General features: G+C 71.8%; 56 protein-coding genes and 1 tRNA gene (1 of these 57 running past the window's edge). 28 read left to right on the top strand and 29 right to left on the bottom strand.

Annotated elements, in window-relative coordinates; all coding sequences use genetic code 11:
- Positions 1-488, bottom strand: partial view of a class I SAM-dependent methyltransferase gene (locus ACWDLG_RS43755; RefSeq protein ID WP_449931367.1) — the 5' portion only. 211 nt of this gene lie to the left of the window's left edge; only the first 488 of its 699 coding nucleotides appear in the window; the start codon lies at positions 486-488; its stop codon lies beyond the left edge, outside the window.
- A 132-nt stretch (positions 489-620) separates the two neighbouring features.
- Between ACWDLG_RS43755 and ACWDLG_RS43750 the strand changes: the two genes are divergently transcribed.
- Positions 621-920: a hypothetical protein gene (locus ACWDLG_RS43750; protein WP_449931365.1), complete on the top strand. Its 300-nt coding sequence runs from the start codon at positions 621-623 to the stop codon at positions 918-920.
- Here ACWDLG_RS43750 and ACWDLG_RS43745 read toward each other — a convergent pair.
- Positions 890-1,612 (bottom strand): hypothetical protein, encoded by a 723-nt coding sequence (locus ACWDLG_RS43745; protein ID WP_449931363.1) that lies wholly within the window; start codon positions 1,610-1,612, stop codon positions 890-892. The genes ACWDLG_RS43750 and ACWDLG_RS43745 overlap by 31 nt on opposite strands.
- Before the next feature lie 91 nt (positions 1,613-1,703).
- On the opposite strand from ACWDLG_RS43745, the gene ACWDLG_RS43740 reads away from it, so the two are divergent.
- The 3 genes from ACWDLG_RS43740 (at position 1,704) to ACWDLG_RS43730 (ending at position 3,615) form a co-directional block, all read left to right on the top strand.
- Positions 1,704-2,306: a hypothetical protein gene (locus tag ACWDLG_RS43740; RefSeq protein WP_449931361.1), complete on the top strand. Its 603-nt coding sequence runs from the start codon at positions 1,704-1,706 to the stop codon at positions 2,304-2,306.
- Positions 2,307-2,394: 88 nt separating this feature from the next.
- Positions 2,395-3,183, top strand: coding sequence for an LLM class flavin-dependent oxidoreductase (locus ACWDLG_RS43735; RefSeq protein ID WP_449931359.1), 789 nt, complete (start codon positions 2,395-2,397; stop codon positions 3,181-3,183).
- Between the two features lie 36 nt (positions 3,184-3,219).
- On the top strand, positions 3,220-3,615 hold the full coding sequence (locus ACWDLG_RS43730; RefSeq protein ID WP_354916507.1) for a DUF3224 domain-containing protein: 396 nt from the start codon (positions 3,220-3,222) through the stop codon (positions 3,613-3,615).
- 4 nt (positions 3,616-3,619) lie between these two features.
- Here ACWDLG_RS43730 and ACWDLG_RS43725 read toward each other — a convergent pair whose 3' ends face one another.
- The 4 genes from ACWDLG_RS43725 to ACWDLG_RS43710 all read right to left on the bottom strand — a co-directional run bounded on the left by ACWDLG_RS43725 (position 3,620) and on the right by ACWDLG_RS43710 (position 6,764).
- Entirely contained in the window at positions 3,620-4,393 is a 774-nt protein-coding gene (locus tag ACWDLG_RS43725) for an alpha/beta hydrolase (RefSeq protein WP_449931357.1), read from the bottom strand.
- 60 nt (positions 4,394-4,453) lie between these two features.
- Complete coding sequence (locus ACWDLG_RS43720; RefSeq protein ID WP_449931355.1) at positions 4,454-4,927, bottom strand: DUF1990 family protein; 474 nt, start codon at positions 4,925-4,927, stop codon at positions 4,454-4,456.
- Positions 4,928-4,934: 7 nt separating this feature from the next.
- Positions 4,935-5,687, bottom strand: coding sequence for a YndJ family protein (locus tag ACWDLG_RS43715; RefSeq protein ID WP_449931353.1), 753 nt, complete (start codon positions 5,685-5,687; stop codon positions 4,935-4,937).
- A 99-nt stretch (positions 5,688-5,786) separates the two neighbouring features.
- Entirely contained in the window at positions 5,787-6,764 is a 978-nt protein-coding gene (locus ACWDLG_RS43710; protein WP_449931351.1) for a helix-turn-helix domain-containing protein, read from the bottom strand.
- 191 nt (positions 6,765-6,955) lie between these two features.
- Here ACWDLG_RS43710 and ACWDLG_RS43705 point away from each other — a divergent pair, with 191 nt between their 5' ends.
- Positions 6,956-8,476 (top strand): YfbK domain-containing protein, encoded by a 1,521-nt coding sequence (locus tag ACWDLG_RS43705; RefSeq protein ID WP_449931349.1) that lies wholly within the window; start codon positions 6,956-6,958, stop codon positions 8,474-8,476.
- A 168-nt stretch (positions 8,477-8,644) separates the two neighbouring features.
- On the opposite strand, the gene ACWDLG_RS43700 is transcribed toward ACWDLG_RS43705, so the two are convergent.
- Positions 8,645-8,890 (bottom strand): type B 50S ribosomal protein L31, encoded by a 246-nt coding sequence (locus tag ACWDLG_RS43700; protein WP_449931347.1) that lies wholly within the window; start codon positions 8,888-8,890, stop codon positions 8,645-8,647.
- On the bottom strand, positions 8,887-9,051 hold the full coding sequence (gene rpmG / locus ACWDLG_RS43695) for a 50S ribosomal protein L33 (RefSeq protein WP_449931345.1): 165 nt from the start codon (positions 9,049-9,051) through the stop codon (positions 8,887-8,889). The genes ACWDLG_RS43700 and rpmG overlap by 4 nt, the downstream gene beginning before the upstream one ends.
- Positions 9,052-9,168: 117 nt before the next feature.
- Between rpmG and ACWDLG_RS43690 the strand changes: the two genes are divergently transcribed.
- The 5 genes from ACWDLG_RS43690 (at position 9,169) to ACWDLG_RS43670 (ending at position 12,734) form a co-directional block, all read left to right on the top strand.
- Positions 9,169-9,244 (top strand) — tRNA-Ala (locus tag ACWDLG_RS43690).
- A 61-nt stretch (positions 9,245-9,305) separates the two neighbouring features.
- On the top strand, positions 9,306-9,854 hold the full coding sequence (locus tag ACWDLG_RS43685; protein ID WP_449931343.1) for an MFS transporter: 549 nt from the start codon (positions 9,306-9,308) through the stop codon (positions 9,852-9,854).
- A gap of 63 nt (positions 9,855-9,917) precedes the next feature.
- Positions 9,918-10,937, top strand: coding sequence for an ABC transporter substrate-binding protein (locus ACWDLG_RS43680; RefSeq protein WP_449931341.1), 1,020 nt, complete (start codon positions 9,918-9,920; stop codon positions 10,935-10,937).
- Between the two features lies 1 nt (position 10,938).
- Complete coding sequence (locus tag ACWDLG_RS43675) at positions 10,939-11,946, top strand: FecCD family ABC transporter permease (protein WP_449931339.1); 1,008 nt, start codon at positions 10,939-10,941, stop codon at positions 11,944-11,946.
- Positions 11,943-12,734 (top strand): ABC transporter ATP-binding protein, encoded by a 792-nt coding sequence (locus ACWDLG_RS43670; protein ID WP_449931337.1) that lies wholly within the window; start codon positions 11,943-11,945, stop codon positions 12,732-12,734. Before ACWDLG_RS43675 ends, ACWDLG_RS43670 begins: the two co-directional genes overlap by 4 nt.
- Positions 12,735-12,913: 179 nt before the next feature.
- Here the strand turns inward: ACWDLG_RS43670 and ACWDLG_RS43665 are convergent, their stop codons facing one another.
- Positions 12,914-13,516 carry a TetR/AcrR family transcriptional regulator gene (locus ACWDLG_RS43665; RefSeq protein ID WP_449931335.1) on the bottom strand — a complete coding sequence of 201 codons (603 nt, stop codon included), beginning with the start codon at positions 13,514-13,516 and terminating at the stop codon, positions 12,914-12,916.
- 37 nt (positions 13,517-13,553) lie between these two features.
- Here ACWDLG_RS43665 and ACWDLG_RS43660 point away from each other — a divergent pair, with 37 nt between their 5' ends.
- Positions 13,554-14,012: a hypothetical protein gene (locus ACWDLG_RS43660; protein WP_449931333.1), complete on the top strand. Its 459-nt coding sequence runs from the start codon at positions 13,554-13,556 to the stop codon at positions 14,010-14,012.
- A 213-nt stretch (positions 14,013-14,225) separates the two neighbouring features.
- On the opposite strand, the gene ACWDLG_RS43655 is transcribed toward ACWDLG_RS43660, so the two are convergent.
- The gene (locus ACWDLG_RS43655; protein WP_449931331.1) at positions 14,226-15,176 is read right to left on the bottom strand and encodes a GlxA family transcriptional regulator; all 951 of its coding nucleotides are present in this window, start codon (positions 15,174-15,176) and stop codon (positions 14,226-14,228) included.
- 63 nt (positions 15,177-15,239) lie between these two features.
- On the opposite strand from ACWDLG_RS43655, the gene ACWDLG_RS43650 reads away from it, so the two are divergent.
- Positions 15,240-16,562, top strand: a complete 1,323-nt coding sequence (locus ACWDLG_RS43650; RefSeq protein ID WP_449931373.1) for an MFS transporter — start codon at positions 15,240-15,242, stop codon at positions 16,560-16,562.
- A complete protein-coding gene (locus tag ACWDLG_RS43645; RefSeq protein WP_354916568.1) occupies positions 16,504-17,133 on the top strand; it encodes an aminoacyl-tRNA hydrolase in 630 nt (209 codons plus the stop codon). The genes ACWDLG_RS43650 and ACWDLG_RS43645 overlap by 59 nt, the downstream gene beginning before the upstream one ends.
- 24 nt (positions 17,134-17,157) lie before the next feature.
- Here ACWDLG_RS43645 and ACWDLG_RS43640 read toward each other — a convergent pair whose 3' ends face one another.
- Entirely contained in the window at positions 17,158-18,084 is a 927-nt protein-coding gene (locus ACWDLG_RS43640; RefSeq protein WP_449931329.1) for a DUF3616 domain-containing protein, read from the bottom strand.
- Positions 18,085-18,131: 47 nt separating this feature from the next.
- Here ACWDLG_RS43640 and ACWDLG_RS43635 point away from each other — a divergent pair, with 47 nt between their 5' ends.
- From ACWDLG_RS43635 to ACWDLG_RS43610, 6 genes are all read left to right on the top strand, one after another.
- On the top strand, positions 18,132-19,211 hold the full coding sequence (locus ACWDLG_RS43635; protein WP_449931327.1) for a hypothetical protein: 1,080 nt from the start codon (positions 18,132-18,134) through the stop codon (positions 19,209-19,211).
- Positions 19,212-19,324: 113 nt separating this feature from the next.
- Positions 19,325-21,274: an ATP-dependent zinc metalloprotease FtsH gene (gene ftsH, locus ACWDLG_RS43630; RefSeq protein ID WP_449931325.1), complete on the top strand. Its 1,950-nt coding sequence runs from the start codon at positions 19,325-19,327 to the stop codon at positions 21,272-21,274.
- A 229-nt stretch (positions 21,275-21,503) separates the two neighbouring features.
- The gene (locus ACWDLG_RS43625) at positions 21,504-22,085 is read left to right on the top strand and encodes a Maf family protein (RefSeq protein ID WP_449931323.1); all 582 of its coding nucleotides are present in this window, start codon (positions 21,504-21,506) and stop codon (positions 22,083-22,085) included.
- A 9-nt stretch (positions 22,086-22,094) separates the two neighbouring features.
- Positions 22,095-22,880 (top strand): EI24 domain-containing protein, encoded by a 786-nt coding sequence (locus ACWDLG_RS43620; RefSeq protein ID WP_449931321.1) that lies wholly within the window; start codon positions 22,095-22,097, stop codon positions 22,878-22,880.
- A gap of 97 nt (positions 22,881-22,977) precedes the next feature.
- Positions 22,978-23,682, top strand: coding sequence for a carbon-nitrogen hydrolase family protein (locus tag ACWDLG_RS43615; RefSeq protein ID WP_449931319.1), 705 nt, complete (start codon positions 22,978-22,980; stop codon positions 23,680-23,682).
- A gap of 285 nt (positions 23,683-23,967) precedes the next feature.
- Positions 23,968-25,062 carry a DUF4192 domain-containing protein gene (locus tag ACWDLG_RS43610; protein ID WP_449931317.1) on the top strand — a complete coding sequence of 365 codons (1,095 nt, stop codon included), beginning with the start codon at positions 23,968-23,970 and terminating at the stop codon, positions 25,060-25,062.
- 305 nt (positions 25,063-25,367) lie between these two features.
- Here ACWDLG_RS43610 and ACWDLG_RS43605 read toward each other — a convergent pair whose 3' ends face one another.
- From ACWDLG_RS43605 to ACWDLG_RS43585, 5 genes are all read right to left on the bottom strand, one after another.
- Positions 25,368-28,067, bottom strand: a complete 2,700-nt coding sequence (locus tag ACWDLG_RS43605; RefSeq protein WP_449931315.1) for a dipeptide ABC transporter ATP-binding protein — start codon at positions 28,065-28,067, stop codon at positions 25,368-25,370.
- Positions 28,064-29,002, bottom strand: a complete 939-nt coding sequence (locus ACWDLG_RS43600) for an ABC transporter permease (RefSeq protein WP_449931313.1) — start codon at positions 29,000-29,002, stop codon at positions 28,064-28,066. The genes ACWDLG_RS43605 and ACWDLG_RS43600 overlap by 4 nt, the downstream gene beginning before the upstream one ends.
- A 3-nt stretch (positions 29,003-29,005) precedes the next feature.
- The gene (locus ACWDLG_RS43595) at positions 29,006-30,529 is read right to left on the bottom strand and encodes an ABC transporter substrate-binding protein (RefSeq protein WP_449931311.1); all 1,524 of its coding nucleotides are present in this window, start codon (positions 30,527-30,529) and stop codon (positions 29,006-29,008) included.
- Positions 30,530-30,563: 34 nt separating this feature from the next.
- Positions 30,564-30,938 (bottom strand): hypothetical protein, encoded by a 375-nt coding sequence (locus ACWDLG_RS43590; RefSeq protein ID WP_449931309.1) that lies wholly within the window; start codon positions 30,936-30,938, stop codon positions 30,564-30,566.
- 795 nt (positions 30,939-31,733) lie between these two features.
- On the bottom strand, positions 31,734-32,075 hold the full coding sequence (locus ACWDLG_RS43585; protein WP_449931307.1) for a hypothetical protein: 342 nt from the start codon (positions 32,073-32,075) through the stop codon (positions 31,734-31,736).
- Between the two features lie 195 nt (positions 32,076-32,270).
- On the opposite strand from ACWDLG_RS43585, the gene ACWDLG_RS43580 reads away from it, so the two are divergent.
- Positions 32,271-32,831, top strand: coding sequence for a DUF1707 and DUF4870 domain-containing protein (locus tag ACWDLG_RS43580; RefSeq protein WP_354916604.1), 561 nt, complete (start codon positions 32,271-32,273; stop codon positions 32,829-32,831).
- A 1,177-nt stretch (positions 32,832-34,008) separates the two neighbouring features.
- On the opposite strand, the gene ACWDLG_RS43575 is transcribed toward ACWDLG_RS43580, so the two are convergent.
- The 4 genes from ACWDLG_RS43575 to ACWDLG_RS43560 form a co-directional block, all read right to left on the bottom strand.
- On the bottom strand, positions 34,009-34,761 hold the full coding sequence (locus tag ACWDLG_RS43575; protein ID WP_449931305.1) for a septal ring lytic transglycosylase RlpA family protein: 753 nt from the start codon (positions 34,759-34,761) through the stop codon (positions 34,009-34,011).
- Positions 34,762-35,732: 971 nt separating this feature from the next.
- Entirely contained in the window at positions 35,733-36,332 is a 600-nt protein-coding gene (locus ACWDLG_RS43570; RefSeq protein ID WP_449931303.1) for a histidine phosphatase family protein, read from the bottom strand.
- Between the two features lie 130 nt (positions 36,333-36,462).
- Entirely contained in the window at positions 36,463-36,888 is a 426-nt protein-coding gene (locus ACWDLG_RS43565; RefSeq protein WP_449931301.1) for an NUDIX hydrolase, read from the bottom strand.
- 347 nt (positions 36,889-37,235) lie between these two features.
- A complete protein-coding gene (locus ACWDLG_RS43560) occupies positions 37,236-37,931 on the bottom strand; it encodes a class I SAM-dependent methyltransferase (RefSeq protein ID WP_449931299.1) in 696 nt (231 codons plus the stop codon).
- Positions 37,932-38,032: 101 nt separating this feature from the next.
- On the opposite strand from ACWDLG_RS43560, the gene ACWDLG_RS43555 reads away from it, so the two are divergent.
- Positions 38,033-38,572: a hypothetical protein gene (locus ACWDLG_RS43555; protein WP_449931297.1), complete on the top strand. Its 540-nt coding sequence runs from the start codon at positions 38,033-38,035 to the stop codon at positions 38,570-38,572.
- Between the two features lie 189 nt (positions 38,573-38,761).
- On the opposite strand, the gene ACWDLG_RS43550 is transcribed toward ACWDLG_RS43555, so the two are convergent.
- Positions 38,762-40,288, bottom strand: coding sequence for an ATP-dependent DNA ligase (locus ACWDLG_RS43550; RefSeq protein ID WP_449931295.1), 1,527 nt, complete (start codon positions 40,286-40,288; stop codon positions 38,762-38,764).
- Between the two features lie 305 nt (positions 40,289-40,593).
- On the bottom strand, positions 40,594-40,968 hold the full coding sequence (locus ACWDLG_RS43545; protein ID WP_449931293.1) for an FKBP-type peptidyl-prolyl cis-trans isomerase: 375 nt from the start codon (positions 40,966-40,968) through the stop codon (positions 40,594-40,596).
- A 121-nt stretch (positions 40,969-41,089) separates the two neighbouring features.
- On the opposite strand from ACWDLG_RS43545, the gene ACWDLG_RS43540 reads away from it, so the two are divergent.
- Complete coding sequence (locus ACWDLG_RS43540) at positions 41,090-41,629, top strand: SDR family oxidoreductase (RefSeq protein ID WP_449931291.1); 540 nt, start codon at positions 41,090-41,092, stop codon at positions 41,627-41,629.
- Here the strand turns inward: ACWDLG_RS43540 and ACWDLG_RS43535 are convergent.
- Entirely contained in the window at positions 41,593-43,032 is a 1,440-nt protein-coding gene (locus tag ACWDLG_RS43535) for a GuaB1 family IMP dehydrogenase-related protein (RefSeq protein ID WP_354916618.1), read from the bottom strand. The genes ACWDLG_RS43540 and ACWDLG_RS43535 overlap by 37 nt on opposite strands.
- A 135-nt stretch (positions 43,033-43,167) precedes the next feature.
- On the opposite strand from ACWDLG_RS43535, the gene ACWDLG_RS43530 reads away from it, so the two are divergent.
- A complete protein-coding gene (locus ACWDLG_RS43530; protein WP_449931288.1) occupies positions 43,168-43,620 on the top strand; it encodes a GyrI-like domain-containing protein in 453 nt (150 codons plus the stop codon).
- 22 nt (positions 43,621-43,642) lie between these two features.
- On the opposite strand, the gene ACWDLG_RS43525 is transcribed toward ACWDLG_RS43530, so the two are convergent.
- The 5 genes from ACWDLG_RS43525 to ACWDLG_RS43505 form a co-directional block, all read right to left on the bottom strand.
- Entirely contained in the window at positions 43,643-44,167 is a 525-nt protein-coding gene (locus tag ACWDLG_RS43525; RefSeq protein WP_449931286.1) for a hypothetical protein, read from the bottom strand.
- On the bottom strand, positions 44,164-44,358 hold the full coding sequence (locus tag ACWDLG_RS43520) for a helix-turn-helix transcriptional regulator (RefSeq protein WP_354916703.1): 195 nt from the start codon (positions 44,356-44,358) through the stop codon (positions 44,164-44,166). Before ACWDLG_RS43520 ends, ACWDLG_RS43525 begins: the two co-directional genes overlap by 4 nt.
- A 42-nt stretch (positions 44,359-44,400) precedes the next feature.
- Positions 44,401-45,171, bottom strand: coding sequence for an ABC transporter permease (locus ACWDLG_RS43515; RefSeq protein WP_449931284.1), 771 nt, complete (start codon positions 45,169-45,171; stop codon positions 44,401-44,403).
- Positions 45,168-45,992 (bottom strand): ABC transporter ATP-binding protein, encoded by an 825-nt coding sequence (locus tag ACWDLG_RS43510; RefSeq protein WP_449931282.1) that lies wholly within the window; start codon positions 45,990-45,992, stop codon positions 45,168-45,170. The genes ACWDLG_RS43515 and ACWDLG_RS43510 overlap by 4 nt, the downstream gene beginning before the upstream one ends.
- A 68-nt stretch (positions 45,993-46,060) precedes the next feature.
- A complete protein-coding gene (locus ACWDLG_RS43505; protein ID WP_449931280.1) occupies positions 46,061-46,591 on the bottom strand; it encodes a TetR/AcrR family transcriptional regulator in 531 nt (176 codons plus the stop codon).
- Between the two features lie 66 nt (positions 46,592-46,657).
- Between ACWDLG_RS43505 and ACWDLG_RS43500 the strand changes: the two genes are divergently transcribed.
- Positions 46,658-47,884, top strand: a complete 1,227-nt coding sequence (locus tag ACWDLG_RS43500; protein ID WP_449931278.1) for an FAD-dependent monooxygenase — start codon at positions 46,658-46,660, stop codon at positions 47,882-47,884.
- Here the strand turns inward: ACWDLG_RS43500 and ACWDLG_RS43495 are convergent.
- Positions 47,859-48,959 carry a CaiB/BaiF CoA transferase family protein gene (locus ACWDLG_RS43495; RefSeq protein WP_449931276.1) on the bottom strand — a complete coding sequence of 367 codons (1,101 nt, stop codon included), beginning with the start codon at positions 48,957-48,959 and terminating at the stop codon, positions 47,859-47,861. The genes ACWDLG_RS43500 and ACWDLG_RS43495 overlap by 26 nt on opposite strands.
- Before the next feature lie 116 nt (positions 48,960-49,075).
- On the opposite strand from ACWDLG_RS43495, the gene ACWDLG_RS43490 reads away from it, so the two are divergent.
- From ACWDLG_RS43490 to ACWDLG_RS43475, 4 genes are all read left to right on the top strand, one after another.
- Entirely contained in the window at positions 49,076-50,593 is a 1,518-nt protein-coding gene (locus tag ACWDLG_RS43490; protein ID WP_449931274.1) for a protein kinase domain-containing protein, read from the top strand.
- 91 nt (positions 50,594-50,684) lie between these two features.
- On the top strand, positions 50,685-51,653 hold the full coding sequence (locus ACWDLG_RS43485) for an NAD(P)-dependent oxidoreductase (RefSeq protein WP_449931272.1): 969 nt from the start codon (positions 50,685-50,687) through the stop codon (positions 51,651-51,653).
- A gap of 157 nt (positions 51,654-51,810) precedes the next feature.
- Entirely contained in the window at positions 51,811-53,160 is a 1,350-nt protein-coding gene (locus ACWDLG_RS43480) for an FAD-binding oxidoreductase (RefSeq protein WP_449931371.1), read from the top strand.
- Positions 53,161-53,163: 3 nt separating this feature from the next.
- The coding region (locus tag ACWDLG_RS43475; RefSeq protein ID WP_449931270.1) for a class I SAM-dependent methyltransferase at positions 53,164-54,377 on the top strand (1,214 nt) is incomplete at its 3' end.

Genomic DNA, 54,377 nt, shown 5'->3' with positions numbered 1-54,377 from the left:
GAGCCCTCGATCACCTCGGTGAGGCCCTGGCGGGTGTAGCGGCGCACGTGGCCGAGCGCGACGTCGTGCGCCGACCACAGGCGCATGTCGCACGGCACGGCGATGAACGCGGTGCCGCCGGGCTTCAGCACCCGGGCGATCTCGGCCGCCGCGGTGTGGTCGTCGTCGATGTGTTCCAGCACGTCCAGCGCCGTCACCAGGTCGAACTCCGCCTCGCCCAGAGGCAGCCCGCACAGGTCGGCCATGACGGCCGCGACGCCGCGCCGCCTGGCGTGGGCGACGGCGGTGCCGGACCGGTCGACGGCCAGGGCGTGCCAGCCGTACCGCTGGAAGACCCGGGTGTTGCCGCCGCCCGCAGCGCCGACGTCGAGGGCGCGTCCCGGACGTCCGATCCTGCGAAGCTCGCGGGCGAGGATGGCCCGCCGCTCCCGGTACCACCAGTGCCGGTCCTCAAGTTCTACTGCGCGCCTGATCTCGGCGGCTTCCATTGCTCTCCCAGTGGCGAAACCCGCGATTCCAGGCAGCATCCTGGCGGGTCGGAGCGGCACAATCCAGAGCAAAATGGAAATAGTCACTAATATTGACTATTATGGCGGCAGGAACCTCGAGAGGAGTTCGTCATGTTCGTCGAACTGACCCGCTTCAAGGCCACCCGAGCCGCCGACCTGCTGGCCGCCCGGCCCGGGATGGAGGCCGACTTCGCGGCCGACCGCGCCGGCTTCCTCGGCGCCAGGCTCGTCCGCCTGGCCGACGACGAATGGCTCGACATCGTCGACTGGCGCTCGGCCGACGACTTCGCCGCCTCGCGCGCCAAGGGCGCCGACCTGCCCGGCATCGCCGCCTTCTTCGCCGCGATCGACGCGCTGGTCAGCGACGAGCAGGGCGAGGTTCAGACCTTGGCCAGCGTCCGCAGGCCCTGAAGGAGCAGCGTCCGCTCCGCCCCGGTCAGCAACCCGTACGGCACCGCCGCCCGCAGGTTGGTGTCCCGCTCGACCGCCTCCCACAGCGGCCCCTCGCGCAGCGAGGTGACCTCCCCGGCGGTCAGGCCCGCCGCCTGCCACGCGGCGGCGTGCGCGTCGGCCCGGTGATAGCGGAACGCGGCAAGCCGGTTGAACAGCATCACCCCGCCGGGCACGCCCTCCGGCTCGTACGGCGGAGCCATCAGCTCCAGCGCCCCGCCCGGCATCCGCTCGGCCCCGTCCAGCAGCCTGCGGAGCAGCGCGGCGACCTCGGCCACGAGGCCCTCCCGCCCGCTCCACAGCAGGGCGGTGGCCTGCCCGTGCAGGTCGTAGAGCCCGTCGATGAAGGCCAGCGTGGCGGGCGTGGCGTGCAGCCTGCCGTGCTCGTCCTCGCGCAGGGCGCCCTGCCGCAGCTGTGCCGCCACCTCGTCGGCCTGTTCGCCGGCGGTGCCGTACCGGTAGACGGCCGCCAGCCCCGCGCGGGTGAGTGGCCGCAGCGGCAGCACGTACCGCTGGTCGATGAGGAAGCCGGCGCGCAGCCCGGACCGGCGCACGTACTCCAGCCCCTTCTCCCGCCTGGTGGCGTGCACGTCGATGTGGACGGCGTCGATCAGCGGGGCGATCGTCGCCGCATAGTCCGCAAGCTCCCGCATGGCGGACCATTATGGTGATCTGTCCGGGCGGATATCACCTCGATCACTACGATGAGTCGTCATGATGACAGCCGCGGTAAGCGTCTTACTCATGATCGCTCCTGATCCGGTCACCGCGCTCAAGCAGCAGTTCGTCCCCGGCCAGGGGGTGCGCTTCACCGAGCGGGCCGAGACCGCGATCGACGGCGATCTTTTCAGCGTCAGCAAGCGCAGGGGCGTCGTGGAGTTCGACCGGTCGGGAGTGGTCGCCTACGACTTCCGCGCCAGGTCGGGGCTGGCCGAGGGGGCCGTCCGCACGATCGCCGCCGGCTCGGCCACCTACCAGCGGGGCGGCGTGATCGGCAAGAAGTGGGTCAGGTCGGCGAGCAGGCCGGGCGCGCGCACCCCCTTCTTCAGCCCCGTCCTCGTCCTCGACCCCGCCGCCACGAAGGCCATGCTCGCCACCAAGGGCATGATCACCGGCAGCGCCCTCTACCAGGCCTCGCCCTCCTACCGCGCCACCGTGGGCAGCGCGCAGCAGGCCCCGGCCTTCATCTTCTGGAAGCTGTCGACCGACAGCGCAGGACGGCCGGCCAAGCTGGTGACCCGATGGACCGAGCCGCCTGGCACGCTCGGCGACGTCTCCAAGAAGAGCACGATCCGCTTCTCCTCCTGGGGCCTTCCGGTGAAGATCGTGGCCCCGCCTTCCTCCTGACGGAGTACCCGGACCGTCAACTCCTGGAGGATGCCGCACCGGCCGCCGGCGGGCGATCGTGGGGGCACATCCGACGAAGGAGATCCAGATGACCACGCGCCCTTTCAGGTTCGGCGCCGTCGCGGGCCAGGCGCCCGGCGGCGAAGCATGGACGGGGCTCGCCCGCCGCGCGGAGCAGCTCGGCTACGACAGCCTGCTGATCCCTGACACGCTGGGCACGTTCGCGCCGTTCGCCGCGCTCGCCGCCGCGGCCGCCGCCACGACCCGGCTGCGTCTCGGCACCTACGTGCTCAGCGCCGCCAACCGTACGCCGGGCCAGGTGGCCTGGGAGACGCGCACCATGCAGACCCTCTCGGACGGCCGCTTCCAGCTGGGCCTCGGCGCGGGCCGTCCTGGCGCCGAGGCTGACACCGCCGTACTCGGCGTCCCGTACGGCACGCCCGCCGAGCGCGTCGCCCGCCTCGCCGACACCATCGACGCGGTCGGGGACGTGCCGCTCCTCGTCGCCGCCGGAGGGGCCCGGCTGCTCCGCCTGGCCGCCGCCAGGGCCGACACCATCGCCCTCGCCCTGCCCGCCCAGGCCACCGAGGACGAGCTGGCCGCCAAGCTGGACGAGCTGTACGAGGTGGCGGGCGACCGCTTCCCCCGGCTCGAGATCAACCTCAACGTGGCCGCCATCGGCGACGAGCTGCCGCCATGGCTGCGGCAGCAGGTCGGCGGCGAGCCGCACGGTGTGGGATTCCTCAAGGGGACGCCCGACGAGATGGCCGAGACCCTGCGCAAGCGGCGGGATCGCCTCGGCGTCTCCTACATCTCGATCAACGCCTACTACCTGGAGGCGTTCGCGCCGGTGGTGCGGATTCTCGCCGGTACCTGACAGAGGGTGGCAGGTATGGGCGGAAGGCTTGCGTCCATGACCGCACAAGGAAGCTTCGTCACGTTCGACTGGACCCCGCAGGAGCCCTACGACGCCGTCGACGGCGTCACGCTCGCCGTCGTCACCCTCGGCAAGACCTTCGAGGGCGACCTGAAGGGGTCGAGCACCGTCACCATGATCGTTTCATCGTCGGAGCACGACGTGTCCCGGTCCTACGTGGCGATGGAGCGGGTCACCGGCAGGATCGAGGATCGCGAGGGCACGTTCGTCCTGCAGCACAACGCGGTCAGCGACTCCGGCGATGACTCGCTCACCTGCACGGTCGTGCCGGGCTCCGGCACCGGGCGGCTGGCGGGCCTGCGCGGCGCGCTCCAGATCCACATCGCGCCCGACGGCGCCCACTCCTACGTCTTCGACTACGAGCTGCCCTGACCGCTCACCGCGCCAGGGCCACGACGGCGGCGACGAGTTCGGGCCCGTCGAGCAGGGCCCTGTCGTTGTGTCCCGCCCCCTCGACCTCGACCAGCATGACCGGTCCACCGGCCGAGGCGGCCACCGCACGGCTCAGCTCGGGCGGGACGATCGTGTCGCGCGAGCCGTAGACCACGGTGGTGGGCACCCGTACCGACGCCAGCGGCCCGGCGACCGGCAGGCGGTCGCGCAGCAGCAGCCCGACCGGCAGGAACGGGTAGTTGTGCCGCCCCGCCGCCGTCAGATCGGTGAAGGGGGAGCGCAGCAGCAGGCCCACGGGCGGCTGCCGGACCGCCAGCGCGGTGGCGACGGCGGCGCCCAGGCTCTCTCCGAAGTAGATGACCGGCCCCTTCACCAGGGCGCGCGCGGCCAGCGCGTCGCGCAGCAGGCCGTCCTCCGACGGGGAGCCCGGATTGCCGCCGTAGCCGCGGTAGTCCATGAGCAGCACGTCGAAGCCCTCGCGGGCCAGGGCGGCCGCCAGCGGCGCCCGGTGCAGGCGGTTGCCCGCGTTGCCGCCCGTCACCAGGACCGTCACCCCGCGGCGTCCGCCGGTGACGTGCCAGGCCGCCAGCGTGAGGCCGTCGGAGGTGGTGAACGTGACATCATGGGCGCCGGGCAGGACCGACAGGGCGGACGGCACAGGGCCGGGGTCGGGCAGATAGATCAGATGGCGCTGGAACACCCACAGCATGGCCAGCGCCACCGTGCCGGCCGTCAGGACGGCGAGCACGACCTTCATCACGTCAGGCCCCGGCGTCCGGTGTGGCTCACCCCTCCGATCCTGGTCGCCCGCGGCCTGTCAGTAAAGGTCCAGCGTGCGAGCGTACAGGCGCAGGAAGGCGCGCTGGGCCGCGGGGACGAGCGGCCCGCCGAGCCGGGCGAGCGGGCTCGCCGGCCGGCTGAACGAGATGATCGTGACCTTGGCCCCGCCGCCGGGCAGGCGTTCGAGGAGGAAGCTCTCCTCGCCGCTGGCCGGATGGCCGGGCAGCGTGCCGTACGCCCAGCCGGCCCGGTCGGGCTCCTCGATCGTCCACACCACCCGGCACGGGGCGTGGAGCACGGCCAGCCGTACGGTGATCTCGACACCCGGCGCGGCGCGCGGCGCCGAGACGCGCGGGCGCAGGCCGAGGCGGCGGTGCGGCTGCCAGGTCATCAGCGCCTCCGCCGCGACCTCGAAGGGCGCCCTGAGCACGCGCGAGTGGCGCAGGTGGCGGTAACCCGCGGGCAACTCGCCGGTCAGTGTCGCGCCGACGTCGGGATAGGTGAACTCCATGACGGCCTCACATGGGGTCGAGCCGGCGCAGCGCGGCGACGGCGCAGAGGGCGAATCCGAAGGCGTTGCCGACGCCGTGCGTGGCGATCATCACCTCGATCGAGGGGTGCGGCAGGCCGGTGGCCTGGCCGAGCGCCCACGCCATGGCCAGCATCATGGTGACGGCCAGCACCGCGCCCGACAGCAGGAAGAGGCCGCGGAAGCGCCGCCACGCCAGCCAGCCCACCCACCACATGCCCGCCGTCAGCACCGCGGACCCGGCCAGCTCGACCCAGTCGCTTATGAAGTAGCCGCCGAGGACCAGCAGCGTGCCCGCGGGGACGGTCAGCGCCGCGACCCGCGACCCGGCCGCCCTGCCGACCAGCCCCGCCACCAGCGCGGCGGCGAACCCGGCGAAGTGGAAGTGCGCGACGGTCAGGGCGAGCAGCTGGGGAGAGTAGCCGAACAGCTGGTGGCCGCCGCGTTCGGCCACCAGCGAGACGGCGGCGACCGACGGTGTGGCCAGCGCGGTCGCGGCCGCGAGCCGGACGGGATCGGGTCTGCGCAGGCGGGGGAGCGCGTGCGCGGACAGGTAGAGGGTGGCCAGGCCGTACACCGCCGCAAGCGCGACGGCGACGGGGCCGCGGGGCAGCCAGAGCGACGCCGCACCCGCCGCGGCGCCGACGAGGAACGGCCAGGGCCGCACCTCCAGCAGCCGCAGACCCAGGGGGATGACGACCAGCATGCCGAGGGTGACGATGACGCCGACCAGCGTGCTCACAGCGCCTCCTCTTTTGAACGTGTTCAAAAGCAGGATAGACCGACCCCGTCAGCCGTGGCCCGCCGCCCCGGGATCACGCGCCGGGCGCTCGCGGCGGTCTCAGCGGGTGGCGCCGAAGGCCCGCCGGTAGGCCGACGGCGAGGTGCGCATGGCGCGGCTGAAATGGTGGCGGAAGGTGACCGGGCTCTCGAACCCGACCGCCGCCCCGATCTCCTCCACCGGGGCGCCGGTCGACTCCAGCAGCGGCAGGCTGGCCGCGACCCGCTGCGAGATCACCCAGCGCAGCGGCGATGTGCCGGTCTGCGCCTTGAAGTGCCTGATGAACGTGCGCTCGGACAGGTGCGCCACCCTGGCCAGGTCGCCCACGGTGATCGGCTCAGCCAGGTGCGCCATGGCCCACTCCATCGCCCTGGCCACCGCGTCGTCGTCCTCCACCGCCGTCACGGCCGCCTGGATGAACTGGGCCTGACCACCCTCCCGATGAGGCGGGACGACCAGGCGGCGGGCCACGGCGTTGGCGACGTTCGCGCCGTGGTCGGTCCGGACCAGATGGATCAGCAGGTCGAGCCCCGCCGCGCTGCCCGCGCTCGTCAGGATCCGCCCGCCGTCGACGTAGAGCACGTCCGGGTTGACCCGCACCTCGGGGAAGCGCAGCTGCAGCAGGTCGGCGTACTTCCAGTGGGTCGTCGCCTCCCTGCCGTCGAGCAGGCCGGCGGCGGCCAGCGCGAAGGCGCCCGAGCAGATCGAGACGATCCTGGCCCCTCGGGCGTGGGCCGCCCGCAGCGCACCGACCAGCGCGGGGGAGACCTCGCCCCGCACGTCGGCCACTCCCGGCACGATGACTGTGTCGGCCCCAGCCAGCACATCGAGGCCGTGGTCGGCGCGCATGCTGAAGCCGCCCACCACGCGCATCGGCTCGGCGCTCTCGGCGCAGACCTTGAGGTCGTACCACGGCACCCGCAGCTCGGGCCGGGGCAGTCCGAAGATCTCCACGACGCAGCCGAGCTCGAAGGGCGACATGCCGTCGACGGCCAGCGCGGCCACCGCGTGCGACCGGGCCGGGAGCGGAACCAGCATGGCTGGATCGTACGGCGTGCCTTCCTGGAGTCCGCGAGGGACCCGGCCATCGCCCACCTGCTGCTCGGCCTCGCCGGGGGGATCCGGGCTGGACACCGCCCATCACGGATCGAACACGGATCATGCTCGCTTGCGTCACGCGCCCGGCCATGCCGCGGCCCTTCCCGTCGTAGGCGGTGGAGGTGGTTGGGATGAGACTCCGACCCTTGGTCGTGATCGCGATGTTGCTGACGGTGGCCGCCTGCGGGAGCGGTCCCGAGGGGTCGACGACGGCGACCTACGATCGGGCGGCGCCACGCGAGCCGTCCGGCGCGACCGCGTCTGCGGCCCCCCGGGCAAGCAGAGGCGGCGTCCACGAGAGCCCGGCCGGCAAGGCCGCCATGGCCACGCAGGAGAACGGCGGGGAGACCGACACCGAGGCGGCGCAGGTGTCCACGTTCGCGCTGGACGTCGACACCGCCTCCTACGGCTACGCCCGCCGTACCCTCGCCGAGGGCCGCTGGCCCGAGCCGGGGCGGGTGCGGCCCGAGGAGTTCGTCAACGCCTTCCGCCAGGACTACGCCCAGCCGCCCGACGACGGGTTCACCGTCCACGTCGACGGCGCGAGGCTGCCGGACGACAACACCGCGGTGCTCAGGGTCGGCCTGCAGACCAGGGCGGCCGACGCCGCCGCCAGACGGCCCGCGAACCTGACCTTCGTCGTCGACGTGTCCGGCTCCATGGCCGAGCCCGGCCGGCTCGACCTGGTGAAGCAGGCGCTGCACACGCTGGTCGACCAGCTCGCCCCCGGCGACCAGGTGTCGATCGTCTCCTTCAGCGACCAGGCCACGCTGGTGGCCCCGATGACCCCGCTGGCCGCCCGCGCCGACCTGCGCGCCGCCATCGACAGGCTCGCCGTCGAAGGATCGACCAACGTGGAGGACGGCCTGCTCACCGGCTACCAGGAGGCCGCGCGCGCCTTCCGCGCCGCCGCCACCAACAGGGTCGTGCTGCTGTCGGACGGCCTGGCCAACACCGGCAGCACCACCTGGCAGGCCATCCTCGACCGGGTCAAGGAGCACGCCGGCAAGCGGATCACGCTGCTGTCAGTCGGCGTGGGCAGGGACTACGGCGACGAGCTCATGGAACAGCTCGCCGACAACGGCGACGGCGCCGCCGTCTACGTGAGCACCCCCGAGCAGGCCCGCAAGGTCTTCGTCGAGCAGCTGCCCGCCACCCTGGAACTGCGCGCCCGCGACGCCAAGGCGCAGGTCGTCTTCAACCCGGCGGCGGTCGAGAGCTACCGGCTCGTCGGCTACGAGAACCGTGCGCTCGCGGCCGAGGACTTCCGCGACGACGCCAAGGACGGCGGCGAGGTCGGCCCAGGACACTCCGTCACGGCCCTCTACGCCGTACGGCTGCGCGCGGGCGCGTCCGGTCAGCTGGCCTCGGCCACCGTACGCTGGCAGGAGCCCGACACCCGCAGGCCCGCCGAGGCCACCGGCTCCGTGGCCGCCGCCGACCTGGGCGGCGCCCTGTGGAAGGAGGCGCCCTCCCGGCTGCAGGTCGACGTCGTGGCCGCCGCCTTCGCCCTGTACCTGCGCGACCGGGAGGCGTTCGGCATGGACCTGCCGACGCTGCGCGAGCAGGCGGGCAGGCTGGCGGAGACGACCGAGGACCCCGCCGTGGCCGAACTGGCGGACCTGATCGGCCGGGCCGGCGCAGCCGGTTGACATCGTGGTGGCCTCGCACGAGTCCGCCATGCTGCCCTGGACCTGCCCGAGTCCGGAGAGAGCTGTCCTGCCGTCCCCGTGGTCGGTCCCGGCCCGGCCGACGGCCTGCCGCGTGGAGGGGTGCCGTGACGGGCGCGCGACCGGCGCACGCTCGTCACGGGCGGGCGGTCAGCGCTTGCCGTACCGCTGGTTGAAGCGCTCGACCCGGCCCGCCGAGTCCAGCACGCGGTTGCGTCCCGTGTAGAACGGGTGGCTGGCCGAGGAGACGTCCACGTCGACGACGGGGTAGACGTTGCCGTCCGTCCATTCGACGGTCCTGCCGCTCGTCGCGGTGGAGCGGATCAGGAAGGCGTAGCCGGCGCTGGCGTCCCTGAAGACGACCGGGCGGTAGGCGGGGTGCAGGTTCTTCTTCATCGTTCCTCCCTGAAGGTGACGTGGCGGCGGACGACCGGGTCGTACTTGCGGACCTGGAGCCGGTCGGGGTCGTTCCTGCGGCTCTTGGTGGTCACGTAGGTGTAGCCGGTGCCCGCCGTGGACCTGAGCTTGATCACGGGCCGCTGGTCGTTTCTGGCCATCTCACGTCTCCTCGCCCTCGAAAATGGTAATCGTTGCAACTCGCGACACGCGGCCGGTATTCCCGTCACCGACCACCTCCGGAGTCCTATAGACTGGCTTCGCGCCGAGAGCGCAAAGGGGCTATAGCGCAGTTGGTAGCGCACCTCCATGGCATGGAGGGGGTCAGGAGTTCGAGTCTCCTTAGCTCCACCACCCACGAATGGCCGGTGAAACCCTCACCGGCCATTCGCTATTCCATGGGATGATCGTCGGCGTGTCAGCCGGCCTCCCCCTGCGCCTCGCCCGTGCCGCGGTCTTCGCCGTGGTGTGCGTGCTCATGGGCGTGGTGGCGCACGTGGTGGCCGGAGGCCCCGTCGCGGGCCGCACCGCGGCGGTCGGCCTCGCGGTGTCCATGGCCGCGGGCATGCCGATCGCGGGTCGCGAGCGCGGGCTGCGGGTGATCCTTCCGCTGCTGACCGCTGTGCAGGCCGTGCTGCACGTGATCTTCTCCACGGCGCACGCCCCCGACCCGGTCCAGGTGCTGACCGGTCACGCCCACGGCCTGACCCCGGGCTTCGGCATGCTGCTCATGCACGGCTGGGCCGTCGTCATGGTCGCCGTGTGGCTGGCCAAGGGCGAGGCCGCGCTGTGGGGGATGCTGCGCCGTCTCGGGGCGCGCCTGGTGCGCCTGCTGGCCGTCTGGCCGGCGATTCCCGGCCCGCGGCGCGCGTCGGCCGGCTTCGCCGAGCCTGCCGTGCTGCGCACGGCGATGCTCCATCGCGGGATCAGCGAGCGAGGACCTCCTCCGGCGAGGGCTCGATAACGCCATCCGGGCGGCCGATCAGGCCGGCCCGGCGCTCGCCGTACCCCGAAACCAAGGACGTTCATGTCTCGCTTCGCCATGCTCGCCGCCGCCTGCCTCATGCTGGCGGCCTGCGGAACCACCACCCCCACGGCCCGACCCCAGCCCTCCTCCTCCTCCTCCTCCGCCGCGGCCGAGGCCGGTTATCCGGTGACGATCAGGAACTGCGGCAAGGACTACACCTTCACCGCCGCCCCACGCCGCGTCGTCGTCATGAACGGCGGGTCGATCGGCGAGGTGTCCTCGCTGCTCGCCCTCGGCCTGGGCGACAGGATCGTGGCCAACGCCCAGTCCTACGGCGCCTCCGACGAGCCGGGCTGGGTCGAGGCGGTGGCCGCGCTGCCCAGCGGCGGCTTCAAGCGCACCAGCTTCAACGACATCCCGCGCGAGTCGATGCTCGGCCTGCGGCCCGACTTCGTGCTGGCCACCTCGGGGCGCCAGTTCGAACCGCGGGACGGCTTCGCCACCCGCGAGGAGCTGCGCGCGGCCGGCGCCGCCACCTACACCCCCGAGAGCACCTGCGGCGTCGGCGTCCGGCAGGACCAGTCGATCGAGGACAGCTACACCCTCCTGCGCGACCTGGGCCGCATCTTCCACGTGAGCGACCGGGCCGAGAAGCTGGTCGCCGAGTCCAGGCGCAGGATCGCCGCCGTCTCCGCCAAGGTCGCCGGCCGGCCCAGGCCCAAGGTGATGCTGATCATCCCCGGCATGAGCATGGGGTCGAACGCCTTCAGCTCCATCGGCGCCAAGGGCATCTGGAACGACATCTTCGCCAAGGCCGGCGCCGTCAACGCCTTCGAGCACACGTCCGACGACCTGTTCACCAACCTCAGCAAGGAGCAGATCGCGGCCACGAAGGTCGACGCGGTCGTCATCGTCGACTGGCTCAACCCCGACCCCGACGCCGAGGCCAGGAAGCTGTTCGCCCAGTTCCCCCACTGGGGCAGGAAGTACGTCGTGCTGGCCGACTCGGCCTACGTGGCGCCGAACAACGCCACGGCCGTCGAGAAGATCGCCAAGGTCATCCACCCGGAGGCGTTCTGAGATGCGCCTGCCTCTGCTGCCCAGCGTGGTCGTCCTCACGGTCACGCTGGCCGTCGCCATGGTGGTGGCGGTCGGCATCGGCTCGGTGAACGTGCCGATCGCCGACACCTGGAACATCCTGACCGCCGGCACCGGCGGTGACCCGATCCAGGACCAGATCATCTGGGAGTACCGCCTGCCCAGGGTGCTGCTGGCGGCGCTCGCCGGAGCAGGCCTGTCGGCCGCGGGCGTGGTGTTGCAGGCGCTGGCCGGCAACCCGCTCGCCGACCCGCAGGTGGTCGGCGTCTCGTCGGGCGCCTCGGTCGGCGCCGTCCTGGTGATCACGTTCGGCGCCGGCGCGGCCGGCGGCCTCGGCGTCTCCTCGGCGGCCTTCGTGGGCGCGCTGGGCGCCGCCGTGCTGGTGTTCCTGCTCGGCCAGCAACGCGGCAGGCTCACCCCGACGCGGCTGGTGCTGGCGGGCGTGGCGGTCGGCTACGTCCTGCTTGCCGTCACCAGCTACATCCAGCTCCAGGCGACGCCGAACGAGCTCGGCGCGGTGATGTTCTGGATGCTGGGCAGCGTGGCCGGCGCCCAGTGGGACCAGCTCGGCCCGCTGGCCGCGCTGGTGGCCTGCTGCGGGCTGGTCCTCACCCTGTACGGCAGGCGCCTCAACGCCCTGGTCACGGGCGAGGAGTCGGCCACCGCGCTCGGCCTCGACGTACGGCGCGCCCGCGCGGGCCTGCTGGCCGCCTCCTCGCTGCTGGTGGGGGCGGTCATCGCGGTCGCGGGCGGCATCGGCTTCGTCGGCCTCATGATCCCGCACGTGGTCAGGCTGTGCTTCGGCACCGACCACCGCAGGGTCGTGCCCGTCTCCGCGCTGGTCGGCGCGGCCTACCTGGTGCTGGTCGACCTGCTGTCCAGGACCGTCGACGCGCCGAACGAGCTCCCGCTCGGCATCCTCACGGCGGTCTTCGGCGCGCCGTTCTTCCTGTGGCTGCTGCGCCGCGACCGGCAGGTGGCGGCGTCATGAGGCTGGTCGTCGACGAGGTCGCCGTGACGCTCGACAGCACTCCCGTGTTGCGCGGCGTGTCCGTCGAGGTGGCGCAGGGCACGATCGTGGGCCTGGTCGGGCCCAACGGCAGCGGCAAGTCCACGCTGCTGCGGACCGTCTACCGGTCGCTGCGCCCGCACCGCGGCGCGGTACGGCTGGGCGAGGCCGACGTGTGGGCGATGTCGGCGCGCGAGTCGGCCCTGCGTACCGCCGCCGTGCTCCAGGACAACACCATCCCGGCGGGCATGACGGTCGCGGAGGTGGTGGAGCTGGGCCGGACGCCGCACAAGGGCGACGGGCGCGCGCCGGTCCAGGAGGCGATGCGGCGCACGGGGACGCTCGCGCTGGCGGGCAGGCCGTTCGGCGCGCTGTCGGGCGGGGAGCGCCAGCGGGTGCTGCTGGCCAAGGCGCTGGCGCAGCACCCGGTGCTGCTCGTGCTCGACGAGCCGACCAACCATCTCGACATCAGGGCCAGGTTCGAGCTGCTGGCGCTGGTGCGGGAACTCGGCGTCACCACGCTCGCCGTCCTGCACGACCTGGACCTCGCGGTGCGCAGCTGTGACGCGCTCGTCGTGCTGTGCGACGGGCGCGTGGCCGCGGCGGGGTCTCCGCTCGACGCGCTGACGCCCGGTGTGCTGAGCGAGGTCTTCGGCGTGGTCGGGGAGGTGGCCGCGCATCCCGACGGTGTCGCGCGCATCACCTACGCGGCCAGCCCGCTGGCCGTCGACCTCGCGCGCGCCGAGCGCGCGGAGCGGGTGCGTTCCTAGGGAGGGCGCGGAGCGGCTGCGTTCCCACGGAGGGCGCCGAGAGCGTGCGCTCCTGGCGAGGGCGCGGAGCGGCTGTGTTCCCAGGGAGGGCGCCGAGTGGGTGCGCTCCTGGCGACGGCGCCGAGTGGGTGCGTTCCCAGAGAGGGCGCGGAGCGGGGTCGCCCGCTCCGCGCCCCGGATCAGCGGGTCAGACTCGCCAGGTGGGCGCGCAGCGCGCGCGTCATGGTGCCGGCGTCCACGCGGTCGGGGTGCAGGACCGCCTGCACGGTCAGCCCGTCGATGAGCGCGCACAGCCGGTCGGTCTCCACCTCCAGGTCGGCGTCCTCGCGCAGGCGGCCGAGCGCGCGGGCGCCGTCCAGCACCCTGCGCACCAGGCGGCGCATGCCGTCGAAGGCCTCCTCGGCGTGCGGGCGCAGCTCGGGGCGGGTGCGCGCGGCGGTCGCGAACGCGAGCCAGATCGTGGCCTCGTCGCGCCGCCGCTCGTCGAGGGGGAGCAGCTCGGCCAGCATCGACTCGGCGACGGGCATGCGGTCGGCGGCGGTAGCCAGCCGCTCGACGTGCTCGAGCAGGCGCCGTTCCACCCGCTCGGCCATGGCCTGCATGGCGAAGACCATCAGCTCGGTGTGCCCGGCGAAGTAGTGCCGGACCGAGCCGATGGCCAGGCCCGCCTCCTCGGCCACGTTGCGGAGCGAGGCCTGCTCGAGGCCGTGGCGGCGCACGACGCGGAAGACGGCTTCCACGACCTCTTCGCGGCGGGCCTCGGGATCGACGATTTTCGGCACGTTGCCGTTATAGCACGCCTCTGCTAATTTATTTAGCATGACCATGCTAAATACTTTGCTGATCGTGGGACTGGTCGGCTACGTCGTGGTCCGGCGCCTGATCGGCGAGCCGCTGAACGCGCGCGACGTCTACGTTCCGCCCCTGGTCCTGACCGGCATCGGGATCCACGCGCTGTCCAAGGTCGCGCTGGGGCCGGTCGACGTGCTCTGGCTCGTCGCCGGCGGCCTGGTCGCCCTGGGCTTCGGCGCGCTCCGCGCCGCGACGACCGCGCTGTTCGAGCGCGACGGCGTGCTGTGCCAGCGCTACACCTGGCGCACCCTGGCCGTGTGGGTCGTCTCGGCGGCCGCCGGTCTCGGCGTCGGTGTGCTGGCCGCCCGGTACGGCGTGCCCGCCCAGGCCCGGCCGATCCAGCTGTCGATGGGGGTGGGGCTGGCGGGGGAGGCGTTGGTGACGGCGGTCCGCGCCCCCGTGATCGGCGTGCCGTACCGCGAGTGAGAGCACGCGGGGCGCCGCCACGTCGACGAGGTCGCCTTCGCGATCCACTCCCCGATGAGCGGCCACTTCCCGGTGAGCGAGGTCAGGCCCCGGTGAGCGAGGCCAGACCCCGTCAAGGGGGCCAGGGGAGGGTCGCGTCGCCGGGTCGGCAGGTCGCCGCGTCGACCCCGGGATTGTCGTGGAAGCCGGGGTCTTCTTGCGAAGTATTCGCCACTAGGACTGTCTGAACGTCTGCCGGTAGGCCAACGGGGACACGCCCACGGCGGAGTGCAGGTGCTGGCGCAGCGAGACCGCGGTGCCGAAGCCGGCGCGCCTGGCGACCTCGGCCACCGCCAGATCGGTGGTCTCCAGCAGGTGGCGGGCGTGCTCGACCCGCTGGTGGGCCAGCCACCTGGCCGGGCTCAGGCCGGTCTCCTCGCGGAAGCGCCTGGTGAAGGAGCGCACGCTCATCCGGGCGTGCGCGGCCAGGGTGGCCAGGTCGAGGGGGTCCTCCAGTCGCTCGAGCATCCAGCCCCTGGTCGCGGCGGTGCCGTTGCCGGACGGCTGGGGAAGCGGCCGGTCCACGAACTGCGCCTGGCCGCCCTCCCGCCATGGGGGCATCACGCAGCGGCGGGCCGTCCTGTTGGCCACCTCGCTGCCGTGGTCGCGGCGGATCACGTGCAGGCACAGGTCGAGCCCGGAGGCGACGCCGGCGGAGGTGAGCACGTCGCCGTCGTCGACGAACAGGACGTCAGGGTCGAGTCGCACCTTCGGGAAGAGGGCGCGGAAGCGGTCGGCGTTCATCCAGTGCGTGGTCGCGGGCCGCCCGTCGAGCAGCCCGGCCGCCGCCAGCACGAACGCCCCCGTGCAGATCGACATCACCCGCGGACGGTTCTGGAGGGCCGCGGCGATCGCGGGCGGGATCGTGCCCGAGCGCATCGTGGGCCCGCCGTGGACGCCGGGCACCAGCACGGTGTCGGCGCTGTCGAGGATGTCGAGGTCGTGGTCGGGCAGCACGCTGTAGCCCGCGTTCGTCCTGACCGGCGCCCGGTCGAGCGAGCAGGTCACCACCTCGTACAGATGGCTGCCGTCGCGGTCACGCGCGGCCCAGAAGACCTGGCCGGGGATGCCCAGGTCGAGCGGGGCGAAGTCGTCCAGGACGAGCACGGCGACGCGATGGGCCATGGCCCGATTCTTTCACATATTGGCTTTCCGGCCACTCACGGCTGATTCCAGTGACTGTGGATGATGGGCGGCATGAAAGTGCACCGCGCGTGGCTGGTGGCGGCGGTCGCCTTCGTGGCGATCATCGGCGCCGCAGGGTTCCGCGCCACCCCCGGCGTCCTGATCACCCCGCTCCACGAGGAGTTCGGCTGGTCCAGCGGCGAGATCTCGCTCGCCGTCTCCCTCAACCTCATCCTGTACGGCCTGACCGCGCCCTTCGCCGCCGCCCTCATGGACCGCTTCGGCATGCGCAGGGTCGTCTCCGCCGCGCTCACCCTGGTCGCCCTCGGCAGCGGCCTGACCGTCCTCATGGAAGCCAGCTGGCAGCTCGTGCTCTGCTGGGGCCTGCTGGTCGGCCTCGGCACCGGATCCATGGCGCTGGTGTTCGTGGCCACGGTGACCGACCGCTGGTTCGTCCGGCACCGCGGCGTCGTCACCGGCATCCTGACCGCCGCGGGAGCGACGGGACAGCTCATCTTCCTCCCCGTCCTCGCCTGGCTGGCCGAGGGTCCGGGCTGGCGGGTCGCCTCCCTCACGGTCACCGGCTCGGCGCTGCTGGTCGTGCCCCTGGTGTGGGTGTTCCTGCGCGACCACCCCGCCGACGTGGGCACCACCGCGCTCGGCGCCGCCACCGCCGTCCGGCCCGAACCGCCGAAGGTCAACGCCGCGGTCAGGGCACTGACCGTGCTGCGCTCGGCGGCCGGCACGCGCGCCTTCTGGTTCCTGGCCGGCGGTTTCGCCATCTGCGGCGCCAGCACCAACGGGCTGGTCGGCACCCACTTCATCCCCGCCGCGCACGACCACGGCATGCCCCAGGCCACCGCGGCCGGGCTGCTCGCCCTCGTCGGCGTCTTCGACGTCGTCGGCACCGTCGCCTCCGGCTGGCTGAGCGACAAGGTCGACCCGAAGATGCTGCTCGGCGTCTACTACGGGCTGCGCGGCCTGTCGCTCATGGTGCTGCCCGGCCTGTTCGCCGCCACGACCGAGCCGAGCATGCTGCTGTTCGTGGTCTTCTACGGCCTGGACTGGGTGGCGACCGTACCGCCCACGGTGGCGCTGTGCCGGCGGATCTACGGCGCGGACGGCGCCGTCGTGTTCGGCTGGGTGTTCGCCTCCCACCAGGTGGGGGCCGCCATCGCGGCGGTCGGCGCCGGGCTGACCCGCGACCACCTGGGCGCCTACGACCTGGCCTGGTACGTCGCCGGCGCGCTGTGCCTCGTGGCGGCGGCCATGTCCGTGGCCATCTCGTCGCGAGCCGCGCTGCCCGCCATACGGCATGCTGGAGCCCATGATGGTGCTCCCGCTGGTGGTCAGGATCGAACGGGCCACCCCTCCCGAGCGCACTGACGCGCTCGAAGCGACCGCCATGGCCGTGCTCGATCTGCTCGCCGACCCCGGCGAGTGGTCAGGGGAACTGGAGGCCTGGCAGTCGACCGGCCGGATCCGCAAGGTGGTGCGCAGGGCGCGCGGCGCCGAATGGCGCAGGGCGCTGGCGCTGCCCGGCCGCATGATCGAGCACCGCACGGCGCAGGTGCGTGTCTACCCGCCCGTCCCGCTGGACGACTGGCCGAAGGACCTGGCCAGGCTGCAGGTCGGCGGCACCGAGCTGGCCGACTCCGACGGGCCGGGCCCCGCTGAGCCGCCGGTGCTGTGGGAGAACCCCGCGCTGGAGATGTCGGCGGGTAAGGCGATGGCGCAGGCGGGCCATGCCGCCCAGCTGGCCTGGTGGGCCAGCTCCCCCGAGCAGCGGGCGGCCTGGCGCGCCCAGGGCCTGCGCGTGTCGGTACGGCCGGCCGCCGACTTCGACGCCCTGGCCGGCAGCGGGCTGCCCGTCGTGCGCGACGCGGGGTTCACCGAGATCGCGCCGGGGTCGTGCACGTTCGTGGCCGACGTGCCGTGGCTGCGGGTCAGGTCGTGAACCCGGGCCGGTCCAGGCTGTGGCTCAGATCGTGATGACGTCGGCCAGCACCCCGCCCTCCGGGGTGAGCCGCTCGGGCGCTGGGCTGTCGTAGACGACCATGAACCTGCCGTCGCCGAGCGCGGCCAGCCCCTCCGGGTGGTCGCACCCCACCCCGTACGGCAGGTCGGTCACGAACGCCGGCTGCTGCCCCTCCCCGTCCCACCGCATGACGCTGACCGGCCCGTCCAGGCTCATGGTGGGACCGGCCAGCACCAGCAGGGAGCCGTCGCCGTCTGGACACAGGTCGCGCACGCCGAGCCCGCCCAGGTCCAGGAAGTGCTTGCGATAGCCCTTCAGCCGCAGCCGGTCCGGCCGGTGCTCGCGCACGTCGATCTCCAGCAGGACCGCCCAGCCCCGCAGCACCGGTCCGCGCAGCCCGAGGAAGACCCGCTCGCCGACCACCGCGATGCCCTCGACGTCCAGCCCGTTGTCCTTGCCGGGGACGGCGGTGAACGGGCCCAGATGCGGGTCCTGGGCCAGCACGTCGTCCAGCCCCGTCAGGATGGCGCCCTTGCCCACCGCGTCGGGCCCCTCCAGCGGGAGCCGTACCAGGATGTACCTGTTCGGCTCGCGGACCACGGTGGCCAGGCGCCTGGCCACCTTGGCCGGGTCGGACGGCTTGGCCTTCCTGCGCTTGAGGCTGTGCGAGCCGACCGCCCACAGCCGGCCGTCGGCCACCGCGATGCCCTCGATGTCGGCCTCGTCGTCCCTGCCCGCCGGCAGATCGACGTAGTCGGCCAGGTGGAACGTGCGCTCGTGGTCGTAGCAGGCGCCTGTCCAGGTCAGTCGCTCGATGGTGGCGGTCTCGTCGCCCGCGACCCACAGGCCCGTCCCGTCGACGCGCACCGCGGACAGGTTCGTGTGCGTCTGCGCGGCGCGTGACGCCTGGTCAAATCGAAGTTCCACCATTCGTGCTTTCTACACGCAATCCCGCGATATGTCGTACGCTCCCGATCGTGCTCGATGGGGAGAGTGGGGCCGCGGGGCCTCAGGTGAAATATCAGGCGAGGCGGCCCGCGGGCTCTCCGCTCAGGCGCAGCCGCCTGGGCGACCTGCGGATGCGGGTGGTCTACCAGGTGCTGGCCGTCGTGGCCGCGCTGGCCGTGCTCGTGGCCGGCGGGCTCGCCATCGCGCTGTCAGGAGGCGCGGACGAGGGCGCCGCCCGGCCGGTCGCCGCGCCGCCGGCCGTACCGTCCTCGTCCGCCCCCTCGCCGCCCGCCTCGGCGGCTTCCACTCCCGGCTCCTCGGCGGCTGCTTCGCCCGGATCCACGGACGCGCCGGCGACCGCTGCCCCTGCCGCCTCGCCGGCGGCCACCGTGGCCGGTTCCTCCGGCGTGCCTTCGATTGCGCCTTCGACTGCGCCCTCGGCCGTCGCCCCCGTGCCGTCCGGGGCCGCTACGGCGGTGCCGTCCGGGGCGCCCTCGGTGGTGCCGTCGGCGGTGGCGGCGCCCGTCGCGTCCGCGACGCCGAGCCCCGGCGCCTCCATCGCCCCCGGATACACCGCGCTCGAGGCGCTGGCCGCCGACCGCAGGGTGCCGAAGCTGCCCGGCCGTATCCGGCTGCGCGCGCTCACCGGCAAGCCCGTCGCGACCATGGGCGTGATCAAGGACACCAAGACGGGCGTGTCGGTGCCCCGCCTGCGCGCCCCCTGGAAGAGGTACGGCGCCGCGCCCTTCACCTCCAGGCAGGTGCTGCCCAAGGCGGGCGCCGGCCCGAGGGCGATGCTGGTCAGCTGCCCCGTGCCGATCGAGGCGCAGGAACGGCTGCGCGACACCGCCCTGCTGGCCGCCCGCTGGACGCTGAACCACCACCCCAAGGGGTCGGTGATCCGCTGGCTCGGCGCCCAGCCGATCAAGAAGGGCTGGACGCTCTACTACCAGGTCAAGTACGGCAAGCGCGCCTCGGTCGCGGCGGTCGCCGTGCTCGACACCGGCAAGGCCAGGCCCGCGCTGGTGTTCGTCACGATCCCCGACACCCAGAAGAAGAGATGGGCCGATATCCGTCGCGTCATGTCGGGAGTTCGTGTTCTAGGCTGACGAACGAGAAACGTGCGCCCAGACCGTTGAAACCGTACGGCTCGGTCAGTGGCGCGCGTTTCTTATTGTTGAGCGACCGACGATACGGCGATTTTTTTTGGGGGAGTGACGCCGTGGCTGAGCGTTCGAGCTTGCCGAAGAAGGAGCCGAACAAGGAGCAGCCCAAGCCCTGGCGTGCCGAGGGCCTGCCCAAGGGGGGCTCGGGCGGGCGACCCAAAATCAACTGGTGGCGTTTCGTCGTCACGTTGCTGGTGGTCTACGCGGGCTTTTTCCTGATCTCGTCGTTCTTCGACGAGGGCCAGGTGGAGACGATCTCCTACAGCCAGTTCACCAAGCAGGTGACGGGCGGGAACGTCAAGGAGGTCTACGCGCAGGGCTACTCCGTCACCGGAGACCTCAAGAAGCCCGCGACCGACCCCGACAGCTCCAACAAGACCTACACCAAGTTCGTCACCGAGATCCCGGTGTTCGCCAACGACGAGCAGCTCTTCCAGCAGCTGACCACGTCGGGCGTGGAGATCAAGGCCGAGCCCATCAGCACGGGCAGCCGTGGCTTCCTCATCAACCTGCTGCTGTCGCTGCTGCCGATCGCCGTCCTGGCGGCCCTGTGGATCTGGGTCATGCGCCGCGGCCCCGGCATGATGGGCGGCGGCGGCCTCGGCGGCCTCGGCAGGTCCAAGGCGGCCAAGCCGATCGAGAGCGACAAGATCCGGGTCACGTTCGAGGACGTGGCCGGCATCGACGAGGTGGAGAACGAGCTCGTCGAGGTCGTCGACTACCTGAAGGACCCGGACAAGTACCGCCGTCTCGGCGCCAAGCTGCCCAAGGGCGTCCTGCTCGCGGGCCCGCCCGGAACCGGCAAGACCCTCCTGGCCCGCGCCGTCGCCGGCGAGGCCAACGTGCCGTTCTTCTCCGCCAGCGCGTCGGAGTTCATCGAGATGATCGTCGGCGTCGGCGCCTCCCGGGTGCGCGACCTGTTCGAGGAGGCCCGCAAGGTCGCCCCCTCGATCATCTTCATCGACGAGATCGACGCGATCGGCCGCGCCCGCGGCGGGGCCAGCGGCCTCGGCGGGCACGACGAGCGCGAGCAGACGCTCAACCAGATCCTCACCGAGATGGACGGCTTCTCCGGCGCCGAGGGCGTCATCGTGATCGGCGCGACCAACAGGCCCGAGGTGCTCGACCCCGCGCTGCTGCGTCCCGGACGGTTCGACCGCACGGTCATGGTCTCGCCGCCCGACGCGGCCGGCAGGGTGGCCATCCTGCAGGTCCACACCAGGAGCGTGCCGCTCGACGGCGACGTCAGCCTGCAGCAGCTGGCCAAGACCTCGCCCGGCATGACCGGCGCCGACCTGGCCAACCTCGTCAACGAGGCGGCGCTGCTGGCCGCCAAGCGCGGCAAGGAGAAGGTCTCGGCCGCCGACTTCGCCGACGCGCTGGAGAAGCTGCAGCTCGGGGCCGCCCGCTCGATCGTCATGCCGGAGGAGGAGCGCACCAGGACCGCCTACCACGAGGCGGGACACGCGCTGCTCGGCATGCTCCAGCCGGGCGCCGACCCGGTCAGGAAGATCTCGATCATCCCGCGTGGCAGGGCGCTCGGCGTCACCCTGTCCACACCCGACACCGACCGCTACGCCTACGACGAGAAGTACCTGAGGGGGCGCATCATCGGCGCGCTCGGCGGCATGGCGGCCGAGCAGGTCATCTACGGCGTGATCACCACCGGCGCGGAGAACGACCTCGAGCAGGTCACCATGATCGCGCGTGGCATGGTCGGCAGGTGGGGCATGTCGGAGCGGATCGGCCCGCTGACGATCCTGCCCAACGAGGGCCAGCCGCAGGCCGCCCCGCACACGCTCGCCACCCTGGACGAGGAGGTGCGGCGGATCGTGGACGAGTGCTACGAGGCGGCGGTCCGGGTGCTGACCGAGAACAGGGACCGGCTGGAGGCGATCGTCGTGGCCCTGCTGGAGCAGGAGACGCTGGACGAGGCCGACGCGTACGCCGCGGCGGGGCTGCCGCGCGCCAACCGGCCCGCCATCGAGCCCACGCCGCACCTGTGACGCGCCGAGGGGCAGGCGGGGGCGTCACGCGGCCGACGTCCTCGCCCGCCTCGAGGCGGGGTCTGGCCGGGCTTCCGGCGTGACGCCCGGGTCGACCCGGCGCGTGGATGTGGTGGACGAGACGGCCTCGGTCTGGGTGCTTGGTCCCGCGGAGGTTCGGGTTCGTGCGTTTGCGGACCTGCAGGGGCGTTCGGGCAGACAGGGGACGGAGCCCGGATAAACTGACCGGGTGATCGTGCTTGCGTCAGCCTCCCCCGCCCGCCTCGCCCTGCTCCGCAGCGCCGGGCTCGATCCCAAGGTGATCGTGAGCGGGGTCGACGAGGAGGCGTTCACCGCGGTGCTCCCCGCCGACCTGCCGCTGAAGCTGGCCGTCGCCAAGGCCTCGGCGGTCGCCGACGGCCTCACCGAGGGCCTGGTCATCGGCTGCGACTCCATCCTGGAGCTCGACGGCCGGCCGTACGGGAAGCCGGGCACCGCTGAGGAGGCGCTGACGCGCTGGCGGATGCTGCGCGGCAGGACCGGCCGCCTGCTGACCGGCCACTGCGTGATCGACGTCGCCACGGGACGGCAGGCCGCCGAGGTGGCCTCCACGGTGGTGCGGTTCGGCACGCCGTCCGAGGCCGAGATCGCCGCCTACGTCGCCAGCGGCGAGCCGCTCCACGTGGCCGGCGCCTTCACCCTCGACGGGCTGGGCGGCTGGTTCGTCGAGGGCATCGAGGGCGACCACGGCAACGTGCTGGGCATCTCCCTGCCGCTCGTACGCGAGCTGTTCGCCGAACTCGGCTACGCGGTGACCGACTTCTGGCGCTAGTTTCTCCCCATGCGATCAATGCGTGAGTTCGCCGGTGGCGTCGGGTTCTTCTTCCAGGGGCTCAGATGGGTCGCCAAGAACGGCAAGTGGTGGGGTTTCGGGCTCGTTCCCGCACTGATCGCGTTCGTGATCTACGTCGCCGCGCTGGTCTACCTCGGCAACAACGCCACGGGGATCGCCGACTTCCTGACACCGTTCGCCGACGGATGGGCCGCCGGATGGCGTGACTTCCTCAGGGGCGCGCTGGCGGTGCTGCTGTTCATCGGCGGCCTGGCGCTGGCCGTGCTGACCTTCACCGCGCTCACGCTGGCCATCGGGGAGCCGTTCTACGAGAAGCTCTCGGAGAAGGTCGACCCCCTGCACGGGGCCGACGACGTGCCGTGGTGGCGGTCGATCCCACGCTCGATCCGCGACAGCCTGGTCACCCTGCTGTATGCGCTGATGTTCACGATCCCGCTGTTCTTCCTCGGGTTCGTGCCGGTGGTCGGGCAGACGGTGGTGCCCGTGCTGGGCGCCCTGGTGTCCGGATTCTTCCTGACGGTCGAGCTGACCTCGCTGGCCATGGAACGGCGCGGCATGAACCGGCGTGCCCGCTTCGGCGTGCTGCGCGCGAACAAGGCGCCCGCGCTGGGGTTCGGCGTGGTGGTCTTCCTGATCTTCCTGGTGCCGTTCGTGGCGGTCCTGGCCATGCCGGCGGCGGTGGCGGGCGCCGCGCTGATGGTCCGCAGCCGTCTCGTGCCGCTTCCCGCCGAGCCTGCCCGGCCTGCCGCCCCTCCCGCGCCGCACGCGCCATAAGCCCCTGTCGCCGCTGCTTCCGGAAACGCGGACGAAACGCGGCCACCGTACGATCGCTCCTCATCAGTGCCTCGGTATCGGCCTTGGGGGAGTCTGGATGCGCGCACCGCTGGTCATCGCCGTCGCTCAGCCGGAATGCGTGCCGTACGACGTGACGGCGAACGCGGTGACGCACGCGGCGGCGATCCGCGCCGCCGGCGCCCGCGTGGTGGTCTTTCCCGAGCTCTCCCTGACCGGCTACCACCTCGACGCCGCCGCCATCGGGACCGACGACCCGCGTCTGGCGCCTGTGGTCGAGGCCTGTGCCGAGACCGGTTCCATCGCCCTCGCCGGCGCGCCCGTCCAGGGCGAGGCGGGCCGACCGCACATCTCGACGCTGGCCGTGGACGGCACCGGGGTCGTGGTGGCGTACCGCAAGCTGTGGCTGTCCACCACCGAGGCCGGACGGTTCGCCCCCGGCGACAAGCCCGCCGTGCTCGAGGTCGACGGCTGGCGGCTCGGCCTGGCGATCTGCAAGGACACGGGCGTTGCCCAGCACGCGGCGGACACCGCCGCGCTGGGGATGGACGCCTACGTCGGGGGCGTCCTGGAGCACCGCGAGGACACGGCGGTCCAGGACGAGCGCGCCCGGCGCATCGCCACCGAGCACGGGGTGTGGGTCGCGGTGGCGAGCTTCGCCGGGTCGTCGGGTGAAGGGTTCGCGGCGGCCGCGGGCCGGTCGGGCATCTGGTCCGCCGGCGGCACCGTGATCGCCCAGGCAGGCCCTGAGCCGGGCGCCCTCGTCCGCGCCACGCTGACCTGACCTGCCGCCCGCCCGTCACCTTCGGGGGCCTCGACCGGGCGCCGCTCTTCATCCACGCGTGCCCCTGGCCGCTCCATCCACAGACCGCCGGCCCGTCCGCCCGTCATCCACAGCTTTCGGGCACGCCCGCCCCTGATCCACAGACCACCGGCACGTCCGCCCGTCATCCACGGCTTTCGGGCACGCCCGCGCCTCATCCACAGATCACCGGCACGTCCGCCCGTCATCCACAGAATCGCGCTCGCCCGAAAAGTCCCCGCCCCTGGCCCGGCACCCTCGTGCCCCATGAGCACCGACGTCACCGCACCCGCACTCACCCTGACCACCCCCGCCGACATCCTTGCCGCCGTGCCGTACATCGTCGGCTTCCATCCCGCCGACAGCCTGGTCGTCATCGGAATGTCGGGCAGAGTCGGCCAGGGCGAGATGCGCGTCTGCGCGCGCTGGAACCTGCCGCTCCCGCCGGGCTCGCTCCGCCCCCTCACCGGACTGTTCGCCCGAGAGTCGATCACCCATCTCGTCGCCGTCGGCTACGGCACGGGCGCCCACGTCACCCCGGCCGTCGATCAGCTCCGTTCCGTCGCCCAGTGGTGCGGCGTCACCCCGTGCGAGGTCCTGCGCGCCCACGAGGGGCGCTACTGGTCCTACGTGTGCGACCTGACCGACTGCTGTCCCCTGGACGGCACGCCGTACGACGTCTCCACCAGTCCGATAGCCGCCGAAGCGACCGTGCACGGCATGGTCGCCCTTCCTGACCGAGCCACCTTGGAGGCGACGATCGCGCCACACGCCGGCCCGGTGCGGCTGTCGATGCGCCGCGCCACGGCCGGGTCGGTCGCCGCCTTCCGCGCCGCCATGGCCACCGCCCCCGACGCCGACCGCTTCGCCCACCGGTTCGTCGCCGACGGCCTGGCCCGGGTGCGCGCCGCCATCGAGACCACCGCGAGGGGAGGGAGAGTCGACGACGACGAAGCCGCCCGCCTGGGCCTCGACCTGTCCCTGATCAGGGTGCGAGACGAGGCGTGGACCCTGATCGACGACGCCTCACGACCCGTTCACCTCGCGCTGTGGAGGGATCTCACCCGGCGCCTCGAGCCGCGCTTCGTCCCACCGGCGGCATCCCTGCTGGCGATGTCCGCCTGGCACGGCGACGACTGCGTCCTGGCGACCATCGCCCTCGAACGCGCTCTGGCCGTCGACCCCTGCTACTCGATGGCCAACCTCCTCATGCACGCGCTCCAGCATCTGCTCTCGCCGACCACGCTGCGCGACCGCATGCCCAGTCCCGCCGAGCTCGACGCCGCCATGGGCGCCCCTCACGCGAGCTGGCTGCTTCCCCTGACCGCGATCCTCGACGAGAAGGACGACAGGCTCCGTTGAGGCGCGCACATTCCGTGCCGCCCGGGCCGGTTCCGGCGACGTCACCCGCCCACCGGGCGCGCGCTCACCGTGATCGTCGGCCTTCAGGGGTGGAACGGCCGGCCGCCGAACGCGTGGCCCGCCCGACGACCGACGAGGTCGCCCTCCGGCGGATCGAGGACGCCGACGTCATCGTCCCCGATCCCCGTCCGTCACCGTCCCTCTGGTTCGTGCTGCGCCTCGCCGTCGTCTCCGCACGTCGAGCCGGGAGACATCGCCGGTCGTCACCTTCCGCCTGGATCGGGCAGTGGCTGGTCGCTGTCACCTCACGTCGAGCTCGGGAACATCGCCAGCCGCGCCGCGCGCCTGGCGGCCTGCTCCTCCGGATCGGGTACGAGCGCCGACAGCAGCAGCCGCCGCGTGTACGGGTCGCGGGGGTCCGTCGTCACCTGCTCGGCATCCCCGATCTCCACGATCCGGCCCTGCGACATCACCGCCACACGGTCGCTGATGTGCCGCACCACGGCCAGGTCATGGGAGATGAACAGGTACGCGACGCCGGTGTCCCGCTGGATCTCGACGAGCAGATCGAGCACCTGCGCCTGGGTGGAGACGTCGAGCGCGCTGACCGGCTCGTCGCAGATGATCAGCCTCGGGCCCAGCGCCAGCGCGCGGGCGATGGCCACCCGCTGGCGCTGGCCGCCGGACAGTTCGCGGGCGCGCCGCTCGCCGGTGCCCGCCGGCAGTCCGACCCTGTCGAGCAGGCTTCTGATGCGCTTGTCCGCGTCGGCGGCGGTGTGTTCCGCGGTCACGAGCAACGGTTCGACCAGGATGTCGTGGATGCGCATGGCCGGGTTCAGCGAGCTGTACGGGTCCTGGAACACCGCCTGCACGTCCCTCGCCCTGGCCCGGCGCGGGGCGAGCGGACGCCCGTCGAACCGGATGCTTCCGGAGGTGACGGGCGCCAAGCCCAGCACGGCCCTGCCGAGCGTGGTCTTCCCCGATCCCGACTCGCCGACCAGGCCGAGCGTCTCTCCCGCGGTGAGGGCGAGGCTCACCTCGCGCAACACCCGCAGGGGCGGGGTGCGCCGGCTCCACTGCGGGAAGTCCACGCACAATCGGTCCACCTCGAGCAACGGGGCAGTCGCGTTCCGCGGCCCTTCGATCACCCGCGGCCGGGCGAACCCGCCGGACGGGACGACGTCCCCGCTCTCAGCCCGGAATGCGTCCTCTGGTTCGGCGGCCACCTGCGGCCGGCCGGCTTGCCGGAGCCCGTTCACGGCGCCGGCGAGCGTCGCGTCCCCGCGACCGGCGTCCGCGCCGTCGCCGGCGCCGGAACGCCCGAGCTCCAGCGCCCGGCCCGGCCCGCTGACCAGCCCCAAGCGTGGCCGCCGGGGAGCCGCGTTGTGCGGGTTGGCGGCCAGCAGCGCCGCCGTGTACGGCTCGGCGGGCGCCGCGAACAGCCGGCCGACCGGAGCCGTCTCCACCAGCCGCCCGTTCCGCATGACCGCCACCCGGTCGCACATGTCCGCCACCACGCCGAGATCATGGGTGACGATCAGCACCGCCATCCCGCGCTCCCGCTGCAAGGACCTCAGCAGGTCGAGCACCTCCGCCTGCACGGTGACGTCCAGCGCGGTCGTCGGCTCGTCGGCGATCAGCAGGTCGGGATCGCACGACACGGCGGCCGCGATCAGCACCCGCTGCGCCGTACCACCGGAGATCTCGTGCGGGAAGGACCGGTAGATCCGCGCCGGGTCCGCGATGCCCACCCTGGCCAGCAGGGAGAGCGCGCGCTGCCTCGCCTCACGCCTCGACAGCCCCAGGTGGACGACGATCGGCTCGATGAGCTGGCTGCCGACCCGGAAGCTCGGGTCCAGGTTCGACATGGGCTCCTGCGACACGTACCCGATGCGCCTGCCCCTGAGCCGGTTGAGCGCCCGCTCCGGCATCCCGGTCAGCTCGGCGCCGTCGAACACGACTCCGCCGGCGGTGATCCGTCCCGTGCCCGGCAGCAGTCCGAGAGCGGCCAGCACGGTCTGCGTCTTTCCCGACCCCGACTCGCCGACCAGCCCGAGCACCTCGCCCGGCCGTACCGCCAGCGAGACCCGGTCGACGACCGTGACCGGCCCGTGAGCGACGGTCAGGTCGGTGACCGTCAGCAGGGCGTCCACGGAAGGAGCGGGCGGCGCCGAGGTCCGGGGCGCGGCGGCGCGCGGCTGGGGCGGTTCCAAGTCGTCCCGTACGGCGTTGCCGAGCAGGTTGACCGCCAGGACGGTGAGCGCGATGGCCGCCCCCGGCCAGATCGACAACCACGGCGCGGTGAACACGTTGGTCGCGGCGTCGTTCAGCATGGCGCCCCAGCTCGCCGCGCCCGGCTCGCCGAGGCCGAGGAAGTCGATGCCCGCCTGGATCAGGATCGCCGCGCCGAACAGCAGCGGCGCCTGCACGACGACGGCCGACCTGACCACCGACAGCACGTGCCGGCGCACGATACGCAGATGCGACAGGCCGGACACCTTGGCCGCGTCGATGTAGAGCTCGCCCCGCACCCGCTGGGTGACGGCACGCACCAGCCGATAGATGGAAGGGGACGCCAGGAACCCGACGAAGGCCATCATCCTCACCAGCCCGGGCCCGACCACGGCGACGAACGCCAGCACCACGATGATGGCCGGCAGCGCCATCATCAGGCTGAAGACCCAACTGGCCACGGCGTCCACCCAGCGCGCGAAGTACCCGGCGAACATGCCCGCCGTCACACCGACCACGAGCGCGACGGCGGTGGCCAGCAGCGCCCCGATCAGCGTGTCGCGGGCGCCGAACAGCAGTCGGCTCAGCACGTCCCTGCCGGAGCCGTCGCCGCCCATCGGATGCGCGCCGCTCGGCGGGGCGAGCACGGCGGGCAGGTCCACGAAATCGGCGGTGTAGGGGGCGAGCAGGTCGGCCGCCGCCGCGGCCACGCAGACCAGCAGCAGGAAGGCGGCCGACAGCAGCGCGCCGGGCCGGCGCAGCAGGCGCCTCATCGAGTCCTCACCCTCGGGTCGAGCCAGCCGACCAGCAGGTCGACGACCAGGTTGACGGCGAGCACGACGACGACACCGACCACGACGACACCGAGCACGACGGGAATGTCCGACCTACTGGAGCTGGCGGAAGCGAGGCTGCCGAGACCTTGGATCGCGAAGACCTGCTCGACCACGATCGCACCGCCGAACAGCCCGATGAACTGCAGGCTGACGACCGTCAGCGCGGTCGGCGCCGCGTTGCGCAGCACGTGCCGCAGCAGCAACCGCCTGCGCGGCAGCCCGCGGCTGCGCAGTGTGCGCACGTAGTCCTGCGCGAGGACGGTCGCCACCGCGCTGCGGGTCTGCGCCGCGATCGCCGCCACCGACCCGATCGCGATGGCGGTGACCGGCAGGACCAGCGACCTGATCCACTGCAAGGGGCCTTGGCTGATCGGCACGTAACCGGTGGCCGGCAGCCATGGCAGGTTCACCGCGAACACGATGACGAGCAGCAGCGCGATCCACATGCCCGGTACGGCGAAGCCGAGGCTCGCCAGCACCTGGACCGTCCTGTCCACCCAGCCGCCGCGGATGGCGGCGAGCATGCCGTACGTGATGCCGAGGATCGCCGAGACCAGCGTGGCCAGCACGGCCAGCGACGCGGTGATCGGCAGTCTCGCCACGATCGTGTCGGTCACGGGCACGCCGGTGAACCACGACACCCCGAGATCACCGCGGGCGGCGGCGCCGAGCCAGGCCAGGTAGCGCTCGCCCACCGGCCGGTGCAGCCCCAGCTCGTGGCGCTTGGCCAGCAACTGCTCGGCGGTGGCCGTCACGCCGACCAGTTGTCGCGTGGGGTCGGGCACCAGGCTGGTGAGGACGAAGGTCAGCGCGGTGATCACGACGAGCAGGACACCCGCCGCGACCAGCCGGCGCACCAGCAGCGCGCGCATCGGTCAGACCGCCGGCTGGTAGTCGCGGAGGAAGACGAAGAGCTGGGTGTCGGGCACGTCGATCTTCACCTTGCTCTTGTCCCAGACCAGCAGGCTCGTCGAGGAGTACAGCGGGGCGAACCAGGCCTGCTCGACGACGTAGGTGTTCAGCTCCTTGAACAGCGCCGCCTGCTCGGCCTCGTCGGCGACGGAGATCTGCCGCATCAGCTTCGAGATCGCCGGATCGTCGACGTGGAAGGGGTTGAACACCCCGCCCGCCGCGAGGAACAGGGAGGCGTCGATCCAGTTCTGGGTGGCGGTGTAGGTGTACATGAACGCCGGGTAGGTGCCCGCCAGGTACTGCTGGGTGATCAGGTTGGTGGACACCGGCTTGTAGACGACCTTGATCCCGATCTGGGCGAGCTGCTGGGCGACGACCGGGTAGAGAGTCGGCACGTAGGCGTTCTCGCTGGGCATCGTGAGCGTGAAGCCGTTCGGGTATCCGGCCTCGGCCAGCAGCCGCTTCGCCTTCGCCGGGTCGTAGGGGTACCTCGAGTTGAGCGCCTCGACGAAGGCAGGGGAGCCCGCCGCGAACATCTGCGTCGTCCGCTTGCCGGACCCGCCGCCGACCGACCTGAGGATGCCCTCGGCGTCGAGGCCGTAGTTGATGGCCTGCCTGACCTTCACCTTCGCCAGCGGCGGGGCGAGCTTGCCCGCACGGTCGACCATCCACATGCCGAGGATGAGCCCGGTCATCTCCTTGAACTGCAGGCCCGCCGCCTTCGCGGCTTTCAGCCCCGACATGGGGATGCCGCCCGAGTCGACCTGGCCGCTGGTGGCCGCCGTGAGCATGGCGTTGGTGTCGGGCAGCGCGTTGACCTGCAGCTTGTCAAAGCCGTACGTGATGGGAAGCTTGTACGTGGGATTGCGCGTGAAGGTGTAGGAGGAGCCGCGCGTAGTCGCGGCGAGGTCGAGCAGGTACGGCCCGCTGCCGATCGGCTGGGTCTTGAGCGTGGCGAACGCCTTCGGGCTGGCGATCATGCCGGGCACCAGGCTCAGGTTGAACAGCAGGCCGGGGTCGGGCTTGTTGAGCTTCAGCACGATCTCGGCCGGGTTGGTGACGTCGACGGACGAGATCGAGGCCAGCGCCGACTGGGTGGGGCCGGTGGTGGCGCGACCACGGTCGAGGTTCGCCTTCACGGCGGCGGCGTCGAGCTTCGAGCCGTCGGAGAAGACGACGTCGGCGCGGAGCTTCATGGTGAGCGTGGTCTTGCCCTTGTCGTACGTCCAGCCGGTGGCCAGCCCGGGCGTGATCGTCAGGTCGGGGTTGAGGGTCGTGAGCGAGGAGTAGACGGCCTGCAGGTAGAGAACCGAGTTGCCGCCCGCACCCATGGCGGGGTCCCAGCTCGACACGTCGGCGGCGGCGGACAGGGTCAGCACACGTTCGCCGGCGGGCGCGGTGGCCGAACCGCCGCCCGAACAGGCCGTGCCAAGGAGGGTGAGGGCGGTGAGGGCGGCGATGGCGGCCGTGCGCCTGGAAACCGGCATGGATCCCCCTGGGGGTGAGGACGTCGAACAAAAACTACCTATCAGTTGGTAGTCTTTTAACACCCTGAGGCATGATGATCGCAACCCCTTCGTAACGTGGAGTTCTCATGCGTGGCAGCACGGGCGGGCCGATGCGGTGGTAGGCGGCGTCGTCCTGGCCCCCGTAGCCCCCGTACGGCACGCCCCTCGACGAGACCGGCACACCGACGACGGTCACGGTCACGGCGACGGTCACGGTCACGGCGACGGTCACGGTCACGGCGACGGTCACGGTCACGGTCACGGCGACGGGCACGGTCACGGCCACGGCGACGGTCACGGTCACGGCCACGGCGACGGCCACGGCGACGGTCACGGTCACGGTCACGGCGACGGCGACGGCGACGGCCACCGGCGGTGCCCGTCGCACGCCCTCCCATGTCCGGATGCCTGCGGACCCCGATGCCACGGGAGCAGTCCTCAAATGCCACGCGAGGACCTCGCGCCAAGAGGGTCTCACGATGCGAGATGCCGCGATGGGCGCTGGCCGGCACGATGCCGCGGGGAGGTCGTCGAGCTTCGGGCGTCGCGAGGGGACCCTTCACGGGCAGGTGGGGTCAGCGTGAGAGGAGGTGTTCATGGCCGGAGATCGTGGCCGGGCCGGACCTGGGGATCGGCAGCGCCTTCGCGGCGCGGACCCTCTGGGCGCCCGGCGTGCGCAGGGACGGGACCGGCCGTTCGGCGGCGAGCCGTACACACCGGCTTACAGGATCGCCATCCCCGGCAGCATGGTTCGGGGTCCGGGCCTACCGGGAATCGACCCTCGAGGCGGCCGGCATGGGAGTTCCCCCGGCGCGGGCGCGACGCCGACGAGCGGTCGGGCCGGCCCTGGCTCGGACCGGCGCCATCAGAAGGGCTCTGTCAGCCGATCCGGCAGCGGGAGCGGCATCCGGTAGGTTACGTCGGCTCGTGGTGCGGCGTGGCACTGGTCTGCGTATGTGTCAGCTTGTGGTTGGGTGTGGCGCTGGTTCGCGTAGCTTGTGGTGCGGCGTGGCGCTGGTCCACGAACGCGTCAGTTTGTGGTGCGGCGTGGCGCTGGTCCGCTCATGCGTCAGTTTCTGGTGCGGTGTCGTACTGGTCCGTGCATGCGTCAGTTTGTGGTGCGGCGTGGCGCCGGTGAGCGCCTGCGTCAGCCACCGCTCGGAGCGGTGTGCACCGGACGGCGTCAGTCCAGGTCTTCGCGCTTGCGGCGCTCGTTGTAGGCCCGCATGCGGGGCGGGTATCCGGTCAGCTGGACGTCGTACACGGGCAGCGCCAGGTCACGCGCCACCTTGCGGATCACCTGCGGCGAGCCCACCCGGCGCCGGGTCCACTCGCCGTCATCGGCGATGGCGACAGCGGTCGTGTCGGTGGCGAAAGTCTCGGGTTCGACGAAGAATTCCACCCCGCGCCGAGACTTGGCGAAAGCGATGAGCGCCTCGATATCGGCGTCGGTCGCTTCACGGTCGAACTTCGCGACCTTGTTTCCCCGCCAGCGCCGCAAGCCGTAGCGATCTCGCCATCTCATGGATCCTTTTTATATCGTTCGGCGCTCGTCTGCGTCGGGGTGTTATCGGGGAGAGATCGGGGTTTCTCCCGATGGATCTCTGGAAGCGCGAAGAGCACGATGGCATCGGAACGCCCATCGACGAAAGGCACGACAGCCATGGCATCGGCACATTCCCCAGCGCCGGCATACAGGGGGCACGGCAAGGTGCCGCCGATGGAGATGCGCGTTACCCACGAGGACCGCGAGCATGTCGTCGAACACGTCAAAGCCGCGTACGCCGAGGGACGGTTCGACAAGTACGAGTTCGAGGAGCGCCTCGACCGGGCCATGACCGCGCGCACCCATGGCGACCTCATGCCCATCATGACCGAGCTGTACGGCCCGCAACGCCACTGGCAGTCGATCGCCGTGCCGACCAGGGCCGTTCCGCGTCCGGCGCCCCGACCGCACGGTGTTCCCGCCGACAGCAACGAACGCCTCGGGGGCGCAGCGGCTCACCTGCTCGCCCTGCCCGGCCTGATCGTCATCGGCCCGCTGATCATGCTGCTCACGGGTGGCAAGACCTCGCCGTACATCCGGCAGCACGCGGTCGAGGCGCTGAACTTCCACCTGACCTTGCTCGGCGCGACGCTCCTGCTGCCGTTCACGATCGTGGGGATCGTCCTGCTGCCGGTGATCTGGGTGGCCGCGTTCGTCCTGGCGATCGTCGGCGGGGTGTCCTCGCTGGCGGAGAACGACTTCCGCTACCCGCTGACGGTCCGCCTCGTGAAGTAGTGATCCAGTAGCGACGCGCGGCCCTGAACCCGGCCCTCAACCCGGCTCTGAACCCGGCCCTGAACCCGGCGTGGACCAGGCATGGACGCGGGGCCGATCCGGTGGCCAGGGGGACGGCCGGACGCAAGGACCATGAGGGGTGACGCCAGGGAAGCATGCGGACGCTCGGGGTGAGGCGGTCGGCGTGGGCAGCGTGAACGGGGGAGACACGGCCGGCCGGACGCAGTGACGCAGGGGCGTATGTGGACGCGGGCCAGTGGGCGTGTGGAGGGTGCCCAGCAAGGCACAGCCGGACGTAAGAGCCATCGGGGTGGTGTCGAGCGAGTCACACGGACGCTGGGGGCGGTCGGCATGTGGAGGGTGCGCGCGAGGAGAGACAGCCGGGTGCTGTGAGACGTCCAGGGGCGTGAGGGCGTCGAGCATGCACGCGGACGGGGGCAGTCAGACGCGGGTGTCACGGGGCGGGGCAGTCGGATGTGCCAGGGGAAGTGACGTGACGGCCAGGCCCAGCAGCCCGACGGCCGCCAGGCGTGGGCGGCGGCGTGTCACGGGGCACGGCAGCTCTGTGTGTGAGGGGTCCGAGGGGGGGACCCGTCGGCCGTGTGGGGGTGTCCGGGGGTGGTGCTGTCGGCCGTGTGAGGGCGTCCGAGGGTGGGGGGCCCGTCGGCCGTGTGAGGGCGTCCGAGGGCGGGGCTGTCGACCGTGTGAGGGTGTCCGACCGCGGGGGCCGTCGCGCGTGGAAGGGTGCCGGGGGACGACGTTGGACGTGCGGGCGGAGACGGTGGACAGCCGGCCAACTGGTTGACGCGCCAGGCGGGTACGAGCCAGAGCGACCACGCCGAGATCGTCGTCTCGACCGGAGACGCGGTCACCAGGGGCGGCCGCCGTGCATGCGCGTGAGGGTGAGTGACAAGGACCCTCAGGTCCACCGCGGCCACCGCCGCGAGGTCCTCTCGGGGTCGTCCTGGCCCGGATGGTCGAAGGGGATGATCAGAGGCCGGAGACGGGATGATCGGAGGCCTGATGGGAGGCCGGATGATCGGAGGTCGGATGGGCCGGTGCCGGATGGACGGAGGTCGGACAGGGGGCGCGGCCGGGTGCCGCCGGTGGGGAATGAGGCGATGGTGCGCCGTCCGGCGGGACCCGGCCGCGAGTCGGTGTCCGAGCGAGCAGACCGCTAGCGCGCGAGAACCTGGTATTTGACGGTCATCACGCCCGACCCCGTGTTCCCGATGGCCGAGAAGGCGGCCTCGGACAGGTCGAGGCAGCGTCCGCCGGTGTACGGCCCGCGGTCGTTGATCCGCACGACGACGTCCTTGCCGTTCGAGGGGTTGATGACGCGGACCTTGCTGCCCAGCGGCAGCGACTTGTGCGCCGCGGTCATCGCCGAGGGGTTGAACCGCTCGCCGCTGGCCGTCATCTGGGGCTCGTCGTAGAACGAGGCGCCGCACCTGCCCGAAGCGATCACGCGGGCCTTCGACCTGGTGGCGACCTTCGCGGACTCGACCGAGGTGGCCTGCTTGGCGGTGCTGTTCTTCTCGCCGTCCGCGGACGATGCGCGGTCCTGGGCGGAGACAGGCGCGCGGTCCGCGGGCACCGCAGGGCGGGAACCCTCTCCTGACACCGCCGCCGACGAGGGAGCGGCGGGGGTGGCGACCAGTGGCGACCCGGACGGCGAGGCGGACGCCGTGGCCGAGGCGCTGGTCACGGACGGCGTGAGCGTCGGAGCTGCGGTGGCGGTGGACTGCGAGGTGGCGGTGGCCTGCGGGGTGGCCGCTGCCTGCCGGGTGTTCGCGGCGGCGAGGCCGGTGGCGGAGGTCTGCGGGGCGTCGCCGGTCGAGACGGCGGCCCAGGCGGTGGTCGAGGCGGCGGCCAGGACGGCGGCGCCCGCCGCGACGGTGGTCGTCCAGCGACGCTTGCCGGGGGCCATGAGACGGCCCAACGGGCGCGTGCGGGACGGCTTGCTCGAATGCTGACCCAAGGGAGACCACGGTCCTAGATCGGGGACAGGACAGGGACCGGCCAGACGGGTGAAGATGGGGGACGCGCGTCGGCCGATCCTGGAGGGAGACGTGTGACGCCTCGCGATGGACCCGAACTTACGTGACAAAGAGTGCTTAAAGGAAACTTAATGGGACATACCGTGAAATATCTCACTTTGCCCATGGAAAGGTTGCCGACGATCGACACTACGCCCTTGATCTTGGGTTTTGTCGGCAACGGCGGGCACCGCACGCGGTCGGTGAAGGGTGGAAGGCGAGTCGCAGACCCGTCCCTGCGCCAGTCCGCGGACGAACGCACCGACGTCACGCACCGACGTCACGACAGCCGCCCTTCACGGGAAGGGGCCGGAAGTGGTCTCCAGGTCGTCGAAGCCCAGGTGTCGTGCGGATCGATCAGGTAACGGGCCGCGACATACCTTCAGGGCCGAGCGTTCATCGTCCTGGTTCACCGAGACGCCCTTCTCCGTCCGCCTGAAGGCGGCGGTGCTCCGTCGAGCAGCACCGCAGAGCCCTCGTGATCGTGACGCCATCGGGGGCCCGTGATCGCGTGCGGCGTCCGGCGCGGCGGGCCACTGGAACCAGCAGTATGGGGCCATCCCGTTGAGGCCGATCCACTGCTGGACTTGTGCGGGTCCGAAGGCCGGTGTCGTCACCCAAGGAAGCCGGTGGCAGGCGCACATGCCGACCTGCGGCACGACACCCTCGGCCCGCGCGCTTTCGAGGAGTGTCGTTCAGGCCTTCCTGCCGGTAGAGCGTCCAGGGCAGGGGAGAGCGACACCTGGACGAACCCGCCCAACGCTCGTCTGGGCCGGGACCGCCGAGAAGATCCGGGAGATCCTGTGCGATCCCGGCCCGCACCCGGGCACCCCGCGCCAAGGGGTCGCACCCTGGTCGGGGCTTACACGCGCAGCTCGGGCGGCAGACCTGTCCAGCGCAGTTCGGCGGGCAGGTGCCCCATGTCGTTGTAGAAGAGGACGGAGGCGGGGCGGTCGGGCGCGTACCGGATGACGGTCAGCGCGGCGTTGCAGTGGTTGAGCCCGAGCCAGCGCCACTTCGGCGCATCGAGGGCGGCACGGACGAGCCAGCCGATGAGGAAGTTGTGCGTGACGACCAGTTCGTGGCGGGTCCCCTCCGTCACCGGACCCGTGAAGACGCGCAGGGCGTGCGCGGCAAGGTCGTCGCCCTCGTCCGCGGGGAACTGCTCCAGAAAGCCCAGGTAACGCTCGGCGGCCTCGGGCGGCAGCTCGTTCTTGTCCGGCCGGTAGGGGACGTAGTCCCCAGCGGCCTCCGACGGGCGCAGGGGCACGCCGGGAAGATGCTCGCCGATCAGACGGGCGGTCTGCGCGGCCCGGGGGAGCGGGCCGTGATGGATGGCGGAGAAAGGGACGTCACGGAGCCGCTCGCCGAGCAACGCGGCCTGGCGGCGGCCGTTCGCGGTGAGGGCCTGTTCGTCAGGAGTGGCCTCACCGTGGCGCGTGAGGTAGAGGTAGCGGGGCATGATTGCGGCCATTATTCCGGAATCCGTCCCCTCGGACGCTATCGACAATGACGCGCGGACACGGACATCTCTGATGAGCGTGGCTCGCCACCACGAACGTCACACCGTCACCGGGGCCAGGTCGGCTTCGTCAGTCGACGCGACTCAGCCACGCGTCCTGCGCGTCGGCCAACGGTCCTGCCGGAGGTAGTGGGACGAAGCGGCACGCGAACTCAAGGCCGGCGTCCTCGCCGTCAGCGCGAACGCGGTGGTGCCAGGCATCAGCGCTGTCCGGACGGGCGGTGAGGTGGAAGAACGTCGTTCGCCGCGGCTGCCCGTCATCGGCACGCGGCCTGTCATCCACCGCGATGGGCCGGACGACGGAAACCGCGGTCAAGCCGGTCTCCTCCTCGACTTCTCGAAGGACGGCCTGCTCCAGGCTTTCGCCAGGCCGGACCCCTCCCGCCGGCACCTGGGTGCCGGCGTCGGGCGCGCCGACGTGATCGAAGACAAGGAGTTCCGGGGTGGACCGATAGCGGATCACGCAGGCGGCGACGCGGATTCGCGGACGAGACATCCCTCCATCATCCCAAAAATGATCTTTGGTGCTTGGCCGGGCCCAAGGGCTGATGGCTCCGTACGGCCTGACGTCATCCACTCGGAACCGCGTCCTGCCGACTCACCAGTGCCAGGCAGGGCCGAGCAGCCCGATCCGGCCGGGACCACGCCGGTCACCCCCGCCGTGGCCAAAACGCCCAGGCCCCGCTGTGGCCAAGGGCGCCCAAGCCCCGCCGTGGCCGAGGCCGCCCAAGCCCTCCTGCGGCCAGGGACGCTCAGGGCCCCGTCTGGCAAGGACGCTCAGGCCTTCTCTGGCAAGGACGCTCAGGTCCCTGTGGGGCCCGGGACGCCCAAGTCCCCCGTGCGTCAAGGACGGCGAAGTCGCACGGCGAGGAAGGACGGCGCCTGCTGCAGCTTCCAGTAGGCCGCCTCGTCGACCTCTCGCAGGCCGGGCACCGGGCGCGGCTCGACGAGCCGTTCCAGGACGAACCCGGCGGCCAGCAGCTCGCCCAGGAACGTCTCCACCGGCATCCGCTGGAAGCGGATCGACAACCCGCTGTCTTGCAGGGGAAGCTCGACCCAGTCATCGGCATAGTAGGAGCCGCCGAAATGGCGCCAGTCGGCGGCCGGGTGGGTCGTCGAGACCACGAGCCATCCTCCTGGCCGCAGCACCCGGCGCAGTTCACGCAGCAACTGCGCGCGACGAGCGACGTGGTGCAGCACCAGCGCGCAGACGGCGCCGTCGAACGACGCGTCATCGGCGAAGTCGAGCGGCTCCTCCAGGTCCTGGAGCAGGAGCTCGGCCTGTTCACCCACCCGTGCCCGCGCGTGACCCAGCAGCGTGCCGCTGCCGTCGACGCCGACCACCTGGGCACCGCGCGCCAGGAGTTCGGCCGCGTAGTGCCCCGCCCCGCAGCCGACGTCGAGGACCTTCGAGCCGGCGACGTCACCGACGAGTTCCAGCGTCGCGGGCCGATCGGTATAGGCGTTGTACGGGCTGATGCCGGCGTGCTCGGCGAAGTAGTCTCCAAGCGCGTCGTGATAGGCGGTCTTCGGGGGCATCAGCACATCATGGCGGCGGCTGTGGCCGACTGCGAACGGTTTAACGTCGATCTCTCGGTCCCGCTCGTGACTCCTGATCCTGGAGCGATCAGGGTGACCCGATGGGATCGCCGAGGGCAGAGGTGCATCGGTCGGTCTCGACGTGGCAGCAGCCGCGCCCGCCTCGGCTGTCTCCCGAGCGGGACGCGCTCGTCGAGCAGATCGCCCAGCGGATCCTGTCCCTCGGCCACGGCAGGCTGCTGGTCGGGATCGACGGCTTCACCGCCTCTGGCAAGACGAGCTTCGGGCATGAGCTGGCGGAGCGGATCAGTGGAGCGGGACGCCCTGTGCTGCGGGCGACCCTTGACGACTTCAAGAAGCCGTGGCGGGACCGGCATCTGTACGACCGGGAGTCGGGTGAGGGCTACTACCGCAACGCCTACGACTACCAGGCGGTCAGGCGGCTCCTGCTCGATCCCTGCCGTTCGCCGGACGCGGTGCTCTGCGCCCTGTGCGGCATCGACCCGCTGACCCAGCGGGAGCACTCGGCGGACACGACACCCGTGGCGACCGACGCCCTGATGAGGTGGCCCGTTCTCGCGTCCCGTCACACTGACCGCCCGAGGGCGCTGTGTCAGGCGACCAGGGCGTCGTGGTGCTGACCGACATGGACAAGGCGCGGCTGGAGCGGAAGCGGCTTCAGTGACGCGGGCGGCCGGCCACCGGCCCGGCGCCGATGGCGTGATGACCGACGGCGATGCCGTGGTGAACGGCGGTGGCGGCGTGCCCAGGCGCATCCGGGCCACGGCGGTCGCCAGAAGTTCGGCGCGAATCCCCGTGAGCCCGCGCCCCTACAGCATCAGCGAGCGGACCGTCTCGACCGTGTCGGCTTCCTCCGCCCTCTTGTCCGGCCGGTAGCGCAGCACGCGGGCGAACCGCAGCGCCATGCCGCCTGGATACCGGGGCGAGCGCTGCACCCCGTCGAAGGCGATCTCCACCACCAGCTCGGGGCGGAGCGCGACCGTCCAGCCGTCGGTGGGACCGTCGGCGATCTCCAGGAAGCGCTCGGTCTGCCAGGCGAGCAGTTCGTCGGTCAGCCCCTTGAACGTCTTGCCCAGCATGACGAACTCGCCGCTGTCAGGGTCGCGCGCGCCCAGATGGAGGTTCGACAGCTTGCCCTCGCGCCGTCCGTGGCCCCACTCGGCGGCCAGGACCACCAGGTCGAGGGTGTGCCGCGGCTTGATCTTGATCCAGCCGGCGCCGCGCCGCCCGGCCGCGTAGGCCGAGGTGAGGGACTTGGCGACCAGGCCCTCGTGGCCCCGCCGTACGACCTCGGTGAAGAACGACCCGGCGGCCGGCAGGTCGCCGGTGACCAGGCGGGGGGTGAGCAGCTCGGCGGGGACGGTGGCGGCCAGCCTCTCCTGGCGCTCGGCGTACGGCAGGTCGAGCAGGTCGGCGCCGTCGACCCGGAGCGCGTCGAAGAAGAACACGCTGAGCGGCGTCCGCGCGCGCAGCTTGGGAACGTCGGTCTTGCTGCTGACCCTGCTCGCGGTCACCTGGAACGGCTCGGGACGGCCGTCGGGGCGCAGCGCGATGACCTCGCCGTCGAGCACCAGGTCGGCGGACGGCAGCGCGAGCATCGCCTCGACCAGCTCGGGCACCTGGTCGGTGATGTCGTCGAGGGTGCGGGTGAAGACCCTGACCTCGTCGCCGGAACGGTGTGCCTGGACGCGGACGCCGTCGAGCTTCCACTCCAGCGCCGCCTGCCCGCCGATCTTCTCCAGCGCGGCGGCGACGCTGGGCGCGCTGCCGGCGAGCATGGGCGCGACCGGGCGGCCCACCTCGAGCTTGAAGGCGCGCAACGCCTCGACGCCGCCCGACAGCGCGGCCGCGCCGACCGCGGGCAGCCAGCCGCGCAACGTGAGCGCCCGCCGTACGTCGGCCGAGGGCGCGCCCGAGGCCTTGGCGACGGCCTCGATCATCACGCCGTCGAGCGCGCCCTGGCGCAGCTCGCCGGACAGCAGGCGCAGCAGGAACGACTGCTCCTGGCTGGTGACGGCGGTGAACAGCTCCTCGACCAGCGCCTTCCGGGCCGCCTGCGAGCCGGGCCCGGAGACGGCCTTGATGCGGGTCAGGAGGGCGTCGATGTCGGTGAGGGTGGCGGTGGCGACGAGCTTGGGCGGCGGAGGGTCCTGCAGCGTGCGCCAGCCGACGCCGATCTGGCGTTGGGGGAGCTCGCCCGACAGGTAGGCGATCGCGATCTCCGCCTCGTCGGCGCCGACCCGGCCGAGGAGCTCGGCCAGGTGGCCGATCTTGCCCAGACGGGCGGAGGTCCTGGCCACGGCCTCGGAGACACGGACGACGTCGATCAGCAGCACACCGCTTATGTTGCCCTACGGAACCGACAAAAGTCGCCCCTGACCTCGTCGCCGCCCGGGCCGACCGCTGGAGGTGCTTCCCGGCGGCAAGCCGGCCGGGCGGCGCGGGGCGGTGGATGCGGGGTGCAGCCGTGGTGGCTCATGCGCAGGGGGCCGGCGGGTGTAGCGCGGCGGGAGCGCGCCTTTGCCGGGACTGCCGGGCGGGGAACCGGCGTGGTCGGCGCGCGGGCGTAGCGAAGAAGGAGGTTACGCGCGCAGGAGAGGGTGGTGGGGTACGGCGGGCCGTACCCCACGCATACTCGGGGTCAGCGCACGCCGAGCAGGTCGACGACGAAGATGAGCGTCTCGCCCGGCTTGATGCGGGCGCCGGCGCCGCGGCTGCCGTAGCCGAGGTGCGGCGGGATGACGAGCTTGCGCCGTCCGCCGACCTTCATGCCCGCCACGCCCTGGTCCCAGCCCGCGATGACGCGCCCGCCACCCAGCGGGAACTCGAACGGCGTGCCGCGGTTCCACGACGCGTCGAACTCCTCACCGGAGGAGAAGGCCACGCCGACGTAGTGCACCTGGACGGTGTGTCCAGACTTGGCCTCGGGGCCGTCCCCCTCGACGATGTCGACGATCTCCAGGTCGGCAGGCGGGTTGCCCTCCGGGAAGTCGATCTCCGGCTTCTCGAGTGCCACGATGTTCTCCTTGATGGATGTCTGGTTGACCCACCGACTCTATGGCAGCGAGCGGCGCACCCTGGCGGTGACGCCGGCGGGGCCTTCGACGGACGTGCCGGTTCCGTGGTGAACTGATCGCATGGCCACGTCGCTGAGCGGACGAGTCGCGGTGATCATCGGCGCGGCGAAGGATGTCGCGGAGACGGTCGCGGCGGCGGGCGCCACCGTCGTCGTGGGCGTCCGCTCGCCGGGTGACAGGCCGGCCGCCGACCTGGTGCTGACGCTGGACCCGGGCGATCCGATGGCGCTGAACGTGCTCGCGACGGCCGTCGAGGAACGCTACGGCCGTATCGACCTGCTGGTGGCCGCCGCGACGGGCGCGACGCAGGCGCCCTTCGAGTCGGTCTCCGCCAGGGCGGAGCGTGATCTCGTCGAGGCGAACTTCACCGGCGTCACCGGGGTGATCAGGCGGTTGCTGCCGCTGATGGGCCGCGGTTCGTCGATCGTCGTGCTGGTGCCGGAGCAGGCCCGCCACGCTCTCGACGCCGCCATGCGGGCGGCGGTCGAGAGCCTGTGCGCGGCGCTGGCGGTGGAACTGGCTCCGCGCGGCGTCGCCGTCAGCGCCGTCACGGAGCCCGCCGCCTACCAGCTCTGGTGCAGCGGCATGCCTTCGGTGTAGCCGGACGAGCTCTGGATGCCGACGACGGCCCGCTCGTGGAACTCCTCCAGCGTCGAGGCGCCCGCGTAGGTGCACGCGGAGCGCAGGCCCGCCACGATGGCGTCGATCTGGTCCTCGACGCTGGGGCGCTGCTGGTCGAGGTACATGCGGGAGGTGGAGATGCCCTCCTCGAACAGCGCCTTGCGGGCCCGCTCGAACGGGCTGTCCTCGGCGGTGCGCAGCCGTACGGCACGCGCGGAGGCCATCCCGAAGTTCTCCTTGTACTTGCGGCCGTCGGCGTCGGTGCGAGCGTCGCCGGGCGACTCGTAGGTGCCGGCGAACCAGGAGCCGATCATGACGTTCGCCGCGCCGGCGGCCAGGGCGAGGGCCACGTCGCGCGGGTGCCGCACCCCTCCGTCGGCCCAGACGTGCCGGCCCAGGCGGCGCGCCTCGGCGGCGCACTCGAGCACGGCGGAGAACTGCGGCCGGCCCACGCCGGTCATCATCCGGGTGGTGCACATCGCGCCGGGGCCGACGCCCACCTTGAGGATGTCGGCGCCGGCCTCGACCAGGTCGCGCACACCCTCGGCCGTCACCACGTTGCCCGCGGCGACGGGCACGCCGGGCTCGAGCGCCCTGACGGCGCGCAGCGCGGAGATCATCTTCTCCTGGTGGCCGTGCGCGGTGTCGACGACGAGGCAGTCGACGCCCGCGTCGAGCAGTTCCTTGGCCTTGGCGGCCACGTCGCCGTTGACGCCGACGGCGGCCGCGACGCGCAGCCTGCCCTGGGCGTCGACCGCGGGCTGGTAGAGGGTGGCGCGCAGCGCGCCGGTGCGGGTCAGGATGCCGACCAGGCGGCCGGAGCCGTCGACGACGGGCGCCAGGCGGTGGCGGCCCTCGTGCAGCATGTCGAACGCCTCGCGCGGGTCGAGCCCCGCCGGCAGCGTGAGCGGCTGCGCCGACATCACCTGCGAGAGCTGGGTGAACATGTCGACGCCGTGGCAGTCGGCCTCGGTGACGACGCCCACCGGGCGGTTGTCCCAGTCGACGATGATGACCGCGCCGTGCGCCCGCTTCGGCAGCAGCGCCAGCGCCTCGCCGACGGTGTCGTGCGGGGTGAGGGTGATCGGGGTGTCGTGCACCAGGTCGCGCTTCTTGACCCAGTCGACGACGTCGGCGACCACGTCGATCGGGATGTCCTGTGGGATGACCGTGAGGCCGCCCCTGCGGGCGACGGTCTCGGCCATGCGACGGCCGGCCACCGCCGTCATGTTCGCGACCACGAGGGGCAGGGTGGTGCCCGTGCCGTCGTTGGTCGACAGGTCGACCGCGAGCCTGGAGCCGATCGAGGACCGCGACGGGACCATGAACACGTCGCTGTAGGTCAGGTCGTATGCCGGCTCGAGTCCGTTGAGAAACTTCACGTTCGTCCATCCTACTTGCCGGAACCGGACAGTCCACGCGGGTGCAGAAGGAGCGCGGCTGCTGGTCACCCAGGGTCTTTCCCCCTTTCGATGGCCATATGATCTGCGGGACGGATCTGGGGGATGGAGGACGCGTTGGACATCGTTGAGCGGTCCGAACTGCTGGTGGTGGGGCTGGCCGTACGCACCACGAACGCCGACGAGATGGACCCGTCGAGGGCGAGGCTGCCGGCGGTGTGGCAGCGGGCGGGTGCGCCGGGGGCTTTCGCGCACGTGCCGGGCCGGCTGGACGAGAACCTGTACGCGGTGCTGACCGACTACGAGAGCGACCACCACGGCGCGTACACGCAGATCGTCGGGGTCGGTGTCAGGACCGTTCCACGACTGCCCGAGGGCATGGTCGCGGTGCGGGTGCCGGCGGGGCAGTCGCTGAAGGCGGAGGCCAGGGGGCCGATGCCGCAGGCGATCATCGAGGCGTGGCAGCGGGTGTGGAAGCACAGCGAGTCGGGCGGCACGCCCGCCAGGTCGTTCACCACCGACCTGGAGGTGCACCACCCGGCGGGCGCCGATCTCTACATCGCGGTCTGACCTGCCGGCGGGCGCCGCGGGGTCATTCGTCGTCGTCGGGCGGGTCCGTGGCCTGCCACGCGGCGACGAGCAGCGGGATCGTGTAATGCGTCACGAACAGCGTCAGCGCCAGCGGCGCCAGCAGGGCCACGGGCACGGTGAAGGTGAGCCGGCCGCCCTCGAAGCTCCAGAGGTTGGCCAGGACGAGCAGCGAGCCGAGCACCAGGCTGGTCGCCCGGTGCGCGGAGGTGAAGGCCCTGCGCCGCTCGGCCAGCTGCCGCTCGTCGAGGAAGCGTTCGGGCAGGTAGAGCACACCCCTGGTGCCCGCGTGGAGCCAGCCGGTCACCGGCAGCCCCGCCAGCAGGCTGATGCCGAACATCGACAGGTAGACGTTGCGGGCCAGGTCGCTCGGCGCGTAGCGGGCGATCACCACCAGCCCCGCCCACAGCAGCACCAGGGCGGCCACCGCGACGGCGACCAGGCGGCGCCGGGCGGGCCTGGTGGCCCACAGCCGGCCGGCGGGCAGGTTCTCCAGGCGCTCGCGACGCTTCTCCCACGTGTCCATCACGACCCCAGCCTGGCGAACGGACGGAGCGAGAAGACGACCTCCACCGGCACCTCGAAATACTCGGCGATCCTCAGGGCGAGGAACAGTGAGGGGCTGTACTCGCCCCGCTCCAGGTAGCCGACCGTCTGGTAGTGGACGCCGAGGGCCGCTGCCAGGTCCTTGCGGGAGATCCCGCGCTCGGCCCTGAGCATCGGGATCCTGTTGTAGACGACCTCGTTCGACACCGGGAATCCTCACCTGTGGGTGACCCTGCGCAACAGCCACGGTGCCAGCACCATACCGGCCAGCGCCCACGCGCCCATCACCGTCGCCGCGGTCCCGAGCTCCCACGTGCCGTGCAGCTCGCCCGCCGCCGAGTCGAAGAAGGCCGCCCGCAGCCCGTGGGCCTGCCAGTAGAGCGGGAAGGCCTGGCCGATCCACTGCACCGCCTCCGGCATCATCCGCAGCGGGACCATCACGCCCGACGCGAGCATCAGCAGCATGGTCGGCAGCCCGATGACCGCCGCCGCGGTCTTCGCGCTCGGCAGCATGGCGCCGATCGCCGTGCCGAGCGGGACCACGGCCAGCGTGCCGAGCGGGAGCACCCACAGCAGCGTCAGCCAGTCGGAGGGCGCGCGCAGGCCGCCGAAGGCGGCCCCGAGGGCCATCATGACCGCCGAGTGCCCCGCGATGTGCAGCAGGAGCGAGAACGCCCTGCCGGTCACGTACACCGGCACGCCCTTCGGGATCGCGCGCAGCCGCAGCAGCGCCCCCTCCTCCCTGTCGGCGGCGATCAGCATCGGCAGCGACATGGTGCCCGCCGAGAACACGGTGAAGGCGATGAAGCCGACCGCCATGAAGGCGCCCATGCCGACCCCGCCGCCGGCGGGGTTGTCGCCGATCCACAGCATCATCAGGACGAACGTCACCATGCCCACGAGCTGGCCGCCCAGCTCCCTGCCGTCCCGCATGATCGAGCCCTGCTCGATGAGGCCACGCCTCACGCCCAGCGCCAACGTGTTCACGCCGCGGTCCTTTCCACCAGGTTGAGGTAGCTCTCTTCGAGGGTCGGGCGCCTGATCTCCAGTCCGGGGACGGGCCCGCCGTACCGCTGGTGCAGCCGCCAGGCCAGCTCGGACGGCTCGGCCGTGTGCTCGGCGCCGTCCCGCCAACGCACCAGCGAGGGCGCCTGTACGGCATGGGCCAGCTCGGCCGGCGTGCCGAACACCGCGATCCGCCCGTCGACCAGGATGGCGATGCGGTCGGCCAGCTTCTCGGCCTCGGCCAGGTCGTGCGTGGTGAGCACGATCGTCGTGTCGAGGCCGCGGATCAGGTCGTGGAACTCCCTGCGCGCCTCCGGGTCGAAGCCTGTGGTCGGCTCGTCGAGGAAGAGCAGCTCGGGCCTTCCGACGATGCCGAGGGCCACGTCGAGCCTGCGCCGCTGGCCGCCGGACAGCCGGCCGACCTGGGCGGCCGCCTGCCGGCTCAGGCCGAGGGCCCGCAGCAGCTCGCCGGTGTCCCACGGGTCGGGGTAGTGGGCGGCGACGTGGTCGAGCAGCGTGGCGACCCGCCAGCGGGGGTGGTCGCGCCAGTCCTGCAGCACCACGCCCAGCCTGGCCCGCCACGCGTCGCCGCCGGTGGCGGGGTCCTGGCCGAGCACCCGCACCTCGCCGCCCGTGCGGCGCCGGAAGCCCTCGAGGATCTCGACCGTGGTCGTCTTCCCGGCGCCGTTGGGGCCGAGGAGCGCGACCGTCTCCCCGCGTCTCACGTCGAGGTCGACGCCGCGCAGGACCTCGCGCGGGCCGTACGACATCCGCAGCCCGCGGACGCTCACCACAGTACTCATGCTCGTGAATGTAGTAGGTCTACTACATTCGACACAAGCTCTATGGCATCGGTGATGCCGCCTGAGGGTCAGAGGCCGAGGGCCGCCATGGCGGAGTCGACGGCGAGCGGGCGCACGACCTCGGCGGGCAGATCGCGGAAGCTCCACGTGCAGTCGGCCAGCCCGCCCAGCGCCACCACGGCCCGCACCTGCGCGGCGAGGGGCGCGTCGACGCCGACGAGCATGGCGCCGAGCCGTTCCCGCCACTCCGACACGATCTCCAGGAGTCCGAGGTCGTTCAGGATCGAGGTCTCGCGCACCGCGACCATGAGGATGTCGCGATGCCTGAAGTGGAAGTCGAAGTAGCCCTCGAGCAGGGACCGGGGCTCGATGTCGGGGCGGGCGGTCGTCTGCTCGAGGAAGATCCTGCCGTCCTCGATCAGCGGCACGATGATGCTGCGCACCAGCTCCTCGCGCGAGGCGAAGTGGTAGTAGAGCGCCGGCTTGGTGATCCCCAGCCGGTCGGCGATCTCCTGGAGGCTGGTCCGCTGCACCCCCTGCGCGATGAACAGCTCTCTGGCCACCTGCTGGATGCGTTCTCTGGTCTTTCCCTGTGCCACGACACCCCAGCTTACTTATCGATCGGTAAACAGCTATGCTTACTTATCGATAAGTAAGGAGACCTGATGAAGATCCTGATCTCCGGAGCGAGCGTCTCCGGCCCCGTGCTGGCCTACTGGCTCAGCCGTTACGGCTTCGCCCCCACCGTCGTCGAGCGGGCGCCCGCCCTGCGCAAGGCGGGCGGCCACGCGGTCGACCTGTTCAAGCCGGCCATGGACATCGTCGAACGCATGGGCGTGGTCGACGCGATCATGGGAAGGAAGACCGGCACCGAGCGGATCACGATGCTCAGGGAGGGTTCCGCCAAACCGGTGACCATCGAGGTGGCCAGGCTGATGGGCGGCATGTCCGACAGACATGTCGAGATCATGCGCGACGACCTCAGCGAGGTCCTCTACGAGGCGACCAGGGACGACGTGGAGTACGTCTTCGGCGACTCCATCACCTCGATCTCCGACGACGGACAGGTCACCTTCGAACGCGGCGAGCCGCGCCGCTTCGACCTGGTGATCGGCGCCGACGGCCTGCACTCCAACGTGCGGCGGCTGGTGTTCGGCCCCGAGTCGCGCTACGCGCACTGGCTCGGCGCCTACATCGCGGTCGCCACCATCCCCAACTACCTCGGCCTCAGCGACCGGATGATCGGCCTGCCCACCGTCGACCGCATGATCGGCGTCTACAGCGCCCGCCAGATGGACGACGCGCGCGCCTTCTTCTTCCTGCGGCCCGCCGAGCAGCTCGACTACCACTACCGCGACACCGCGCGCCAGAAGGAACTGCTGCGCGCCCACTTCACGGGTCTGGGCTGGGACGAGACGCCCAGGCTGCTCGACGAGGTCGACCGCGCCGAGGTGTTCTACTTCGACTCCATCACCCAGCTGCACATGGAGACCTGGTCGCGGGGCCGCGTCACGCTGGTCGGCGACGCCGCCTACTGCCCGGGACCCGCGGTCGGCGGCAGCACCAGCATCGCGGTCGTGGGCGCCTACATCCTGGCGGGCGAACTGGCGGCGGCGAAGGGCGACCACACCCGCGCCTTCGCCGCCTACGAGCGGGAGATGGCCGACTACGTACGGCGCAGCCGCGAGTTCGCCGTCACCGCCGCCAAGCGCCTCATCCCCACCAGCAGGGCGGGGACGTGGGCGCTGGTCAACGGCGCGCGCCTGGTCACCAGCCTGCCCGTCGCCCTCACCAGGGCGGTCACCAGGCGCAGTGGCGCGAACCTCGGCATGCACGACACCTTCGAGCCGAAGGACTACAGCTTCCTCACGCCAGCACGCCCCCCTGCCTGAGCTTGGCCGCCCGCTCGCCGTCCAGGCCCCAGGCCGTCAGGTCCGCCAGCCTGGTGGCCGGGGCGAGATCCGGTGCCGGCACGCCGACCAGCCGGGGCGCCGGCACCGGCTGGACGACCTCGCCCACCCTGGTGAAGGTGCCGCGCGCCGCGTTGTGCGGGTGATCGGGCGCCTCCGCCATGGACAGCACGGGCGAGACGCACGCGTCCGAACCGGCGAAGACCGCCTCCCACTCCGACCTCGTCCGCTCCTTGAAGGCCGCCTCCAGTCGCAGCCGCAGCGCGGGCCACTGGGCCGGGTCGTTCCTGTCGGGCAGGTCGCCGAGCCCCGCCTTCTCCACGAACTCCGCCCAGAACTGCGGCTCCAGCGCACCGAGGGCCATGAAGCCCCCGTCGGCGGTCTCGTAGGTGTCGTAGAACGGGGCTCCCGTGTCCAGCAGGTTGGTGCCGCGCGGCCCCCATCCGGACCGGTAGAACATCGCGAACAGCAGGGCCGCGCCGTCCACCATCGCGGCGTCGACGACCCGGCCCCTGCCGGTCCGCTCGCGCTCGAACAGCGCCAGCAGCACGCCGTAGGCGAGCATGAGGCCGCCGCCGGCGAAGTCGCCGAGGATGTTGATCGGCGGCGTGGGCTTGTCGCCGGCGCGCCCGAGCGTCGACAGCACCCCGGAGATCGCGATGTAGTCGATGTCGTGTCCCGCGGTCGCGGCCAGCGGGCCGTCCTGGCCCCAGCCGGTCATGCGGCCGTAGACGAGGCGCTCGTTGATCGCGTGCAGGTCGGCGGGCCCGATGCCCAGGCGCTCGGCGACGCCGGGCCGGAAGACCTCGATGACCACGTCGGCGTGCGCGGCCAGGTCCCTGAACGCCGCCACGCCCTCCGGTGATTTCAGATCGAGCCCGATGGTGCGCTTGCCCCGGTCCATCACGTCCGTGCGCGGCCGGTCGGAGACGGCCGCCACCCTGTCGACGCGCAGCACCTCGGCCCCGTGGTCGGCGAGCATCATCCCGGCGAAGGGCCCGGGCGCCAGCCCGGCCAGCTCCAGCACCTTCACCCCTGCCAGCGGTCCCTGAGTCATGCTCAAGAACTTTATTCGGTACGGCCGCGCGGCGACAGTCCCAGTAAGATCGTCATGCCGCTCGGTCCGACGGACAGACCCGCACGTTTGTCAGGGGTATGGGAAACTTGCGCCTTATGGCTTCGCAATCCGATCAGCTGATCGCCCACCGCTACCGCCTGGCCAGTGAGCTGGGCAGAGGCGGCATGGGCGTGGTCTGGGAGGGCCACGACACGCTGCTCAACCGGTCGATAGCGGTCAAGGAGGTCTTACTCCCGCCCGAGCTGTCCAAGGCCGACAGGGAGCGCCACCTGATGCGCACCGCCCGCGAGGCGCGTACGGCGGCCAGACTCAACCACCCGAGCGTCGTGGCCGTCTATGACGTCGTGGAGGAGGACGGCCGCCCGTGGATCATCATGGAGCTGGTCCGCGCCCCCGGCCTCGACGAGGTCGTGGCCACCCAGGGCGCGCTGCCCGTCCGGGAGGCCGCCGAGGTCGGCCGCCAGGTGCTGTCGGCGCTGAAGGCCGCCCACGAGGTGGGCATCCTGCACCGCGACGTCAAGCCGAGCAACATCCTGCTGTGCGACGACGGCCGCGCGGTCCTGACCGACTTCGGCATCGCCACCGCCGAGGGTGACAGCTCCCTCACCAGGACCGGCATGGTCACCGGATCGCCCGCCTTCCTCGCCCCCGAGCGGGTGCGCGGCCTCGACGACATCGGCCCGCCCTCCGACCTGTGGTCGCTCGGCGCCACCCTCTACGCCGCGCTCACCGGACGCTCGCCCTTCGACCGCGCCGAGCCGATGGCCACCCTCTCGGCGCTGCTGGGGGAGGAGCCCGACTACCGCAGGATCCCGCCCGCCCTCCACCCCGTGCTGAAAGGGCTGCTGAAGAAGGAGCCGGAGGAGCGGCTGACCGCCGCCGAGGCCGACACGCTGCTCCAGCGGATCATCGAGGAGCAGGCCGCCAAGCAGAACCTCGACGACGATGACGACGACCGTCCCGCCCGGCGCGGCCGCCGTACGACGCTGATGGCGGCCGCGGCGGCGGTGCTGGTGGTCACCGTGGGAGCGGGCGCCTACCTGAAGCTCTCCCCGGACGAGGCGCAGGGCAGCGCGCGCGTGCCGCAGGCCGCCGCCACCCGGCCGGTCGCGGCCACGGGCACCCCCGCCCCCTCGGCGACGCCGTCGGCCACCCCCGCCCCCTCCAGGCGGCCGGTCGCGCTCACCCGCCTGTGGACCTCGCCCGACGGCTGGTCGATCCAGCGGCCGACCCGGTGGAAGGGCGCCCGCGCCCAGGCCTACACGCAGTGGACCCGCCCCGACCGCTCCGCCCATCTCGGCGTCGAGGAGCAGTACGCCACGCTCGACCCGCACCAGATCCTGCGCGACGCGGAGGAGAGCATGACCGCGGCCACGGACGTGCGCACCCTGCGCCGCAAGGCCGTGCAGGGCGCGGTGGAGTGGGAGTTCACCTGGACCGCCGCCCCCGGGCACCCGTGGGCGACGGCGGGCCGGCTCTACCACGAGGTACGGCGGGCGACGGTGGCCGGCGACACGGCGTACGTGGTGTCGTGGACGGTCGCCGACGAGCAGTGGCGCCGCTACGGCAGGATGATGCGCCAGGTGATGGGCAGCTTCACCGCGGCGGGCTGACGGGCGGGCCGCCGACTCTGTCCGCGGGTGGGCGGGAAGGGTCGACGGCCAGGTGTGGTCAGGGGGCGGGCCGCGTCCTAGGGTCGGGCCCATGACTCCCTGGAACCTGCTGGCCCTGGCCCCGCTGCCGCCCGAGGCGATAGGCGGCCTGCTCGCCCCGCTCGGCGAGCGCATCACGCTCGTGACCGCGCGCGACAGGGCCGCGATGGACGCCGCGCTCCCCGAGGCGGAGGTCGTGCTCGGCGACTGGAGCGGCACCCTGGCCATGGACGCCGCCGCGGTCGCCGCCGCCCCGCGCCTGGCCTTCGTCCAGCAGCCGTCCGTCGGAGTCGACGGCCACGACCTGGCCGCGCTGTCGGCGGCCGGGGTGCCGCTGGCCAACACCGCGGGCGTCAGCGCCACCGCGGTGGCCGAATGGTGCGTGGGCGCCGCGCTCGCCATGACCCGCCGCCTGGTCGCCGCCGACGCGGCCGTCCGCGCGGGCCGGTGGCCGCAGCTCGACCTTGGCCCGCGCGAACTGTCGGGCTCCCGGGTCGGCATCGTCGGCTACGGCCCGATCGGCGAGCACTGCGCCCGCCTGTTCGCGGCGTTCGGCTGCGAGGTCTCCCACTGGACGCGCACACCGCGCGCTTCCGGCCACGCCCCGCTCGACGAGGTCGTCGCCACCTCCGACGTGCTGGTCGTGGTGATCGCGCTGTCCGACCAGACGCGCGGACTCGTCGATCCCGCCGCGATGAAGAAGGGCGCGTTCCTCGTCAACGCCGCCCGAGGCGGCGTGGTCGACCAGCGGGCACTGGCCGCGGCGCTGCGCGAGGGGCACCTGGCGGGCGCGGCGCTGGACGTCTTCGACAGCGAGCCCCTGCCGGACGGCGACCCGCTGCGCGGACTGGACGGCCTCCTCCTGTCTCCCCACGTCGCGGGCGTCACGCCCCAGTCCACCGTCCGGCTGATCGCCGCGGTGCTGTCCAACCTGACCGCCGCGCTCGACGGGCGGCCGGTCGCCAACGTGGTCAACGACGCGCCCGCGCGGGTCCGCAGACGCGACGTATCAGGTCAGTAGTGTTTCCGTCGGTTCGCCGTCCGCGTAGGGGTTTCACCTGGGACGCTAGGAAGTTTTCGGGGGTTTAACCACCCCGGCCTGTTCCGAGCTGGATCAGGGAGATACCGTCTTACGGACGATCTCGATCGCAGCTTCTGGGGGTGTTTCTGTGACAACGATGTCGGCCCACCAGCGGGCCGTCGAACAGATCCGGCAGTCCTACGCCGAGATTCCCGAGGGAGCGGCTCCCCGGCTGGCCAAGGCGACCTCCAACCTGTTCAGGTTCCGCGACACGGGCAAGGCCGCCAAGCTGTCGGCCCGCGACCTCGACGAGGTCATCAGCGTCGACCCGGACACGATGACCGCCGAGGTCCAGGGCATGACGACCTACGAGGACCTGGTCGACGCCACCCTGCGCCACGGGCTCATGCCGTACGTCGTCCCGCAGCTGAAGACGATCACCCTCGGGGGCGCCGTCACGGGGCTCGGCATCGAGTCGACCAGCTTCAGGGACGGCCTGCCGCACGAGTCGGTCGAGGAGATGGAGATCCTGACCGGTGACGGCCGCGTCGTGGTCGCTCGCGACGACAACGAGCACCGCGAGCTGTTCCGGGCCTTCCCCAACTCCTACGGCACGCTCGGCTACGCGCTCAGGATCCGCATCAGGCTGAAGAAGGTCCAGCCGTACGTCAGGCTGACGCATCTGCGCTTCACCGACGCGGCCAAATGCATGCTGGCCATGCAGGAGATCTGCGAGCAGATGGTGCACGACGGCGAGCCGGTCGACTTCGTGGACGGGGTGTTCTTCGACCCCACGGAGATGTACATCACGCTCGGCCGCTTCGCCGAGCGCGCGCCGTACACCTCCGACTACACCGGGATGCGCATCTACTACCAGTCGATCAGGAAGCGCGGCCGCGACTGGCTGACGGTGCGCGACTACCTGTGGCGCTGGGACACCGACTGGTTCTGGTGCTCGCGTGCCTTCGGCGTGCAGCAGCCGCTGGTGCGCTCGCTGATGCCGCGCCGGTGGATGCGCTCCGACGTCTACCGCAAGCTGGTCGCCCTCGACCGCAGGTACGGCGTGGTCGCCAGGGTCGACAGGTGGCGCGGCGCTCCCGTCCAGGAGTCGGTCATCCAGGACGTGGAGACCCCGATCGAGCGGGGCGCGGAGTTCCTGGAGTTCTTCCACGCCAAGGTGGGGATGACCCCGGTCTGGATGTGCCCGCTGCGCTCGTCGAGCGCCTGGCCGCTGTACCCGCTCGAGACGGGCAAGCTCTACGTCAACTTCGGCTTCTGGGGCCTGGTCCCGCTGCCGCGCGGACAGTTCGACGGCTACTACAACCGGCTGATCGAGAACGAGGTGCACCATCTCGACGGCCACAAGTCGCTGTACTCGACCTCGTTCTACGCCCGCGAACAGTTCTGGAAGCTGTACAACGGCGATGCTTACTGGCCGGTCAAGCGGGAATACGACCGGAACGGTCGCCTGCTGGACCTGTACGACAAGTGTGTGCGGGGAAGGTGAGAGATGGCTCTCGCGAGCATCTTTGAGAAGATCGTTGGTGCGGACACCAACATCGCGTTCATGGCTTACGACGGCAGCAAGGCCGGTCCCGACGGTGCGGACGTGCGCATCGAGGTGAAGTCTCCCATCGCCGTGGCCTATCTGGCGCAGGCGCCCGGAGAGCTCGGCCTGGCCAGGGCGTACGTGTCGGGGCACATCGACGTCCATGGCGACATGTACACCCTGCTGGACCGGATGTGGAACATCACCACCAACGACCTGACGCTCGGTGAGAAGATCGAGGCCGTCCGGGCGCTGGGTACCAAGCCGCTGCTGATGCGCGTTCCGCCGCCGCCTCAGGAGATGCGCAGGAGCACGCTGGCCAGGCTCGGCTCGCGCCACGCCAAGCAGCGTGACGCCGAGGCGATCCACCATCACTACGACGTCTCCAACCGGTTCTACGAGTGGGTGCTCGGCCCCTCCATGGCCTACACCTGCGCCGTCTTCCCCCGCGAGGACGCCTCGCTGGAGGAGGCGCAGTTCACCAAGTTCGACCTGGTGGCCAGGAAGCTCGACCTCAAGCCGGGCATGCGCCTGCTCGACGTCGGCTGCGGCTGGGGCGGCATGGTGATGCACGCCGCCCGCGAGTACGGCGTCAAGGCGCTCGGCGTCACGCTGTCCAGGCAGCAGGCCGAGTGGGCGCAGAAGGCGATCGTGGACGCGGGGCTGCAGGACCTGGCGGAGGTCCGTTTCATGGACTACCGCGACGTCGCCGAGAGCGACTTCGACGCCGTCAGCTCCATCGGCCTCACCGAGCACATCGGCAAGGAGCAGCTGCCCGGCTACTTCGCCGACCTGTACGGCAAGCTCAGGCCCGGCGGCAGGCTGCTCAACCACTGCATCACCCGCCCGACCAGCACCGAGAAGACGATCAACAAGGGCGGATTCATCAACCGCTACGTCTTCCCCGACGGCGAGCTCGAGTCGGCCGGCTACCTCATCTCGATGATGGAGAACTCCGGCTTCGAGGTCCGTCACGAGGAGAACCTGCGCGAGCACTACGCCCGCACGCTGAAGTTCTGGTGCGACAACCTGGACGACAACTGGGAGGACGCCCTCCAGGAGGTCGGCCAGGGCACCGCGAGGGTGTGGCGGCTCTACATGGCCGGCTGCATCGTCGGCTTCGAGCGCAACAAGGTGCAGCTGCACCAGGTCCTGGGCGTCAAGCTCGACAGGGA

Source organism: Nonomuraea sp. NPDC003727 (genome assembly GCF_053586935.1).
Note: the sequence above shows the minus strand (reverse complement) of the source record. Positions and strands in the feature narration are given on the sequence as shown.

Excerpts from the sequence above, each read along its gene's own strand:
- ACWDLG_RS43750 (WP_449931365.1), top strand. The coding sequence starts at position 621 with ATGTTCGTCGAACTGACCCGCTTCAAGGCCACCCGAGCCGCCGACCTG.
- ACWDLG_RS43745 (WP_449931363.1), bottom strand. The coding sequence starts at position 1,612 with ATGCGGGAGCTTGCGGACTATGCGGCGACGATCGCCCCGCTGATCGAC.
- ACWDLG_RS43740 (WP_449931361.1), top strand. The coding sequence starts at position 1,704 with ATGATCGCTCCTGATCCGGTCACCGCGCTCAAGCAGCAGTTCGTCCCC.
- ACWDLG_RS43735 (WP_449931359.1), top strand. The coding sequence starts at position 2,395 with ATGACCACGCGCCCTTTCAGGTTCGGCGCCGTCGCGGGCCAGGCGCCC.
- ACWDLG_RS43730 (WP_354916507.1), top strand. The coding sequence starts at position 3,220 with ATGACCGCACAAGGAAGCTTCGTCACGTTCGACTGGACCCCGCAGGAG.
- ACWDLG_RS43725 (WP_449931357.1), bottom strand. The coding sequence starts at position 4,393 with ATGAAGGTCGTGCTCGCCGTCCTGACGGCCGGCACGGTGGCGCTGGCC.
- ACWDLG_RS43720 (WP_449931355.1), bottom strand. The coding sequence starts at position 4,927 with ATGGAGTTCACCTATCCCGACGTCGGCGCGACACTGACCGGCGAGTTG.
- ACWDLG_RS43710 (WP_449931351.1), bottom strand. The coding sequence starts at position 6,764 with ATGCTGGTTCCGCTCCCGGCCCGGTCGCACGCGGTGGCCGCGCTGGCC.
- ACWDLG_RS43705 (WP_449931349.1), top strand. The coding sequence starts at position 6,956 with ATGAGACTCCGACCCTTGGTCGTGATCGCGATGTTGCTGACGGTGGCC.
- ACWDLG_RS43700 (WP_449931347.1), bottom strand. The coding sequence starts at position 8,890 with ATGAAGAAGAACCTGCACCCCGCCTACCGCCCGGTCGTCTTCAGGGAC.
- rpmG (WP_449931345.1), bottom strand. The coding sequence starts at position 9,051 with ATGGCCAGAAACGACCAGCGGCCCGTGATCAAGCTCAGGTCCACGGCG.
- ACWDLG_RS43680 (WP_449931341.1), top strand. The coding sequence starts at position 9,918 with ATGTCTCGCTTCGCCATGCTCGCCGCCGCCTGCCTCATGCTGGCGGCC.
- ACWDLG_RS43675 (WP_449931339.1), top strand. The coding sequence starts at position 10,939 with ATGCGCCTGCCTCTGCTGCCCAGCGTGGTCGTCCTCACGGTCACGCTG.
- ACWDLG_RS43670 (WP_449931337.1), top strand. The coding sequence starts at position 11,943 with ATGAGGCTGGTCGTCGACGAGGTCGCCGTGACGCTCGACAGCACTCCC.
- ACWDLG_RS43660 (WP_449931333.1), top strand. The coding sequence starts at position 13,554 with ATGACCATGCTAAATACTTTGCTGATCGTGGGACTGGTCGGCTACGTC.
- ACWDLG_RS43655 (WP_449931331.1), bottom strand. The coding sequence starts at position 15,176 with ATGGCCCATCGCGTCGCCGTGCTCGTCCTGGACGACTTCGCCCCGCTC.
- ACWDLG_RS43650 (WP_449931373.1), top strand. The coding sequence starts at position 15,240 with ATGGGCGGCATGAAAGTGCACCGCGCGTGGCTGGTGGCGGCGGTCGCC.
- ACWDLG_RS43645 (WP_354916568.1), top strand. The coding sequence starts at position 16,504 with ATGATGGTGCTCCCGCTGGTGGTCAGGATCGAACGGGCCACCCCTCCC.
- ACWDLG_RS43640 (WP_449931329.1), bottom strand. The coding sequence starts at position 18,084 with ATGGTGGAACTTCGATTTGACCAGGCGTCACGCGCCGCGCAGACGCAC.
- ACWDLG_RS43620 (WP_449931321.1), top strand. The coding sequence starts at position 22,095 with ATGCGATCAATGCGTGAGTTCGCCGGTGGCGTCGGGTTCTTCTTCCAG.
- ACWDLG_RS43615 (WP_449931319.1), top strand. The coding sequence starts at position 22,978 with ATGCGCGCACCGCTGGTCATCGCCGTCGCTCAGCCGGAATGCGTGCCG.
- ACWDLG_RS43610 (WP_449931317.1), top strand. The coding sequence starts at position 23,968 with ATGAGCACCGACGTCACCGCACCCGCACTCACCCTGACCACCCCCGCC.
- ACWDLG_RS43605 (WP_449931315.1), bottom strand. The coding sequence starts at position 28,067 with ATGAGGCGCCTGCTGCGCCGGCCCGGCGCGCTGCTGTCGGCCGCCTTC.
- ACWDLG_RS43600 (WP_449931313.1), bottom strand. The coding sequence starts at position 29,002 with ATGCGCGCGCTGCTGGTGCGCCGGCTGGTCGCGGCGGGTGTCCTGCTC.
- ACWDLG_RS43595 (WP_449931311.1), bottom strand. The coding sequence starts at position 30,529 with ATGCCGGTTTCCAGGCGCACGGCCGCCATCGCCGCCCTCACCGCCCTC.
- ACWDLG_RS43585 (WP_449931307.1), bottom strand. The coding sequence starts at position 32,075 with ATGAGATGGCGAGATCGCTACGGCTTGCGGCGCTGGCGGGGAAACAAG.
- ACWDLG_RS43580 (WP_354916604.1), top strand. The coding sequence starts at position 32,271 with ATGGAGATGCGCGTTACCCACGAGGACCGCGAGCATGTCGTCGAACAC.
- ACWDLG_RS43575 (WP_449931305.1), bottom strand. The coding sequence starts at position 34,761 with ATGGCCCCCGGCAAGCGTCGCTGGACGACCACCGTCGCGGCGGGCGCC.
- ACWDLG_RS43570 (WP_449931303.1), bottom strand. The coding sequence starts at position 36,332 with ATGCCCCGCTACCTCTACCTCACGCGCCACGGTGAGGCCACTCCTGAC.
- ACWDLG_RS43565 (WP_449931301.1), bottom strand. The coding sequence starts at position 36,888 with ATGTCTCGTCCGCGAATCCGCGTCGCCGCCTGCGTGATCCGCTATCGG.
- ACWDLG_RS43560 (WP_449931299.1), bottom strand. The coding sequence starts at position 37,931 with ATGCCCCCGAAGACCGCCTATCACGACGCGCTTGGAGACTACTTCGCC.
- ACWDLG_RS43555 (WP_449931297.1), top strand. The coding sequence starts at position 38,033 with ATGGGATCGCCGAGGGCAGAGGTGCATCGGTCGGTCTCGACGTGGCAG.
- ACWDLG_RS43540 (WP_449931291.1), top strand. The coding sequence starts at position 41,090 with ATGGCCACGTCGCTGAGCGGACGAGTCGCGGTGATCATCGGCGCGGCG.
- ACWDLG_RS43520 (WP_354916703.1), bottom strand. The coding sequence starts at position 44,358 with ATGCTCAGGGCCGAGCGCGGGATCTCCCGCAAGGACCTGGCAGCGGCC.
- ACWDLG_RS43510 (WP_449931282.1), bottom strand. The coding sequence starts at position 45,992 with ATGAGTACTGTGGTGAGCGTCCGCGGGCTGCGGATGTCGTACGGCCCG.
- ACWDLG_RS43500 (WP_449931278.1), top strand. The coding sequence starts at position 46,658 with ATGAAGATCCTGATCTCCGGAGCGAGCGTCTCCGGCCCCGTGCTGGCC.
- ACWDLG_RS43495 (WP_449931276.1), bottom strand. The coding sequence starts at position 48,959 with ATGACTCAGGGACCGCTGGCAGGGGTGAAGGTGCTGGAGCTGGCCGGG.
- ACWDLG_RS43490 (WP_449931274.1), top strand. The coding sequence starts at position 49,076 with ATGGCTTCGCAATCCGATCAGCTGATCGCCCACCGCTACCGCCTGGCC.
- ACWDLG_RS43485 (WP_449931272.1), top strand. The coding sequence starts at position 50,685 with ATGACTCCCTGGAACCTGCTGGCCCTGGCCCCGCTGCCGCCCGAGGCG.
- ACWDLG_RS43480 (WP_449931371.1), top strand. The coding sequence starts at position 51,811 with ATGTCGGCCCACCAGCGGGCCGTCGAACAGATCCGGCAGTCCTACGCC.